The sequence below is a fragment of the Shewanella sp. 4t3-1-2LB genome, assembly GCF_017368415.1.
GTDB classification, from domain to species: Bacteria; Pseudomonadota; Gammaproteobacteria; order Enterobacterales; family Shewanellaceae; genus Shewanella; species Shewanella fodinae.
On sequence record NZ_JAFNJD010000028.1, the window covers coordinates 1 to 57,671 of the forward strand.

The 57,671-nt window shown below is 48.4% G+C and carries 55 protein-coding genes and 1 pseudogene (1 of these 56 running past the window's edge); 37 read left to right on the forward strand and 19 right to left on the reverse strand.

Annotated elements, in window-relative coordinates:
* The coding region (locus J3L11_RS11360; protein ID WP_207571056.1) for a hypothetical protein at positions 1-520 on the forward strand (520 nt) is incomplete at its 5' end.
* Here J3L11_RS11360 and J3L11_RS11365 read toward each other — a convergent pair.
* Positions 513-1,430, reverse strand: coding sequence for an IS5 family transposase (locus tag J3L11_RS11365; protein ID WP_189619047.1), 918 nt, complete (start codon positions 1,428-1,430; stop codon positions 513-515). The two genes, J3L11_RS11360 and J3L11_RS11365, sit on opposite strands and share 8 nt — an antisense overlap.
* A 364-nt stretch (positions 1,431-1,794) precedes the next feature.
* Positions 1,795-2,012 (reverse strand): annotated as a pseudogene (locus J3L11_RS11370) (IS256 family transposase); the annotation flags it as partial.
* Positions 2,013-2,326: 314 nt separating this feature from the next.
* Here J3L11_RS11370 and J3L11_RS11375 point away from each other — a divergent pair.
* Both J3L11_RS11375 and J3L11_RS11380 read left to right on the forward strand, forming a co-directional pair.
* Positions 2,327-3,529 (forward strand): RDD family protein, encoded by a 1,203-nt coding sequence (locus J3L11_RS11375; protein ID WP_347566509.1) that lies wholly within the window; start codon positions 2,327-2,329, stop codon positions 3,527-3,529.
* A 519-nt stretch (positions 3,530-4,048) separates the two neighbouring features.
* Positions 4,049-4,768, forward strand: coding sequence for a serine/threonine protein phosphatase (locus J3L11_RS11380; protein ID WP_133040443.1), 720 nt, complete (start codon positions 4,049-4,051; stop codon positions 4,766-4,768).
* Between the two features lie 242 nt (positions 4,769-5,010).
* Here J3L11_RS11380 and J3L11_RS11385 read toward each other — a convergent pair whose 3' ends face one another.
* From J3L11_RS11385 to J3L11_RS11405, 5 genes are all read right to left on the reverse strand, one after another.
* A complete protein-coding gene (locus tag J3L11_RS11385) occupies positions 5,011-5,907 on the reverse strand; it encodes an MBL fold metallo-hydrolase (protein ID WP_207571057.1) in 897 nt (298 codons plus the stop codon).
* Between the two features lie 103 nt (positions 5,908-6,010).
* A complete protein-coding gene (locus tag J3L11_RS11390; RefSeq protein WP_207571058.1) occupies positions 6,011-9,052 on the reverse strand; it encodes an efflux RND transporter permease subunit in 3,042 nt (1,013 codons plus the stop codon).
* Positions 9,049-12,312 carry an efflux RND transporter permease subunit gene (locus J3L11_RS11395; RefSeq protein ID WP_207571059.1) on the reverse strand — a complete coding sequence of 1,088 codons (3,264 nt, stop codon included), beginning with the start codon at positions 12,310-12,312 and terminating at the stop codon, positions 9,049-9,051. The genes J3L11_RS11390 and J3L11_RS11395 overlap by 4 nt, the downstream gene beginning before the upstream one ends.
* Before the next feature lie 18 nt (positions 12,313-12,330).
* Complete coding sequence (locus tag J3L11_RS11400; protein ID WP_189618799.1) at positions 12,331-13,392, reverse strand: efflux RND transporter periplasmic adaptor subunit; 1,062 nt, start codon at positions 13,390-13,392, stop codon at positions 12,331-12,333.
* A gap of 288 nt (positions 13,393-13,680) precedes the next feature.
* Positions 13,681-14,967, reverse strand: a complete 1,287-nt coding sequence (locus tag J3L11_RS11405) for a citrate synthase (RefSeq protein ID WP_133040438.1) — start codon at positions 14,965-14,967, stop codon at positions 13,681-13,683.
* Positions 14,968-15,375: 408 nt separating this feature from the next.
* Between J3L11_RS11405 and sdhC the strand changes: the two genes are divergently transcribed.
* From sdhC to sucD, 8 genes are all read left to right on the forward strand, one after another.
* Positions 15,376-15,771, forward strand: a complete 396-nt coding sequence (sdhC, locus tag J3L11_RS11410) for a succinate dehydrogenase cytochrome b556 subunit (protein WP_133040437.1) — start codon at positions 15,376-15,378, stop codon at positions 15,769-15,771.
* On the forward strand, positions 15,765-16,112 hold the full coding sequence (gene sdhD, locus J3L11_RS11415) for a succinate dehydrogenase, hydrophobic membrane anchor protein (RefSeq protein ID WP_133040436.1): 348 nt from the start codon (positions 15,765-15,767) through the stop codon (positions 16,110-16,112). Before sdhC ends, sdhD begins: the two co-directional genes overlap by 7 nt.
* Positions 16,113-17,882 (forward strand): succinate dehydrogenase flavoprotein subunit, encoded by a 1,770-nt coding sequence (gene sdhA / locus J3L11_RS11420; RefSeq protein ID WP_133040435.1) that lies wholly within the window; start codon positions 16,113-16,115, stop codon positions 17,880-17,882.
* A gap of 12 nt (positions 17,883-17,894) precedes the next feature.
* Positions 17,895-18,602, forward strand: coding sequence for a succinate dehydrogenase iron-sulfur subunit (locus J3L11_RS11425; protein WP_133040434.1), 708 nt, complete (start codon positions 17,895-17,897; stop codon positions 18,600-18,602).
* 189 nt (positions 18,603-18,791) lie between these two features.
* Entirely contained in the window at positions 18,792-21,614 is a 2,823-nt protein-coding gene (sucA, locus tag J3L11_RS11430; protein ID WP_207571060.1) for a 2-oxoglutarate dehydrogenase E1 component, read from the forward strand.
* A gap of 25 nt (positions 21,615-21,639) precedes the next feature.
* Complete coding sequence (gene odhB / locus J3L11_RS11435) at positions 21,640-22,851, forward strand: 2-oxoglutarate dehydrogenase complex dihydrolipoyllysine-residue succinyltransferase (protein WP_207571061.1); 1,212 nt, start codon at positions 21,640-21,642, stop codon at positions 22,849-22,851.
* A gap of 79 nt (positions 22,852-22,930) precedes the next feature.
* The gene (sucC, locus tag J3L11_RS11440; protein ID WP_133040431.1) at positions 22,931-24,097 is read left to right on the forward strand and encodes an ADP-forming succinate--CoA ligase subunit beta; all 1,167 of its coding nucleotides are present in this window, start codon (positions 22,931-22,933) and stop codon (positions 24,095-24,097) included.
* Entirely contained in the window at positions 24,097-24,969 is an 873-nt protein-coding gene (gene sucD, locus J3L11_RS11445; protein ID WP_133040430.1) for a succinate--CoA ligase subunit alpha, read from the forward strand. Before sucC ends, sucD begins: the two co-directional genes overlap by 1 nt.
* A 114-nt stretch (positions 24,970-25,083) precedes the next feature.
* On the opposite strand, the gene fur is transcribed toward sucD, so the two are convergent.
* Positions 25,084-25,518 carry a ferric iron uptake transcriptional regulator gene (gene fur / locus J3L11_RS11450; RefSeq protein ID WP_189618802.1) on the reverse strand — a complete coding sequence of 145 codons (435 nt, stop codon included), beginning with the start codon at positions 25,516-25,518 and terminating at the stop codon, positions 25,084-25,086.
* 247 nt (positions 25,519-25,765) lie between these two features.
* Here fur and cobB point away from each other — a divergent pair, with 247 nt between their 5' ends.
* Positions 25,766-26,485 carry a Sir2 family NAD+-dependent deacetylase gene (cobB, locus tag J3L11_RS11455; protein ID WP_133040640.1) on the forward strand — a complete coding sequence of 240 codons (720 nt, stop codon included), beginning with the start codon at positions 25,766-25,768 and terminating at the stop codon, positions 26,483-26,485.
* Positions 26,486-26,689: 204 nt separating this feature from the next.
* Here the strand turns inward: cobB and bioA are convergent, their stop codons facing one another.
* A complete protein-coding gene (bioA, locus tag J3L11_RS11460; protein WP_207571062.1) occupies positions 26,690-28,006 on the reverse strand; it encodes an adenosylmethionine--8-amino-7-oxononanoate transaminase in 1,317 nt (438 codons plus the stop codon).
* Between the two features lie 134 nt (positions 28,007-28,140).
* Here bioA and bioB point away from each other — a divergent pair, with 134 nt between their 5' ends.
* Genes bioB through bioD form a run of 4 tightly spaced genes read left to right on the forward strand, consistent with a single transcriptional unit; the run spans position 28,141 to position 31,785 of the window.
* Entirely contained in the window at positions 28,141-29,205 is a 1,065-nt protein-coding gene (gene bioB, locus J3L11_RS11465) for a biotin synthase BioB (protein ID WP_207571063.1), read from the forward strand.
* 3 nt (positions 29,206-29,208) lie between these two features.
* Positions 29,209-30,351, forward strand: a complete 1,143-nt coding sequence (locus J3L11_RS11470) for an 8-amino-7-oxononanoate synthase (RefSeq protein WP_207571064.1) — start codon at positions 29,209-29,211, stop codon at positions 30,349-30,351.
* Positions 30,341-31,069: a methyltransferase domain-containing protein gene (locus tag J3L11_RS11475; protein ID WP_207571065.1), complete on the forward strand. Its 729-nt coding sequence runs from the start codon at positions 30,341-30,343 to the stop codon at positions 31,067-31,069. Before J3L11_RS11470 ends, J3L11_RS11475 begins: the two co-directional genes overlap by 11 nt.
* Before the next feature lie 32 nt (positions 31,070-31,101).
* Complete coding sequence (gene bioD / locus J3L11_RS11480; protein ID WP_207571087.1) at positions 31,102-31,785, forward strand: dethiobiotin synthase; 684 nt, start codon at positions 31,102-31,104, stop codon at positions 31,783-31,785.
* A gap of 68 nt (positions 31,786-31,853) precedes the next feature.
* Here bioD and pepE read toward each other — a convergent pair whose 3' ends face one another.
* The gene (gene pepE / locus J3L11_RS11485) at positions 31,854-32,573 is read right to left on the reverse strand and encodes a dipeptidase PepE (protein ID WP_189618807.1); all 720 of its coding nucleotides are present in this window, start codon (positions 32,571-32,573) and stop codon (positions 31,854-31,856) included.
* A 279-nt stretch (positions 32,574-32,852) separates the two neighbouring features.
* Here pepE and htpX point away from each other — a divergent pair, with 279 nt between their 5' ends.
* The 11 genes from htpX (at position 32,853) to J3L11_RS11545 (ending at position 40,787) form a co-directional block, all read left to right on the forward strand.
* Positions 32,853-33,719: a protease HtpX gene (gene htpX / locus J3L11_RS11490; protein ID WP_133040646.1), complete on the forward strand. Its 867-nt coding sequence runs from the start codon at positions 32,853-32,855 to the stop codon at positions 33,717-33,719.
* Between the two features lie 316 nt (positions 33,720-34,035).
* Positions 34,036-34,392: a cytochrome c3 family protein gene (locus tag J3L11_RS11495; protein WP_133040647.1), complete on the forward strand. Its 357-nt coding sequence runs from the start codon at positions 34,036-34,038 to the stop codon at positions 34,390-34,392.
* Between the two features lie 475 nt (positions 34,393-34,867).
* Complete coding sequence (locus J3L11_RS11500) at positions 34,868-35,410, forward strand: flavin reductase family protein (RefSeq protein WP_207571066.1); 543 nt, start codon at positions 34,868-34,870, stop codon at positions 35,408-35,410.
* 374 nt (positions 35,411-35,784) lie between these two features.
* Positions 35,785-36,213, forward strand: a complete 429-nt coding sequence (locus J3L11_RS11505) for a MarR family transcriptional regulator (protein WP_207571067.1) — start codon at positions 35,785-35,787, stop codon at positions 36,211-36,213.
* A gap of 4 nt (positions 36,214-36,217) precedes the next feature.
* Positions 36,218-37,066, forward strand: a complete 849-nt coding sequence (locus J3L11_RS11510) for an alpha/beta hydrolase (protein WP_207571068.1) — start codon at positions 36,218-36,220, stop codon at positions 37,064-37,066.
* Between the two features lie 101 nt (positions 37,067-37,167).
* Positions 37,168-37,317: an SDR family oxidoreductase gene (locus J3L11_RS11515; protein ID WP_347566510.1), complete on the forward strand. Its 150-nt coding sequence runs from the start codon at positions 37,168-37,170 to the stop codon at positions 37,315-37,317.
* Between the two features lie 93 nt (positions 37,318-37,410).
* On the forward strand, positions 37,411-37,800 hold the full coding sequence (locus tag J3L11_RS11520; protein WP_207571070.1) for a VOC family protein: 390 nt from the start codon (positions 37,411-37,413) through the stop codon (positions 37,798-37,800).
* A gap of 294 nt (positions 37,801-38,094) precedes the next feature.
* Positions 38,095-38,646 (forward strand): class IV adenylate cyclase, encoded by a 552-nt coding sequence (locus J3L11_RS11525; protein WP_189618812.1) that lies wholly within the window; start codon positions 38,095-38,097, stop codon positions 38,644-38,646.
* A 131-nt stretch (positions 38,647-38,777) separates the two neighbouring features.
* Positions 38,778-39,551, forward strand: a complete 774-nt coding sequence (locus J3L11_RS11530; RefSeq protein ID WP_207571071.1) for a class I SAM-dependent methyltransferase — start codon at positions 38,778-38,780, stop codon at positions 39,549-39,551.
* A gap of 373 nt (positions 39,552-39,924) precedes the next feature.
* Positions 39,925-40,365 carry a hypothetical protein gene (locus tag J3L11_RS11535; protein ID WP_207571072.1) on the forward strand — a complete coding sequence of 147 codons (441 nt, stop codon included), beginning with the start codon at positions 39,925-39,927 and terminating at the stop codon, positions 40,363-40,365.
* 134 nt (positions 40,366-40,499) lie between these two features.
* Positions 40,500-40,787, forward strand: a complete 288-nt coding sequence (locus J3L11_RS11545) for a hypothetical protein (RefSeq protein WP_207571073.1) — start codon at positions 40,500-40,502, stop codon at positions 40,785-40,787.
* A 338-nt stretch (positions 40,788-41,125) separates the two neighbouring features.
* On the opposite strand, the gene J3L11_RS11550 is transcribed toward J3L11_RS11545, so the two are convergent.
* On the reverse strand, positions 41,126-42,247 hold the full coding sequence (locus J3L11_RS11550; protein WP_207571074.1) for an IS110 family transposase: 1,122 nt from the start codon (positions 42,245-42,247) through the stop codon (positions 41,126-41,128).
* A 131-nt stretch (positions 42,248-42,378) separates the two neighbouring features.
* Between J3L11_RS11550 and J3L11_RS11555 the strand changes: the two genes are divergently transcribed.
* Positions 42,379-42,990: a hypothetical protein gene (locus J3L11_RS11555; RefSeq protein ID WP_207571075.1), complete on the forward strand. Its 612-nt coding sequence runs from the start codon at positions 42,379-42,381 to the stop codon at positions 42,988-42,990.
* Between the two features lie 171 nt (positions 42,991-43,161).
* Here J3L11_RS11555 and J3L11_RS11560 read toward each other — a convergent pair whose 3' ends face one another.
* Both J3L11_RS11560 and J3L11_RS11565 read right to left on the reverse strand, forming a co-directional pair.
* The gene (locus tag J3L11_RS11560) at positions 43,162-43,905 is read right to left on the reverse strand and encodes a class I SAM-dependent methyltransferase (RefSeq protein WP_207571076.1); all 744 of its coding nucleotides are present in this window, start codon (positions 43,903-43,905) and stop codon (positions 43,162-43,164) included.
* A gap of 258 nt (positions 43,906-44,163) precedes the next feature.
* Entirely contained in the window at positions 44,164-45,921 is a 1,758-nt protein-coding gene (locus J3L11_RS11565) for a PDZ domain-containing protein (RefSeq protein WP_207571077.1), read from the reverse strand.
* A 270-nt stretch (positions 45,922-46,191) separates the two neighbouring features.
* On the opposite strand from J3L11_RS11565, the gene hinT reads away from it, so the two are divergent.
* The 4 genes from hinT to J3L11_RS11585 are packed head-to-tail and all read left to right on the forward strand — an operon-like array spanning position 46,192 to position 47,924.
* Positions 46,192-46,566 (forward strand): purine nucleoside phosphoramidase, encoded by a 375-nt coding sequence (gene hinT, locus J3L11_RS11570; protein ID WP_133037761.1) that lies wholly within the window; start codon positions 46,192-46,194, stop codon positions 46,564-46,566.
* Positions 46,563-47,060 carry a PaaI family thioesterase gene (locus J3L11_RS11575; protein WP_133037760.1) on the forward strand — a complete coding sequence of 166 codons (498 nt, stop codon included), beginning with the start codon at positions 46,563-46,565 and terminating at the stop codon, positions 47,058-47,060. Before hinT ends, J3L11_RS11575 begins: the two co-directional genes overlap by 4 nt.
* A 2-nt stretch (positions 47,061-47,062) precedes the next feature.
* Entirely contained in the window at positions 47,063-47,518 is a 456-nt protein-coding gene (locus J3L11_RS11580) for a PaaI family thioesterase (protein WP_189615960.1), read from the forward strand.
* 16 nt (positions 47,519-47,534) lie between these two features.
* Positions 47,535-47,924: a DUF1425 domain-containing protein gene (locus J3L11_RS11585; protein WP_207571078.1), complete on the forward strand. Its 390-nt coding sequence runs from the start codon at positions 47,535-47,537 to the stop codon at positions 47,922-47,924.
* Between the two features lie 71 nt (positions 47,925-47,995).
* Here J3L11_RS11585 and J3L11_RS11590 read toward each other — a convergent pair whose 3' ends face one another.
* Together J3L11_RS11590 and J3L11_RS11595 are read right to left on the reverse strand one after the other, a co-directional pair.
* On the reverse strand, positions 47,996-48,553 hold the full coding sequence (locus tag J3L11_RS11590) for a cysteine hydrolase family protein (RefSeq protein ID WP_189615956.1): 558 nt from the start codon (positions 48,551-48,553) through the stop codon (positions 47,996-47,998).
* A gap of 213 nt (positions 48,554-48,766) precedes the next feature.
* The gene (locus J3L11_RS11595) at positions 48,767-49,999 is read right to left on the reverse strand and encodes an MFS transporter (protein WP_207571079.1); all 1,233 of its coding nucleotides are present in this window, start codon (positions 49,997-49,999) and stop codon (positions 48,767-48,769) included.
* A gap of 137 nt (positions 50,000-50,136) precedes the next feature.
* Here J3L11_RS11595 and J3L11_RS11600 point away from each other — a divergent pair, with 137 nt between their 5' ends.
* Entirely contained in the window at positions 50,137-51,072 is a 936-nt protein-coding gene (locus J3L11_RS11600) for a LysR family transcriptional regulator (protein ID WP_207571080.1), read from the forward strand.
* A 20-nt stretch (positions 51,073-51,092) separates the two neighbouring features.
* Here J3L11_RS11600 and J3L11_RS11605 read toward each other — a convergent pair whose 3' ends face one another.
* Positions 51,093-51,380, reverse strand: coding sequence for a helix-hairpin-helix domain-containing protein (locus J3L11_RS11605; protein ID WP_189615953.1), 288 nt, complete (start codon positions 51,378-51,380; stop codon positions 51,093-51,095).
* A gap of 126 nt (positions 51,381-51,506) precedes the next feature.
* Positions 51,507-52,427, reverse strand: a complete 921-nt coding sequence (locus J3L11_RS11610) for a LysR family transcriptional regulator (RefSeq protein ID WP_189615951.1) — start codon at positions 52,425-52,427, stop codon at positions 51,507-51,509.
* 101 nt (positions 52,428-52,528) lie between these two features.
* Between J3L11_RS11610 and J3L11_RS11615 the strand changes: the two genes are divergently transcribed.
* Together J3L11_RS11615 and J3L11_RS11620 are read left to right on the forward strand one after the other, a co-directional pair.
* Positions 52,529-53,188, forward strand: coding sequence for a DsbA family protein (locus J3L11_RS11615; protein ID WP_207571081.1), 660 nt, complete (start codon positions 52,529-52,531; stop codon positions 53,186-53,188).
* A 27-nt stretch (positions 53,189-53,215) separates the two neighbouring features.
* Positions 53,216-54,082: a Vmh family MBL fold metallo-hydrolase gene (locus tag J3L11_RS11620; RefSeq protein ID WP_207571082.1), complete on the forward strand. Its 867-nt coding sequence runs from the start codon at positions 53,216-53,218 to the stop codon at positions 54,080-54,082.
* A gap of 109 nt (positions 54,083-54,191) precedes the next feature.
* Here J3L11_RS11620 and J3L11_RS11625 read toward each other — a convergent pair whose 3' ends face one another.
* Positions 54,192-55,460, reverse strand: coding sequence for an O-acetylhomoserine aminocarboxypropyltransferase/cysteine synthase (locus tag J3L11_RS11625; RefSeq protein ID WP_207571083.1), 1,269 nt, complete (start codon positions 55,458-55,460; stop codon positions 54,192-54,194).
* Between the two features lie 102 nt (positions 55,461-55,562).
* On the reverse strand, positions 55,563-56,345 hold the full coding sequence (locus J3L11_RS11630; RefSeq protein WP_207571084.1) for a helix-turn-helix transcriptional regulator: 783 nt from the start codon (positions 56,343-56,345) through the stop codon (positions 55,563-55,565).
* Between the two features lie 108 nt (positions 56,346-56,453).
* Here J3L11_RS11630 and J3L11_RS11635 point away from each other — a divergent pair, with 108 nt between their 5' ends.
* Positions 56,454-57,455 (forward strand): bile acid:sodium symporter family protein, encoded by a 1,002-nt coding sequence (locus tag J3L11_RS11635; protein ID WP_189615937.1) that lies wholly within the window; start codon positions 56,454-56,456, stop codon positions 57,453-57,455.
* Positions 57,456-57,586: 131 nt separating this feature from the next.
* Positions 57,587-57,671: the beginning of a glutathione transferase GstA gene (gene gstA, locus J3L11_RS11640; protein ID WP_207571085.1), read on the forward strand. The gene runs 515 nt beyond the window's last position; only the first 85 of its 600 coding nucleotides appear in the window; the start codon lies at positions 57,587-57,589; its stop codon lies beyond the right edge, outside the window.

Consider the following 57,671-nt stretch of genomic DNA (forward strand, 5'->3'; position numbering starts at 1 on the left):
AAATTATAGAGTAAGAAATTATCCTTTAACAAAAGATAGCAAATTGAACATAATTGGAATGAGTTATATTCGAAGTTATGATTCAGTTATTTTTCAAAAAAGAAATAATGACTTTGATGTATTGCCAATGATTAAAATGTCAGACATTATAGACTTTAAGTTAAATATAAATCTGGAGTCGATTTCACTTGCTGATAGTGTGATCTGTTTAGATTCAGGAGCAGTGTCGACATATGGCACATCTAAGTTATATGAAAAAATAAAGAATAGAATAAAAGGTATTAAACCAAGTTTCATCCATTATGATTTTTCATATGGCAGTAATAGTGCACCTGGCAAAGTATTACCAGAAGTTAAGTTTAGTTTTAAAGGTCATGATATCACAATGAATGACTTTCCAGTTTTGTTTTATAGTTCCTCATTAAATTCTTGTGATATTTCTCTTGGGCTTGACTTGGCCTTGTTGATCAAATCAATCGCAGATAAGCCAGTTCCCATCATGGTTCGTGGTGTTAATTGAGCCTCTGGCGAATGGGCATACCTAGTCCTATGACTTTGTTCATCACCTTCACGCCAGCCAATGCCTCGCCGACTTGTCCATTGTAGTCCCGTAGGCTTAGTTGCGGACTGATGAGTCGCTTGTAACGATACATGGCGGTTTCTGACAAAGAACGTTGATGATAGTCATTGTCTTTCTTCCATTCTTCGAGTGTATCGCTTTTCAACGCCTTAACTGCCTCATTCCTCGGATGACCAGTTTCCCAGTAACCCGCATTCTTCCTGGGCGGAATGGTCGGCTTGCTGTTTTTTCGTTTCAGCAGCTTATGGCAGTTCTTGGTATCATAAGCCCCATCGGCTGAGACTTGTTTTATTTTACGTCTCAGTGGGTTCAATAACGTGGGCAGAACCTCACTATCGGCCACGCTTTCAAGGCTCACTTCCGCTGCGATGACTTCATGCGTTGCGGCATCCACTGCTAAATGAAGCTTACGCCAAGTGCGGCGTTTTTCTTTACCGTGCTTACGAATTTTCCATTCACCTTCGCCGTAAACTTTCAGACCTGTGGCATCGATAACCAAGTGAGCGATCGCGCCGCGACTGGGGTTGTGGTAGCGAATGTCGACAGTCTTGGCTCTCTTGCTGATACAGCTATAACCTGGTGATTTCAAAGGCACGCTCATCAAGCCAAATACCGAATTGATGAAACCTTCCAGTGCTCGTAAGGGGAGATTGAATAGACCTTTAAGCATCAATGCGGTCTCAATTGCAGTGTCACTGTACTGAAATCCTCTGCCTCGGCCACCATGATGTTTGCTGCAACACCAGTGGTTCATAGCCTGCTCGTCTATCCAGAACGTCAGTGAGCCCCGCTTAGTCAAGGCTCTGTTATATTCCGGCCAATTGGTGATTTGGTGCTTGGATTTGCCCACTGCTATCCATTCCTGTCTGCTATTTACAGGATCTGATCGCATCAGAGGCAGAAGGTTCCACATTTAGGCAACAACGCCGCTTGACTTTCTAAACGGTTCGTTATCTGAATTAGATTTTAAAAAAATATGATTTACATTAACCTGAAATAACGATAATAAATATTCTTCAGCACAATAATATTATTTAGTGATTTTTGCAGTTAAAATTTACGATTAAATATTTCGTTTACAAAATAATATTGTGTCAGTGTAGCTAAGCCTTAATGTCAAATGCTTTGTTTCCCCTTGTAGCAGCAGTCCTTTCAAAATAGTCAACTAATGCTACTTCCAGCTCGAGGGTGTTCAATATTCTGTGTCAGCCTGATCACAGATCGATATGAGCGTCTAAGCGCGCCTCGAAGTGTATCGACAACTGTGACAGTGTCACCAACTTTGTAATGGGTGCGTCTAACGCTCAGATGCCCGCAAGATACCGGCATAAAGCAGCTTAAGCAAACTGTTTTCATTGGCAAATCCGCCCTTGGTTTTGGTCAGTTTACGGAACTGGCGATGCATAGCTTCTACAGAATTGGTGGTGTAGATGTTCTAACGGGCGTTGTTGATCAAATTAATCGCAGATAAGCCAGTTCCCATCATGGTTCGTGGTGTTAATTGAGCCTCTGGCGAATGGGCATACCTAGTCCCACACCAATCCCACTTAGGTGTTTACCTTTATTTCTCTATTGCTTAGTTGGTTTCTTCCATTTCCACCCTGTTCTGAGAACTTCCGCTCCTGCCTTTATAAATACACAAAATTCTTTTACAAAAATATTATTTATTGTTAACGACGCTGCAGTATGATTTTGCCTCATCATCGATTGACGATGTAACCCCTACGTATCATAAGGAATCTGTGCGTGGACACCCAGGATAAACACTATCAATCTGCACTTGCTGCATGGCGTGCAGGCAAAGAAACCCGCGCTATTGTGACGCCATTTGCTTTTAAGCTCGCACCTGAACTAATCGGCATGCCATTGGCTCGACCGTGGCGACGGGGCGTGGCCATATTACTGGATCTGATGCTGGTAGCCTTGTTAAGTAGCATCTCGAGTCTGTGGATTGCCTTGTTGGCGGCAATTGCGACATGGGTGTTGAGTAAGCGACATGAGCAAGTGGTGTCTGCCTGGGCGCGGCGTTGGTTGCGGATAGTGAGTACTTTGGTGATATTTGTGGTTGTGCTTGAATTTATCGGCCCCTATCTTGATGGCGGTGACGATGAACGTGGTGACTCAAATATCACCCTCAGTCAGTTGCAGCAAGTTTCCCACTCGGCCGCCATGGCTATCATCGCTGGTAAACTCGCTAACTGTCGTGATAACTCTTGTGTTGAAGAACTACTGCCGTCAATGAAAGAACAACTAGATGCCGTTTTTGCAGACAAGCCTGCAGAGCGGCGGGAGATGGTAGCATCGCTCTTTAATGACCTCACGTTTCTTGCGCCAGCGGACAAACAGCAATATGTCGAGCAACTGATGGCGGGGGTTAAGCTTGCGCCTGCCGATGCCCCAGCCACCACTGAAAAAACGCCCGATTCAGCCTCAGCGAATGTGCCAGAGTCCAATGCCAACAGTCCAATAATTACATTCTCTGGGGATACTGTTAAACCCGTTGCAGCGAAGGAAGATACGGAGTTGCCGGCCGAGAACCAAAAGGGTTCTGCCTCAGCGTCACACTCTCTTATCGATTGGGCTAAGGGTATTATTGCCGATCTGGGGCTAGGGTTGAGTTGGGGCGCGTTGTACTTCACTTTGTTTACTGCTTTGCTTCGAGGCCAAACACCCGCGAAAAAGCTGTTGGGGATCCGGGTAGTACGGCTTAGTGGTGAGCCGTTGACGCTGTGGGGTGCCTTTGGTCGCTACGGTGGTTATGGTGCTGGTATTGCTACGGGGTTGCTGGGTTTTTTGCAAATCTATTGGGACAGCAATCGTCAGTGTATCCAAGACAAAATTGGTGAAACTGTGGTGGTGATGAATGCGGAACTGACTCATCATGCCGTTGGTGCGGTGAACGAAAACGATGCCATACAGCAGCCAGCGGCGACGCACTCGCCAAGCTAGAGGCACAAACAGACTAGCGACAAAGTCCTAGACCTAAAGCTAGGACTTTGAGCAGATGGCGGCGTTGGTTTGTTTACTAACTCTTATGCTAAATCCCTGAGCACAATAGCCGTTAGCAAGGCTCAGGTTCTAAGCCTTGATGCCCAAACGCCGCTATTTTAAGTCGATGCTGCTGTTGTATTTATCTGTATCAAAATGGCACGGCTCCATGGCAAACATCATCTGCCAAGATAACGACTATCTGCAATTGTCCCGGTGTGATTATCCCGTTCTTGTATTTGGTGAGCGGCACTGGCTGTTAGAAAACATTGACACGGCATATTGGGGAAGAAGGCAAAGCACATTTTGCTATTGTTTCAGCTTAGTTATCTCTAATGTTAATAATGAACTGCAATACTGTTTCGAATTTGTATCATATTCTATTTATTAACAAAATCTCAGGATTATATCCTGGCATTTAATTGATTCGACCTTTTCCGAGAGAGATAATTAGCCCAGTTATCGGAATGGAGTCCTGTCATGGTTCAGAATTTCAATGACCGGGTGCAACAGGTGTTGCAGTCTCATCCCGGACAGCGGGTTTGCCGCTTTGACTATCAAGGGCAGTATTATTGGTTAAAGCAAGCAGAGGTGTTGCATGGCACCATGCGTATGCTAAAGCCCAATCCACAACTGGCGATTGAAAATGAAAAACAAACATTGCAGGCGTTGGAGCTAAAAGCTGCACCCGTACCGCGTGTTGTTAGCGAGGGGCCGGGCTATTTTGTGGTTGAAGATGCTGGAAGTACGCTTAAAGACTGGTTGAATACGCCAGGCGTAGATTGCGAAACCTTGCAACAGATCTTTGAAGACAGTGCTACCGCCTTGGCCCACTTGCACACTATGGGATTAGCCCATGGTCGGCCAGCGTTGCGAGATATTAGTTGGCAGCAAGGGCAGGTGACATTCATTGATTTTGAAGCGAACCAGCCCAAGAGGAGCATGCTGTTTCAGCATATTCGAGATCTGGTGGTATATATCCACAGTCTGTACCGCTATCTGGGGCCTTTGAATGAAAATATCGGTAGTATCATTGCCTGCTACCGCAACGCCGGTGGCGAACAGATCTGGCAGGAGACCAAGCGTTTCCTCGCCAGTTGGCAGTGGCTGTACTACCTGTTACGTCCGTTACGCGATCTTGGTGGCCGCGATGTAAGGCCAATTTACTGGTTATTATGGCATTTTCGTCACGCCTCATAATGGTTACTGCTAGATAAAAATGGCCGTGAAAACATGAACATTGCCCATTTTAGAGCGGCAGTTTTCGTCTGCTGTTCCCTTTAAAACATCTTGTTATTCGACCACTAAAAGCCAACTGAGTGTTGCTGGAAAAAACCTGCCGGTACGCACTGCTAACATTTATGGCGGTTTTGCCATAGGTACTGCGGTTTCTCGTCATTTTGCTGCAGGGCTCAACGAGAATATCACCGTTGTCTTGGCGTTTAATGGGCAGGGACTCCGTCATAGAGGGTACGGATCCAGCGTTCCTTCGGAATAAAACTCCAGCCCCAGTTCTGCCAGCGTTTCGGTAAAGGCGTCGCCAACATTTCAGCCAGTGTTTTATTGGCGGCTTTGCCGTCTTGCATCCAGTTGATACAGTCGTCCAGCATATGTTTAAAGCGCAACAGATCAGCGCGAGAGGCCAGTGTGCCATGACCCGGAATGATTTTGGTGTCGTCTACAGTCAGTTCCAGCATTTTGGCAACCGCGTCACGATAACCCAGCACTGAGCCACCATGTTCGAGATCAATAAACGGGAAGCGATCTTTAAAGAATAGATCGCCTGTATGTAGCACTTTGCCATCTTGCCAGAGGACGATAGCGTCTCCGTCGGTATGTGCCGGTCCCAGATGCAACAAGCGCATGTTCTGGCCGTTGAAATGAATGGCAAGCTCTTGATCAAAGGTCAATATCGGTAAGGCCTTTGCCGGAACTTGCTGTTCTACCAGCCGGGTTCGTACATTGGTTTGTGCAACGATAGCCGCACCATGTTCGGCAAAAAAAAGATTACCGCCAGTGTGATCAGCATGGAAATGGCTATTGATCACACAACTAGGTGCTCCTGCCCGTAGCGGCTGCAACGCCGCCATAATCTTGTCAGCCATCGGCGCGTATTGATCGTCAATCAACAGTATGCCATCTTGGCCAACACTCACGCCTATGTTGCCGCCAGCACCTTCAAGCATGTAGCGGCCAGGAGTCAATTCGATGACTTTGATGGCGGCGTTGGCAAATGCGTCTTTTGAGTCGGCAGCAAAGGCGGCGGGCATTAGGAGAAGTGTCGCTAAAAACACATAGCCTAGGAATTGCACTACGCTTGTGGGCTGTCTGGATGTCATGGCCTTTTCCTTAAGTTGCCATATTGATAAAGAATACAGTACTGTTATCTGTTGGAAACGCCAATAAAAAAGCTGCCTCAGCAGCTTTTTCACTGACATAAAATCAAGCCCAAGGTAACAGTCTTCGACTCAGTTGCAATGAGTGTCCAAAGTACATCGCACTTGCATAACGCATGCGGTAAAACGCTTGATAACACAGTGGCACCAAGTACAAGCTGGTCAGGGTGGAAAAACTGAGTCCACCGATAATGGCTATCGCCATTGGTGCATAGGCTGGACCACCGGCACCGATTTGTGTTTGACCTACCGCCAACGGCACCAGGCCAAGAATGGTGGTGCCAACGGTCATCAATACCGGCCGTAAACGGGTGATACACACATCAGATATCACTTGCGACAGTTGATCCAGCGCCGGGGTCATCTGATTGATTTGGTCAACTAACACGATGCCATTGTTAACGACAATCCCCATCAGCACTAAGATACCGATCATCGCCATGATAGACATCGGGGTATGGGTTAGCAGCAGTGCCCAGAAAACCCCGGTGATCGAGAACAAAATACTGGTGATGATGGCGCTGGGCAGCAATAGTGACTCAAATAGGGCGGCCATCACTATGTAGATCATCGCGACGGCTAACACCATATTTACTAGCATTACCGACTGTTCTTCATCCTGTTTTTCAAAGCCGCCGGTTAACGAAAAACGGTAACCATCAGGAAAATTCACATGTTGCATGACCAGTGCGATTTCTTTCTGTGCCTGCTCCATGCTGATGCCTTCGAGGTTTGCGCCTATCGACAGTGCTGTTTCACGGTTGTAGTGACGAATAACATCGAATCTCGGCACAATCTCGATAGCGGCAATACTACTGAGCGTGAACACTTTATCGCCTATTTTGGCAACTGGCAGTTGCTTCAGGGTTTCCAACGATTGCTGCCATTGCTTCTCATACAACAGCTCAATACGTAGCTCGCCACTGGGATCATGACGAAATGAGCGGAGTTGGCTGCCACGCAGGGCGGTGCCGATGGTGCTGGCAATATCGTTCAGCTTTAATCCGATACGTGCGGCTAATTCGCGGTCAATGTGGATCACCACCTCCTGCTGTGAGCCGTTTAGTTCAGAACGAACGTCTTGCAATCCTTTGATATGTGATAGCAAAGGAATCACCTGCTGGCTGAGACGGATAAGTTCGCTGGTAGAACGTCCCGTCAGTGTTACACGCACCCCAGAAGTATCGTCACCCCAGCCAAACTGCGGTTTAGCAAAGGCGTATTTGGGAAAACCCTCGCGGATCTGCTTTTTCAGCGCATTAATTTCTATGGGCAAATCAGGTTGCAACAAAATAACGGTACTGGCCTCATCGGTGGCATAGTAGCTATATACCGCATCAATATGAAACTTCTCTTTATTGGCATACAGATAATGTTCCATCTGATTAACCATCGCTTCGGTCACCTGCAGGCTGTGGCGACCTTCCACCTGATAGTTAATGTACATGCGTTCGGTACTGTCACTGTCTTCATTGTCTTTTTGCACTAGTTGCAGCGGTATAGCAGTGGACAGCAAAATCAGTACAGCTATCAAGGTAGAAGTTTTGGGATGTAACAATACCCAGTTAAGGCTGCGCTGATAATGCCGCTGCATTTTCGGAGGTGCAGCATCGACAATATCCTTTTTCAGCTTGATATGCGCCAGTAACAGCGGAATTAGCGTCTTGGCAACCAATAGCGAAGCGGCCAGTGAGATACAGATGGCTACCGCGACATGTTCCAGCATCACAGTAAGTTGGACTTTGACACCGAAGATATTAGGCAAAAACACAATGGCGGTGGTGAGCGTTCCCGCTAGTACGGCCAGCGACACTTTATCGACGCCAGCAATAATTCCCTGTATGCCACCATGGTGGTGCTGCTGTTCCTGCAGCACACTTTCAGAGACCACCACCGCGTTATCGATCAGCATACCGATGGCTAACAGTAGTCCCATCATCGACAACACGTTCAGGCTGTAGCCAAGGAAGTACATGCCCGCTAGCGTCATCCCGATAGAGATGGGGACGGACGACACAACAATAAGTGTCATCGGCAGGTTGCGCAAAAACAGATACAGCACCACAAATGACAGCAACGCACCGATTAATCCAGACATCAACAGTTCGTGCAGTGAGGATTCAACTTCTAATCCCTGATTATCCATAATGAACAGCTTGATGCCGCGGAATTGCTGATCCTGTTTAACCGCATCAATCACCTTGATGACTTTATTGGAGACATCCACCAGATTGGCACCGGACTCCTTAAAGATGTCCAGACCAACCGCGTATTTCTGATCCAGATGCCGGCCTTGGGTACGTTCTGGCAATGCGAAACGTATATCCGCTACATCTCCTAGATGCAGTCCTGGTGCAATGGTGAGCGCTGCAATTTCGTCGAGATTACGGAATTCTCCTTTGGGCGATACTTGGTACAGCACACCATTGTCGCGTAAGTGACCGCCACTGATAATGAAGTTTTCGCGGAGCAACTGTTTACGCAGTTGTGGCAGTTCAAGACCACTGGCGGCTAGTCGCCGTGCATCTATCCGCACTTCAATCTGTTTCTGCTCAACACCGTAGAGGGTGACTTTGGATACGCCGTCCACTCGTTCCAGCGGCCTACGTAACTGTTTATCCAATAGATCGAATGCAGCCGAAAGTTCACGGTCACTGGAGATGCGAACCGTCAGGACCGGCATATCGGCGGTAGAAAATTGCTGGATCAACACCCGCTCTACATCATCAGGTAGTAGATGTCGTACGGCGTCGATTTTCTCACGAGCTTCCAGACTACGGGTAGCAACGTTCTCGCCCCACTTCATTTTGATTTCGATCTCACTACCGTCCTGGCTGGATTTCGATTTCAGCTCATCAACGCCACCCATGGTGGCTAATGATTCTTCCAGCACGTTGGTGATATCGCGCTCAACTTCGGCCGGTGACGAACCTTTGTAGGGCACTTGTACATCAATTTCTGGAATATCAATACCGGGTAACATCTCCAAAGGGAGCAGGCGTGCGGCCGCCAAACCAAACAGCAGAATCGCTACAAAAAACATGCTGGTGGTGACCGGGCGCTTTAATGCCAATGCAGTCAGATTCATGCTTTTACTCCTGTGGCATTGTTAGCTGCAGCGGCGGTTATCTCATAAGTCTTACGGTCAAACAGCGCATACAGTACGGGGATTACCACTAATGTCAGTAGGGTCGAGAGGCTCAGACCAAAGATCACGGTAATAGCCATAGGCGCACGTACTTCAGCGCCATCGCCCAAGCCAATCGCCATCGGCAATAACCCGAGTGTGGTCGTCAGAGTCGTCATCAAAATTGGTCGTAATCGCGAGGCTGCGGCTTCGCGGATGGCGGCCAGTTTTTCAACCCCAGCCGCACGTTGTTGGTTGATGCGATCAACCAACACAATGGCGTTATTCACCACTATTCCCGCCAACATGATAAGACCGATAAATACGATCACCGACAGCTTGCTGCCGGTTAGCCACAGACCATAGATACTGCCACTGAGCGCCATTGGCACTGCCATCAGGATTAATAACGGATGCAGCAAAGACTCGAACTGGCTGGCCATAACGATATACACCAGAAATACCGCCAATAGCAGGGCGATTTTTAGTGAGGTGAAGGAATTCTCCATCTCTTCATTCTGGCCGCCAATACGGGTTTGCACTGAAGCTGACATCGGCACTTGTGCCAGCAACTGACGGGCGCTGGCGACCGCTTGATTCAGATCGCCATAAGCCAGATTGGCCGAGACAATCGCGACTCGTTGCTGACTGACTCGGTTTATAGCAGAGGGACCGAGCGCCAGTGTTACATCGGCGACGGCACTTAACGGTAACGGATGGGCGCTGTCAGGATTGATCAGCATGGCCCCGATATCACTTATTTGCCGCCGCTCATCTGCGGCACTGCGTACCAGAATATCAATTTTGCGCTCGCGCAGCGTGTATTTACTGGCGACTGTGCCCCCTACACGTTGAGCAATCCGTTCGGCAATGGTTGGTGCGTCCATCCCTAAAGCCGCGATGCGGGCATGGTCGAAGCGAATACTGATCTCCGGTTGCCCATCGCGCAGCGTGCTGTTGATGTCGGTAAAGCGCGGGTCTGTCTCCAAGGCTTTTACCAGCGCATCGGCACTCTGTTTCAGCGGGCCCAGCTCATAGCCACTGAGTTCAATTTCCAGTGGTGTCTTGAAGCTGAACAATTCTGGAAACTTAATATTGGCTTCCAACTCAGGAATAGTTCTAGCGCGAGCCCTGAGTTTGGCGGCCACTTCATTGAATGCGTGATGATCGGCCAGCACCACCTGTAGCCGCCCCCAGTTCTCACCGCCGCGGCTGGTGTCAGAGGTCATCAAGCCGCCGCTCCCCGCTTGGCTATAGGCATGTTTTACCGCTTTATCATCACTGATGACCGACGCCAGTTGCTGCAGCACTCTGTCGGTGTGACTGACATCTGTACCCGGCGGCAGCAAGATTTCCACGTAGAATTCGCCTTGGTTCATCGGCGGAATGAGTTGCATCCCCAGGCGGTTGACCAGTAACCCCGCTGATGCGGTAAACAGCAGCGCAATCGCTATCGTTAACGCTTTGTGTTGCAGTGCAAGCTCCAGCAGCGGTTGATAAACTTTCGTCAACAACTGATAACCGGCATTGAATAGCGCTGACAGCGGCCGCATCAATAAACCTGCTAACCAGCTGAACAGCCTTACCAGTAAGAGAATAATTGTCATCAGAGCGCGTGGTAGCCAATTCAGTAACAGGGTGAAGGGCAGCGCAAACATTGTGGCGCTGTAATGGCGGATTTTGCCCCAGCGAGTGGTTGGCAGCGGCTTGGAAGTGCGTTTTACCAAAGGTGGTAACGTTTTGAAGCCTTCTCTGGATGCCAGCATCGGAATTGAGGTGAGCGCAACCAGTAGCGAGGCTAACAGGGCAAAGGTGACGGTAAGTGCCTGATCTTTGAACAGAGCACCGGCGATACCATCGACAAAAATCAGTGGCACAAATACCGCCAGCGTTGTCAGCGTTGATGCGGTGATCGCGCCAGCAACTTCGCGGGTTCCGGTCACGGCGGCATCGAGCCGATTCATGCCTGTTGCTTTGCAGCGGTCAATGTTTTCCAGTACCACAATGGCGTTATCTACCAACAGCCCCACCGCCAGCGCTATGCCTCCCAGTGACATGATGTTCAAACTGAGCCCGGCAAAATACATCATGTTAAAGGTGGCGATCACTGAAAACGGAATGGAGATGGAGATGATCAGCGTTGGGATAATGTCGCGCAGGAACAGGTAGATCACCAGCATTGCTAATAGACTACCAATCAATGCGGATGAGGTGACTTCGCTGACCGCACTTTCGATGAACTCCGACTGGTCGTAAATCACTTCCGGTACCGGAGCGCCAGTTTTAGCCGCCTGAGCTTGCATTCGTTGCAGTTGCTGCCTTACTTTCTTGGCAACAGCAACCGTATTGGCATCGCCTTCTTTATAAAGTGCCAGTTCAATGGATTCTTTACCACCGATACGGGTGATGTCTGAACGTTCCTTAAAGCCGTCAGTTACCTGGGCAATATCTCCCAACCGCACTAAGGTTGTGCCATTTTTATAGACAATAATGTTGGCAAGTTCACTGAGGTTACGGAATTGGTTAACCGTTCTTACCAAGTACTCCTTGTCACCTTGAACCACTTTCCCGGCAGAAAGGTTGATATTTTCTTCGGCAATGCGCTGTTTGATAAGTTCGCTGCTTAGGTTTAACTGTGATAGCTTCTGTTGATTTAACAGGATATGGATTTCCTGTTCGAGGCCACCTGACAAGCGCACAGACGCGACACCTGGCAGGGTTTCCAATTCTCGCTTCAATTCCTCTTCCGCGTACGAGCGCAACCGTTTCAGCTCTGCTTCACTGCCGTCTTTGGCGGGTAATGCTAGCCGCATGATCGGATCGAGGTTTGGGTTAAAACGTAACAGTACCGGTTTGTCTACATCTAATGGCAGTTCGATGGTGTCCAGCTTCTCACGGACTTCTAGGCCCGCCAGATCCATATTGGTACCCCATTCAAACTCCAACGCGACATCTGACGTGCCGGAGCGCGATACAGAACTGATTTTGCGCAAACCTTTAACGATTCCAACAGCTTCCTCAATCGGTTTGCTCACCAGTTGTTCGACTTCTACTGGGGCCGCGCCATCGTACTGTGTGCGAATCGTCAGGGTCGGATAACTCAAGTCCGGTAACAGTTTCACCGCCAGCCGGGAGAATCCCACCATACCAAATAAGATAATAGCTAGCATAAACATCCAGACGGTGACTGGACGTTTCACCGAAGTGTCAATCATCGACATTGCAGTAGTCCTTTATAATTATTTGGCAGCGGTAAGACTTAATGGCGACAACACTTCAACCAGCGATTGGTCTTTCAGATTATGCTGTCCACGTACGACGACTTGTTCCCCGGGTTTAATACCACTGACGACTTCGACTTTATCATCCTGACGATAGCCCAGTTTGACTTCCCGGCGCAGTGCTTTGCCATCTTGGATAACGTAAAGTGCTTGTATATCATCCTGATTAATAACAGCATTGTATGGAACGATCGGTACGTCATTATGGGTGTCGTACTTCAGCTGTACTCGGGTGAACATGCCAGCTTTCATAAGATTTTGTTGATTCGGAACTGATAGTGTGACCTTGAAGGTACCACTGGTACTATCAATAACCGGGCTAATGCGTAATACCGTCGCGGCAATGTGGTCAGTTTTATTACTATAAACTTGGGCTTCTTGTCCCAGTCTCAGGCTGGCTAACTGTTGTTCTGGTAAGTGCATGATGCCATACAGCTCATCTTGCTGGACTATGTAAAATAGCTTGTCAAACTCTTTGGCCATATTGCCTTCTTTGACAAAACGGCTAGCAATCACCCCATCAATCGGAGATCGGATTTCGCTCTCTGTGACCTGTAATGCCGCTAGATCTCGCTGTGCGATAGCGGATTGCAGACTGTATTCCAGTTTGGAAACACTGTCGGCGCTGATAAACTCCGGGTTTTTCATTTTTTTGTAGCGTTCCAGCTCTTGTGACAGAATTTTTACTTCTGCTTCAGAGTGTGCCAGTTGATAGCGCTGTTGGCGGGCATCAATCCGCGCCAGCACTTGGCCTTTAGTGACGCGGTCACCTTCTTCTACATAGATATGCTCAATAACACCGGCAATTCGGGTGGCGACATTGGCTTCTTCCGGTGCTTCTAGGGTAGCGGTGGTACTGTAATAGGACGATACCTGACCTTCAGTCACGGTGGAAATTTCTACAGGAATGGCAAACTGCTCTTCTTTTTTGGCTTGTTGTTCTTCACCACAGCCGCTGAGCATTAACCCAGCAAGTGTGGCAGCTGCGATACTGTTAATAATGGTGGATGTTACTTTCATTTGAAGATCCTTATCATTCAGACTACAACCATTAAAGCAAAACTGATGCCATTAAATTTTTAATAATAAAAACATATAGTTAAATTTTTTAATGGTCATTTGTTGCGCAGTTAACCGAATGATGTAGCGAAAGTATTTATTAATTGGTGAATTTTGCTAAATCTGGTAACAACGGCGATAAGCGCAATGAGCAAGTGCAAACTTAGACGATGGATGCAGGGGATTAGGTTGGAAATGCACATAAAAAAGGCGCCTATCGGCGCCTTTGAAGGGATCAATCAGAACTTATCAGCGTTTTTCCAACGGGATAAAATCGCGGGAATCGTGACCAGTATATAGTTGGCGTGGACGGCTGATCTTGTGACCAGGCTGATCCAACATTTCTTTCCAGTGAGACACCCAGCCAACGGTGCGGGCAAGGGCAAAGATCACGGTAAACATACTGGTTGGAATACCAATAGCCTTCATGATGATACCAGAGTAGAAGTCGACATTCGGGTACAGCTTCTTGGAGATAAAGTATTCATCTTCAAGCGCAATACGTTCTAACTCCATTGCCACATCCAGCAGCGGATCATCAATTTTCAGTTCACTCAGCACTTCATGACAAGTTTCACGCATCACTTTAGCGCGAGGGTCAAAGTTCTTATACACACGATGACCAAAGCCCATCAGACGGAATGGATCATTCTTGTCTTTGGCTTTTTCGATAAACTCAGGAATACGGTCAACGGAGCCAATCTCTTCTAACATCTTCAAGCATGCTTCATTAGCACCGCCGTGAGCCGGACCCCACAAGGAAGCAATCCCCGCCGCAACACAAGCAAATGGATTGGCACCAGAGGAGCCAGCAAGACGCACGGTAGAAGTCGAGGCATTTTGCTCGTGGTCGGCATGCAGGATAAAGATACGGTCCATTGCTCGTTCAACGATGGGGTTCACTTGATACTCTTCACAGGGTACCCCAAACATCATTTGCAGGAAGTTTCCGGCATAGCTGAGATTGTTACGCGGATACTGGAACGGTTGACCAACGGAATATTTGTAACACATGGCCGCAATGGTGGGCATTTTGGAAACTAACCGATAAGCAGCAACTTCGCGGTGTCTCGCGTCGGTGACATCCAAAGAGTCCTGATAAAAAGAGGACAAGGCACCTGTTACCCCACATAACATGGCCATTGGGTGAGCGTCGCGACGGAATCCGCGGAAAAAGAACGCTAACTGTTCATGCACCATAGTGTGGTTGCGAACAGTTTTTGTGAATTCTTCATACTGAGTTTTGGACGGCAGTTCGCCGTACAGCAGCAGATAGCATAGATCCAGGTAACTGGATTCAACCGCTAACTGGTCAATTGGATAACCCCGGTGCAACAAAATGCCATTGTCACCATCTATGTAGGTAATCGCGGATTCACATGAGGCGGTGGCGAGAAATCCTGGGTCGAAAGTAAAGTAACCTTTGCTGCCCAGTTTACTGATATCGATCACATCGAAACCAGCTGTTCCCTGTTTTACTGGCAGTTCTATCGAGTCATTCCCTGGAAGTTCCAATTTGGCTATTAGTTCAGCCATACCCCAATCTCCTTAACTTCAATTATGTGAGTGCGGCGTATCAAACGGCCATTACTTTACAAGTAATCTAGATCACATTTCAATTTAAATAAGCGTTTAAATCCGTTAGACATTGGTATAGGTAAGACCAATTTCCCTGTTAACTCTACAGCTTACGGTAAAAACTGCCAAAAAAAATAAAATTTCCAGAATGTGATGTTTGTATTTGACTTTTACGACGAGTATACTTGCTGCGGTCCTTGGGGGCTATAAACAGGACATTTTTACCTCTCTTTGTATAATCCATAAATATGAATAGGGTCAATTAGTTACCTGTTTGTAATAAGCAGTCTATTTGTCAAAAATGAAATGTGACTTGTGTCACAAATCGATTTTCATCAAAATCGGTTCATATAACAAAAATGCTCAATGGAGCTGAGTGAGCAGAACGTGAAAAAGCAAAGACCTGTCCATCTTGATTTGCAGACCATTCGCTTCCCGGCGGCTGCAATCGCATCCATCCTCCACCGAATTACTGGTGTTATCATGTTGTTTGCTGTCGGTATCCTGTTGTGGTTGCTAAACGCCTCACTGCAGTCAGCCGAGAGCTTCAACCATTTACAATCGCTGCTGGATAGCTTTGTGATGAAGTTTATCCTCTGGGGCATCCTTACCGCGCTTGGTTATCATTTGTTAGGTGGTTTGCGCCATCTGGTGATGGATACTGGCCGTTGGGAAGAGTTAGCCTCTGGCAAAGCTTCTGCTAAAGCAGTATTTGTTCTTGCGATTGTCTTTTCAGTATTGGCGGGAGTATGGGTATGGTAACCAATGCCGCGAGTTTCGGACGCAGTGGTGTCCATGATTTCATTATGTTGCGCGCCAGCGCCGTAATACTGGCTTCTTATGCGGTATTTCTGGTGGTGTTTGCCGCTGTAAGTTCCCCCCTCACTTATGATGTATGGCATGGATTGTTTACTGCCTTGCCCATGAAAGTGTTTACGCTGCTGGCTTTGATTGCACTGCTGATCCACGCTTGGATTGGTGTCTGGCAGGTGCTCACTGACTATGTCAAGAATGTGTCACTGCGTGGCGTGTTGCAGTTTGTATTTGTGGTGACTGCCTTTGCTTACCTGGCAGCCGGCATACTGATTGTTTGGGGGGTATAAGTGGCTATTCCAGTTCGCGAATTCGATGCAGTAGTGATAGGTGCCGGTGGCGCTGGTATGCGTGCTGCACTACAGATTTCTAAAGAAGGCAAGAGCTGCGCGCTGTTGTCTAAAGTATTTCCGACTCGTTCTCATACCGTTTCCGCCCAAGGTGGGATAACGGTTGCGCTGGGTAATGCCCATGAGGATAACTGGCAATACCATATGTATGACACCGTGAAAGGTTCTGACTTTATCGGTGATCAGGATGCCATTGAATACATGTGCCAGACTGGCCCAGAAGCCATTATCGAGCTGGAGCATATGGGACTGCCGTTTTCCCGCTTTGATAATGGAAAAATTTATCAGCGTCCGTTCGGTGGTCAATCCCGTAATTTCGGCGGTGAACAGGCGGCTCGTACTGCGGCTGCCGCTGACCGTACCGGTCATGCATTGTTGCACTGCCTCTATCAACAGAACGTAAAGAATAAGACCCAGGTATTTTCCGAATGGTACGCCTTGGATTTAGTAAAGAATGAAGATGGTGTGATTGTCGGTTGTACCGCACTGGAAATCGAAACTGGCGACATCGTTTATTTCAAGGCTAAAGCAACGGTGTTGGCGACAGGTGGTGCTGGGCGTATTTTTGCGTCTACTACCAATGCGCATATCAATACTGGCGATGGTGTCGGCATGGCTTCCCGTGCTGGCGTGCAGTTGCAAGATATGGAAATGTGGCAGTTCCATCCCACAGGTATCGCCGGTGCTGGGGTGTTAGTAACTGAAGGCTGTCGTGGTGAAGGTGGTTATCTGTTAAATAAGGATGGCGAGCGTTTCATGGAACGTTATGCCCCTAACGCCAAAGACTTGGCTTCTCGCGATGTAGTTGCCCGTGCCATGATGACCGAAATCCGCGAAGGTCGCGGTTGCACTGATGGCGATATTGGTCCGCATCTTAAGCTGAAGCTGGATCACTTGGGTAAAGAAACGCTGGAAGCTCGTCTGCCCGGCGTTTGTGAATTGTCGCGTACCTTCGCCCATATCGATCCCGCTGATGGTCCAATCCCGGTTATCCCAACCTGCCACTATATGATGGGTGGTTTGCCGACTCGGGTAACGGGGCAGGTAATTCATCGTAATGCCGACGGTACTGAGCAGGATGTCAAAGGTCTTTTCGCAGTAGGTGAAATTGCTTGCGTATCGGTGCATGGTGCCAACCGCCTTGGTGGTAACTCGCTGTTAGATTTAGTGGTCTTTGGTCGTGCTGCGGGTCATCACCTTGGTGAAGTGCTGAAAGATGGTGAAACACCTAAAGCAGCAACAGAAGCTGAGATCGCCAAATCACTAGAACGTCTGAACCGTTGGGAAAGCAATAAAGACGGTGAAGACCCGTTCAAGATCCGTAAAGATCTACAGATGTGCATGCAGATGCATTTCTCGGTATTCCGTACCGGTGAGGCTATGGCCGAAGGTCTGGAAGAGCTACAGCAGATCCGTCAGCGTCTGGCCAATGCCAAACTTTCTGACAACTCTAAGGAATTCAATACCCAGCGTATTGAATGTCTGGAACTGGATAATCTTATGGCAACAGCGATTGCCTCTGCTTATGCGGCTAACTTCCGTACGGAAAGCCGTGGCGCCCATAGTCGCGAAGATTATCCTGAACGTGATGATGCCAACTGGCTATGTCACAGCTTGTTTGACCCGGTGAGCGAAACCATGGATCGTCGCCCAGTTAATATGGCACCTAAGTTCCGCGAAGCGTTTCCACCAAAGAAACGTACCTACTAAGGAGTTGTACAGATGAAATTGGATATTGCAGTTTATCGTTACAATCCTGATGTAGACACTAAACCCTACATGCAGGATTACAGTCTGGAGATTGCAGACGGTTCAGATTTGATGGTACTGGATGTGCTGTTAAAGCTGAAAGAACAGGATCCATCGCTGGCGTTTCGTCGTTCCTGTCGTGAAGGGGTATGTGGCTCCGATGGCATGAATATGAACGGCAAGAACGGCCTTGCTTGTATTACACACGTATCTTCCTTTAACGGTAAAAAGCTGGAAATCAGACCATTGCCTGGTATGCCGGTAGTACGTGACTTAGTCGTAGACCTGACTCAGTTCTACAAGCAGTATGAAAAAATTAAACCGTACCTGATTAATGATGGTAAACAGCCGGTTCGTGAGCATTTGCAGTCTCCTGAAGAGCGCGCACATTTGGATGGCCTGTACGAGTGTATTATGTGTGCTTGCTGTTCTACCGCTTGCCCATCCTTTTGGTGGAACCCCGATAAATTTGTCGGCCCCAGTGGTTTGCTGCATGCATATCGCTTCCTGATAGACAGCCGCGATACGGCCACAGAAGAACGTCTGGCGGATCTTGATGATGCCTACAGCGTATTCCGTTGTCATGGCATCATGAACTGTGTCGATGTCTGTCCGAAAGGGCTGAATCCGACTAAAGCTATCGGACATATCAAGTCGATGTTGTTGAATCGGGCGGTATAAATGCAAGAAGACGGCCAATCATCCATACTGGTATAGGCTCGTCTAGAGTCACTTCTTCGGCATGAAGAGGTGGCTCTATTTTGTATGTGAAGGACAATGACTTGCCGCGTAATACGGAGATTTCTCTGGCGGTCTTTATCTGATGAAACATCAGGCAATGAACGTATACCAAGATTGAAAGGAATAGAAATGCACCAAGGCATCATGAAAGCTTGGCTCGAGTCTTCCCACCTGAACGGGGCCAACTCGACCTATGTAGAAGAGATGTATGAAGCCTATCAAGAAGACCCAGAGTCAGTCTCCGAGGACTGGCGCGAAGTCTTTGATAACCTCCCTCCTGTCAATGGTGCGTCATCCGATGTACCGGAAGCAGCCCACTCCAAGATCCGTGACTATTTCCGAGCGCTGGCTATGGAAGGACACCGTAAAGGTGTAGGCCGAGTATCAGATCCTGAAGTAGATGCCAAACAGGTTAAGGTTCTGCAGCTCATTAACGCTTATCGGTTCCGCGGTCACCAAAATGCTAATCTGGATCCTTTGGGTCTTTGGAAACGCGACAAGGTGGCGGAATTAGATCCAGCATTCCATGGTCTGACCGCTGAAGATATGCAGCGTGAATTCAACACCGGTTCGTTTGATCACGGTGGTGAAACCATGAAGCTGGCCGACTTGTTGGCAGCTCTTAAGGCGACTTACTGTGGTTCTATCGGTGCTGAATACATGCACATCACCGATACCGAAGAGAAACGCTGGATCCAGCATCGCCTGGAACCTACTCTGGGTAAAGCCAGTTACGATCAGCAAGTCAAGCACCGTATTCTTGAGGGACTTAATGCCGCCGAAGGTATGGAAAAATATCTTGGGGCAAAATTCCCAGGCGCCAAGCGCTTCTCGTTAGAAGGCGGAGATACGCTGGTGCCTATGCTGCGTGAGATTATCTATCGCGCAGGGGATGCTGGTACTAAAGAGATTGTTATCGGTATGGCTCACCGTGGTCGTCTGAACGTGCTAGTGAATGTGCTGGGCAAACGGCCTGCTGAACTGTTTGATGAATTTGCGGGCAAGCACCATGACAGTCTTGGGTCCGGTGACGTGAAGTACCACCAAGGCTTCTCCTCAGATTTTGAAACTCCCGGTGGCAATGTACATCTGGCGCTGGCTTTCAACCCATCACATCTGGAAATTGTTAATCCAGTGGTGATGGGGTCAGTACGCGCTCGTCAAGATCGCCGTGGTTGTACCGATGGTTTGCAGGTCATGCCGATTACCATTCATGGTGATTCTGCCATTACTGGCCAAGGAATCGTGCAGGAAACCCTCAATATGTCCCAGACTCGGGCATATAGGGTCGGCGGTTCCATCCGCATCGTGGTTAATAACCAAGTGGGCTTTACCACCTCTAATCATCAGGATGTGCGCTCTACCGAATATTCTACTGACATCGCCAAGATGGTGCAGGCGCCGATTTTCCACGTCAATGCTGATGATCCAGAAGCGGTTGCCTTCATTGCGCAGTTGGCAGTCGATTTCCGTAATACCTTTAAACGTGACATTTTGGTTGACTTGGTATGTTACCGTCGTCATGGGCACAACGAGGCAGATGAACCGAGTGCCACCCAGCCATTGATGTACAGCAAGATCAAAAAACACCCGACAACGCGCAAGATCTATGCTGATCAACTGATCAGCCAACAGAGTATCTCTGCCGAAGAAGTGACCGCTATGGTGAATGGCTACCGTGATGCGTTGGATAAAGGTGACTGCGTGGTGAAAGAGTGGCGTCCGATGACGCTACACACCGTTGACTGGACGCCTTATCTGAATCACGAGTGGGATGAAGACTATGATGCGGCAGTGCCTTTAGCGCATCTTAAAGAGTTGGCGGCCAAGATCAGTTATGTCCCTGAAGGTTTTAAACTGCAGTCTCGGGTAGAAAAAATCTATACCGATCGTAAAACAATGGCTGAAGGCGAGAAGTTACTGGACTGGGGCGCTGCTGAAACCTTGGCATACGCAACGATTCTGGAGCTGCGTAAGCGGGTGCGCATCAGTGGTCAGGACTCTGGCCGAGGTACTTTCTTCCATCGCCATGCAGTTCTGCACAATCAGGATGACGGAACCACCTATTTGCCGCTGCGTAATGTGGCCGATAAACAAGGGCCGTTTGATATCAATGACTCTGTGTTATCTGAAGCCTCAGTACTGGCATTTGAGTATGGTTATGCCACAGCAGAGCCAGAAGGTTTAAGTATCTGGGAAGCGCAGTTTGGTGATTTTGCTAACTGTGCACAGGTTGTGATTGACCAGTTCCTGTCTTCTGGTGAACAAAAGTGGGGGCGTTTATGTGGCCTCACTATGTTGTTGCCACACGGCTACGAAGGGCAGGGCCCTGAACATTCCAGCGCCCGTCTGGAGCGCTTCTTGCAGCTTTGTGCTAACCACAATATGCAGGTCTGTGTGCCTTCTACCCCAGCGCAGGTTTACCACATGTTGCGACGTCAGGTTGTCAGACCTATGCGGCGGCCGCTAGTGGTGATGTCACCTAAGTCTCTGTTGCGTCATCCTTTGGCGGTTTCTTCTTTGGAAGAACTGGCAGAAGGAACGTTCCAGAATGTGATTGCTGAGATTGATAGTCTAGATCCCAAAAAGGTAAATCGTGTCGTGTTCTGTAGCGGTAAGGTTTATTACGAACTGCTGGAACGCCGCCGCAAAGAGAACATTGATAATATTGCCATCATTCGTATCGAACAGTTGTATCCGTTCCCGCACGAAGAACTGGCGAAAATACTGGCTGAATTCCAGCATGTGACAGATTTTGTTTGGTGTCAGGAAGAACCTCAGAACCAAGGCGCCTGGTATTGCAGCCAGCACCATTTCTGGGCGGCGATTCCTAAGGGCGCTCAGCTAAGTTACGCCGGCCGCGAGGCTTCTGCAGCACCGGCGTGTGGCTATCCTGAATTGCATACGCACCAGCAGGAATCTCTGATCATTAGCGCATTGAATCTGAAGTAATAAATTTTAAAAAGGAAAGCGTTCCATGAGTATCGAAATCAAGGTACCAGTTTTGCCAGAATCCGTAGCCGATGCGACTATTGCCACCTGGCATGTTAAGCCCGGTGAGGCGGTGACCCGTGATCAGAATCTGGTGGACATCGAAACCGATAAAGTCGTGTTAGAAGTGGTTGCACCGGAAGATGGTTCCATCAGTGAGTTCTTAGCACAAGAAGGGGATACCGTACTGGGCGAACAAGTTATCGCAACATTTGTCCCAGGCGCGGTCGTTGGCCAGGAAGTGACTAAAGAACAGGCTGAAGCCAGCGCACCTAAAGCTGAGGGCAGTGCGCCTAAAGCAGAAGCAACTGCCGAAGAAAGTAACGATGCCCTGAGTCCATCAGTACGTCGTCTGGTGGCTGAACATAACGTTGACCCGAGCAAAATCAAAGGCACTGGCGTAGGTGGCCGCATCACTAAAGAAGATGTGGAAGCCCATGTGAAATCTGCTAAAGCCGCTCCAGCTGCGACACCTGCACCGGTACAACTTGCTGGCGATCGCAGTGAAAAACGTGTGCCAATGACCCGTCTGCGTAAGACCATCGCGACCCGTCTGCTGGAAGCGAAAAACTCTACCGCAATGTTGACGACCTTTAATGAAGTCAACATGAAGCCGATTATGGATATCCGTAAGAAATACCAGGAAGTTTTTGAGAAAAAACACGGTATCCGCCTAGGCTTTATGTCTTTTTATATCAAAGCGGTAACTGAAGCGTTGAAACGCTATCCAGAAGTGAATGCTTCTATCGATGGTGATGAACTCGTATATCACAACTATTTCGATGTCAGCATCGCAGTATCTACTCCTCGTGGTCTGGTAACACCTGTGCTACGTGATACCGATACTATGACCTTGGCTGATATGGAAAAAGCTATCCGCGATCTGGCTATCAAAGGCCGTGATGGCAAATTGACCGTGGACGACATGATGGGCGGTAACTTCACTATCACCAATGGTGGTGTGTTCGGCTCCTTGATGTCTACGCCTATCCTGAACCTGCCACAGAGTGCAATTCTGGGTATGCACGCCATTAAAGATCGGCCAATGGCTGTCAATGGTCAGGTGGAAATCCTGCCCATGATGTACCTGGCTCTTTCCTATGACCACCGTATCATTGATGGTCGTGAGTCAGTAGGTTTCCTAGTAACTGTCAAAGACTTACTGGAAGACCCAACCCGTCTGCTGCTTGACCTGTAAAGGGACTACCGGCAGTGATCTCGTAGCTGGCCCGTCCGCGGGCCAGTTGGACTGAAACGTTGTAAACGGATAAATCATCATGAATTTGCATGAGTATCAGGCAAAAGCCTTATTTGCTGAATATGGTTTGCCAGTGTCAGAGGGGGTCGCTTGCGATTCACCTCAGGAAGCAGTGGAAGCTGCTGGACGCATTGGTGGCGATAAATGGGTCGTAAAATGTCAGGTGCATGCCGGTGGCCGTGGTAAGGCTGGTGGTGTAAAGGTTACCGGAGATAAAGAAGAGATCCGCGCCTTTGCTGAAAAATGGCTGGGCAAGAATCTGGTTACTTATCAAACCGATGAAAAGGGCCAACCAGTAGCCAAGATCCTGGTAGAAACTTGCACTGACATCGCGAATGAATTGTATCTAGGCGCTGTAGTTGACCGTGCTTCCCGTCGCGTAGTGTTTATGGCATCTACCGAAGGTGGTGTGGAAATTGAAAAAGTGGCGGAAGAAACGCCAGAACTGATCCACAAAGCCGTAATCGATCCGATTACTGGCCCACAGCCTTTCCAGGGCCGTGACTTGGCATTCAAACTGGGGTTGAATGCTAATCAGGTGAAACAGTTCACCAAGATCTTTATGGGTCTGGCGACCATGTTCCTGGATTACGATTTTGCGTTGCTGGAAATCAACCCACTGGTGATCACTACCGAAGGCAACCTGCATTGCTTGGACGGTAAGATTGGTGTTGATAGCAATGCATTGTTCCGCCAGCCAAAAATCAAAGACATGCATGACCCATCACAGGATGATCCACGTGAAGCCCATGCCGCAAAATTTGAACTGAACTATGTTGCTCTCGACGGTAACGTTGGCTGCATGGTGAATGGGGCTGGTTTAGCAATGGGTACCATGGATATCGTTAACCTGCATGGTGGTAAGCCCGCTAACTTCCTCGACGTAGGTGGTGGTGCAACCAAAGAACGTGTATCTGAAGCGTTTAAGATCATTCTGTCAGACAGCAATGTGAAAGCGGTATTGGTTAACATCTTCGGTGGTATCGTGCGTTGTGACATGATTGCAGAAGGTATCATCGGCGCAGTAAAAGACGTCGGTGTTAACGTACCCGTTGTGGTGCGCCTGGAAGGTACCAATGCGGAATTGGGTGCCAAGGTGCTCGCTGAATCCGGTCTGGACATTATTGCTGCTAAGAGTCTGACCGACGCTGCTCAGCAAGTCGTTAAAGCTGTGGAGGGCAAATAATGTCAGTTTTAGTCAATAAAGATACCAAAGTGATCTGTCAGGGTTTCACTGGTGGTCAAGGCACTTTTCACTCTGAACAGGCATTGGCCTATGGTACACAGCTTGTTGGCGGTGTGTCTCCAGGTAAAGGTGGTACTACTCATCTAGGTCTGCCAGTATTTAATACTGTTAAAGATGCTGTGGCTGCGACAGGCGCTACTGCCACTGTAATTTATGTGCCAGCACCTTTCTGTAAAGATGCCATTCTTGAAGCTATCGACAGCGGCATTCAGCTGATTGTTTGTATTACCGAAGGTATTCCAACATTGGATATGCTGCAGGTAAAAGTGAAGCTGGAACAGACTGGTGTACGCATGATCGGCCCTAACTGCCCAGGGGTTATCACTCCCGGTGAATGTAAAATCGGTATCATGCCTGGTCATATCCATAAGCCAGGTAAAGTTGGCATCGTATCGCGTTCTGGCACCTTGACTTATGAAGCAGTTAAACAGACCACCGATGAAGGTTTCGGTCAGTCTACCTGCGTCGGTATTGGTGGTGACCCAATTCCGGGTACCAACTTCATCGATGTGCTGGAAATGTTCCAGAACGATCCACAGACTGAAGCCATTGTCATGATCGGTGAAATCGGCGGTACCGCCGAAGAAGAAGCCGCGGCTTACATTAAGGCTAATGTGACTAAGCCGGTTGTGTCATACATTGCCGGGGTGACTGCGCCTGCGGGTAAACGTATGGGCCATGCCGGTGCCATTATCGCTGGTGGTAAAGGTACTGCTGCGGATAAATTTGCGGCGTTGGAAGCTGCGGGTGTCACTACCGTGCGTTCACTGGCGGATATCGGCAAAGCGCTGCGTGAAAAGACTGGTTGGTAATCGCCGATCGGGGATGAAAAAGGCGCTTATTAGCGCCTTTTTTCGTGGATGTGATTCGAAGGCACAAAAAAGCCGACAATTTGTCGGCTTTTAAGGCAGAGATTCACGCGTAGATTACTCTTCGTCCCCGTGATCACATTTGCCATCAAGACTGGTACCGTAAAGGTATAAACTATGGTTGGTCAGTTTGATATTGTGTTTGCTGGCAATCTCTCTCTGACGTCGCTCAATCACGTCATCGGTAAATTCCATCACTTTGCCGCAAGTTAGGCACACCAGATGATCGTGGTGTTCTTGAGTCGATAGCTCAAATACTGCCTTACCGCTTTCGAAGTGATGACGCGTCACAATGCCCGCATCGTCAAACTGGTTCAGTACCCGATAGACCGTGGCTAAACCAATCTCTTCGCCCATATCCAGCAGCTTCTTATACAGATCCTCAGCACTGATGTGCTGGTTTTCTGGTCCCTGCATCAGTTCCAGGATTTTTACCCGCGGCAGGGTGACTTTCAATCCAGCTTTTTTTAGTGCTTGATTTCCATCTGTCATGGTTTATCTCTTCTTACGGAACCCTGGATAGACCAGTCGGTTCGGAATTGGATATTGGGTTTCATTATATGGGTGTTATTCAAAAACTTAAACCTTTGTTGGTGTTTTTGCCAGCATCTGTTACCCATTTAACTATCCTTGTAGTAAAAATGGTTCATAACAGTATTTTTGGTGTGGTTATACCAAGGCACAATTGTCCCACCAACGGGCAGCAGGCAAGATGAAACAAAAACAACAGGGGTAGTGGATGTACCATCATATTGTTGTACTGACAGGTGCTGGCATTTCAGCCGAGTCTGGGCTGAAAACCTTCCGGGATCAGGACGGTTTATGGGAAGAACATCGGATTGAGGATGTGGCAACGCCTGAGGGCTATCAGCGAGATCCGCACTTGGTGGAACAGTTTTATAACCACCGATGGCAGCAGTTGCAGGATGCAGCGGTACAACCTAATGCTGCCCATGTGGCATTAGCGCGATTGGAACAAGAGTTCTCCGGTGAATTATTCTTGGTAACCCAAAATGTTGATAATCTGCATGAACGCGCCGGAAGTCGCCGTATGTTGCATATGCACGGAGAACTGGGCAAAGGGCGATGTCCCCGGTCGGGGCAGATTTTTACGTTGCATGAACCTTTTGGTCAGGAAAATTGCTGCACTTGCTGCATTCCCGCACAGCGCTTGCGTCCTCATATTGTGTGGTTTGGCGAAATTCCCATAGGTATGGACCGTATCCACGATGAATTGGAACGTTGTGATTTATTTATTGCCATCGGTACGTCTGGTACTGTCTATCCCGCAGCCGGTTTTGTCGATATTGCCAGTCATCACGGAGCTCTAACTGTCGAAGTGAATATTGCAGAAAAGGATCCGCATAGTTTATTTCATTTACATTATCAGGGCATGGCAAGTGAAACCGTGCCTCAGCTCGTTGACAAAATTTTAAAGGGGCGTCTCTTTAGTCAATGAAGGTTATTTCATTGTCTGGGCAGAAATTATTTTCCACCTCTTATTTTCGGTCCTAAACCACTCACTTCCAGCACTTAGGGCATTGTTGATCCAGTCATTGCGCCAAACTATAGGGTGGCTGCGCCTTTCAATACGTAGGTGATTGGAATTACAGTCCCTTGTACCCAATTAATTTTTTGCGGTTTGAGCTATCAGGCCGCTTTTTCAACCGTGACTTGTTGGAGTGCTAGACATGGCCATTTTGGGCAGCAGTGCAGCAACTTCCAGCATGGCGTGGGTGAGTTTGCTCAACTCCGCCGCTGTAATGATGTAGGGTGGCATAATGTAGATAAAGCGGCTGAAAGGGCGCACCCAAACGCCGCGTTTGACAAACTCATTTTGCAATACGCTTGTGTTCACCGCGTTGTGTAACTCCAATACCCCCACGGCTCCTAGCACTCTTACCTCTTTAACGGCGGACAACTGTGCCGCATTTGCCAGTTCATGCTTCAGTTGCTGTTCGATAGCGCTGACCTGCAGCCGCCACTCATTGTTTGCAATTAGCGCTAAACTGGCGCTTGCCGCACTACACGCCAAAGGATTTGCCATAAATGTCGGCCCATGCATGAAGGCACCTGCTGGCGAATCACTAATGCCCGCAGCGACTTCATCGCTGCATATGGTGGCTGCCAGGCTAATGTAACCACCTGTGAGCGCTTTACCCACACACATAATGTCAGGATTGATCCCAGCATGATCACAGGCAAATAGGGCTCCTGTGCGACCAAAGCCAGTCGCTATCTCATCGGCAATCAATAACACCTGGTATCGGTCACAGAGTTCCCGCGCAGCTTTAAGATACCCGGCACTATAAAACCACATGGCACCAGCGCCCTGCATTATTGGTTCTAGGATAAGTGCTGCAATATGGTGATGATGCTGTTCCAGCAACTGTTGCAAGCCATCAATATCAGCGGCTGATACGGGGTCACCAAAACGGCTCATCGGGGCTGGGGCAAAAAGCTGCGGCGTGACGTTATCACCAAACATGGTGTGCATGCCTTCGTCTGGATCGCACACACTCATCGCCGCAAATGTATCACCGTGATAGCCGTGGCGGATTGTGAGTATTTTCTGTTTTTGCGGAGCCTTGCGGCCTTGCCAGTATTGCAGCGCCATTTTCAGCGCAACTTCCACAGCGATTGAGCCCGAATCTGCCAGAAAGACCTTGGTCAGCGAGGGCGGCAATAAAGTCAACAGTTGTCGCCCCAGCTCTATCGCGGCTTCATGGGTGATACCGCCGAACATCACATGAGTTAACTGTTGCAATTGCTGCTGCATGGCATTCACGATAGCCGGGTGTTGATAGCCATGGATGCAGGCCCACCAAGAACTGGTGCCATCAATCAGCGTCTGACCATTATCTCGGGTGAGGGTGGCGCCGCTGGCTGAGGTTATCCCAAATACCGATGCGGGATGACGCATGGAACTGTAAGGATGCCACAGGTGTTGCCGATCAAAAGGATAATCAATTTTGTTCATAAAATAATCATTTGTAAACTTGCAATATATATCTATGTTGACTGATGCCGATGCAAGGGTATGCTAGCCAAATCAAAAAACGCCTTCAAGTCGTTTTATTTGAAGCTCGGAAGTATTCAACAGGAACCGTGTTAATGTCGCAGCAGCAATTACGCCATGACTGGCAGCGTGAAGAGATAGAGGCGCTATTTGCCTTGCCAATGAATGATCTACTGTTTAAGGCTCACACGTTACATCGGCAACATTTTAATCCGAATGAGATCCAAGTGAGTCGTTTGTTGTCGATCAAAACGGGGGCTTGCCCAGAAGATTGTAAATACTGTCCGCAGAGTGCCCGCTATGATACCGGGCTTGAGCAGGAACGGTTGCTGGAATTGGAAAAAGTGCTGACCGAGGCGCGTAGCGCCAAAGCCGCCGGTGCCACGCGTTTCTGCATGGGGGCCGCATGGCGTAACCCCAAACAGCGTGATATGCCTTATCTGACAAAAATAGTTAAAGAAGTCAAAGCATTGGGATTAGAAACCTGTATGACGTTGGGCATGCTCAACCCACAACAGGCGCGAGAGTTAGCTGACGCCGGGCTAGATTATTACAACCACAATCTCGATACCTCCCCGGAGTTTTACGGCGACATTATCACTACACGTACCTATCAGGATCGACTGGATACCTTGGCACATGTACGCGCTGCCGGGATGAAGGTTTGCTCCGGCGGTATCGTCGGCATGGGGGAGACTGTGACTGACCGTGCGGGGTTGTTACAGCAGTTGGCGAATATGCCCAAACATCCAGATTCGGTACCCATTAATATGCTGGTAAAAGTGGCTGGGACGCCGTTGGCACAGCAGCAAGATCTTGATCCGTTGGAATTTGTCAGAACCATTGCCGTTGCAAGGATCATCATGCCGTTATCACGGGTTAGGCTCTCTGCTGGCCGTGAAAAAATGACCGATGAACTGCAAGCCATGTGCTTCTTTGCCGGAGCAAACTCAATTTTTTATGGTTGTAAGTTACTGACTACGACTAATCCCGAGGAAAACGACGACATGGCTTTGTTCCGCCGTCTTGGGGTAAATCCTGAGCAAGGGCAGGTGGCATTACTGGAAGATGAGGGCGTTGAGATCACTTCTGCTGTCAAACATGCACAGGCAGTGGCAGACAAAGCAAACGCCCGCTTCTACGATGCAGGAGCCTTGTAACCCTTGGCAAATGCAGGCGAATTATTACAACGTATTGCGTCCCAGCGGCAACAATTGCAGGCGCGAGGGTTATGGCGGCAGCGGCAATTGACAGAGCCCGTGCCGGGTTGTTCCCGTCTGGTGCAACGTAATGGTCAGCAGCTTATTGATTTTGCGGGAAATGACTATCTTGGACTGGCAAGGCATCCGCAAGTCATCGCGGCACAGCAACGGGCATTGCAACACTATGGCTGTGGTAGTACCGCGTCACCGTTGGTCAGTGGTTACAGTGATGCCCATGCCCAGTTGGAACAGCAGCTTTGCGCGCTATCGGGGCATAAAGCAGCCTTATTGTTGCCAAGTGGTTATGCAGGCAACAGTGCGTTACTAAAAACCCTGTTTAGCGCCAGCGATACCGTTATTGCAGACAAACTGATCCATGCCTCAATGATTGATGCGCTGAGGGATCGTCAGGTAACCCTGAAACGCTTTGCCCACAACGATCTGTCACGGGCGGAACTGTTGCTCGCTAACGCACCGGGGAGTGCCTTAGTCACTGAATCGGTTTTCAGTATGGATGGTGATAGCGCACCGCTGGTTGAGTTAGCCGCATTGTGCCAACGGTTTGATAGTCCGTTAATCGTCGATGACGCGCACGGTTTTTTATTGAGCGATTCGCTGGCGGTAACACCTTTTGCTCGGATCGTCACTTTTGGCAAGGCCTTAGGCGGCCAAGGTGCGGCAATTCTTGGCTCACGGCAACTGATTGATTATCTGGTGGCTTCTGCGCGCGAATATATCTATTCCACTGCATTAGCCCCAGCCGCTTGCGCGGGTGTCAGTCAGGCATTGCAACTGGCAGCTAGCGGACAGTTGCAGCAGCAGTTGGCGAATAACATTCATTATTTTCGTCAGGAATGTGAAGTGCTAGGGGTTACATTGATGCCGTCACATAGCGCAATTCAACCTTTAATACTGGGCGATAGCAACCGCGTGCTACAGGTGGCCACCAATTTAGCGCAACGAGGATTTCTGGTAGGAGCCATCCGGCCACCTACCGTGCCACAGGGTCAAGGGCGGCTACGGCTGACGCTTAGCGCTGTTCACCAGCCGCATCAGCTAGCGACACTGGCAATGGCGTTGGCGGAATGTTGTCATGGCGCCTGAATTAGACCAGATTGCGGAGCGATTTTCTCGGGCTGCCACCTGCTACCAGCAACACAACACAGTGCAGCGGTGCAGTGCCAGTCTGCTGTTACAGGGATTTACGCTTCGGGGCGGTGATTGGTTGGATCTGGGATGTGGGCCGGGAACATCTTTTACTGACGTTCACCCCCAGACGGTGACGGCAGTGGATATTGCCCCGGCGATGTTGCAACAACTGCGTGGTCAATTTCCAAATTATCAGCCAATTTGTGCTGATGCGCATAAATTACCGTTTAAAAACAAAAAGTTTGATGCGATATACTCAAATTTGGCCCTACAATGGTGTGCGGACTTGGGGGCTGTGGTAAACGAAATTAAGCGCGTCTCCCGGCCTGGTGCTGAGATCCGTCTGGCAATGGTGGCTGACAGTCTGCCGCAACTGCAACAGTTGGGATTATCCAGCCGATGTTTTGCCAGTTGTGCACATATCCGGCAACAGTTTGCTCGTGTTTCCTGGCAGTATCTGCACATAGAGCAACAGACGCTTCGCAGTTACTTTAGCGATTTACGCTCGCTGTTGTATTCATTGAAAGGTGTCGGGGCTTCGATGGCTGCTAGTCACGCCGGACTGCGGGGACAAGGCTACTGGCAATTATTGCAGCAACATGCGGAATCGTTGCGAACCCAAGCCGGTTTACCGTTGGATTACAAGATAGTGCTGATCACTGCTCGCAGCTGAATCTGGGCAGTTTTTTCAGGAAGAGAGTCATGATTTTCTTTGTCACAGGTACAGACACTGACAGTGGTAAAACTCAGGTGGCGGCAGCATTGCTATACAAAGCAAGAACCCGCTACGGTCTGAAAACCGTCGGCGTAAAACCCATTGCTTCTGGCTGTAAAAGAACTGCATACGGGCTGCGTAATGCCGATGCGCTGATGCTGATGGAGCAATCCAGCCTCAAGCTGGATTATGAAAAAGTAAATCCTTTTGCCTTTGAACCGGCGATTGCTCCTCATGTGGCAGCTACCGATGCTGGGATTGAGTTAAGTCCAGAGGGCGTGTTAGCGAGGCTGGATTTGACGCAATACTCCATGGCAGATTTTTGTCTGGTTGAAGGGGCTGGAGGTTGGCGTCTGCCATTGGGCAATAATCGGTATTTATCTGAAACCGTGGTAGCACTGGCAATGCCAGTCATTATTGTGGTGGGGATGAAGCTCGGTTGTCTGAATCATGCGGTCATGACCGAAGAGCTTATCTATGCAGACGGCTTACCGGTTGCCGGTTGGGTGGCTAACCGTGCGCAGCCCGATATGGCACGTTTTGAAGAAAATCTGGCGAGTCTGAAACAGATGATGCAGTCGCCATTTCTGGGCACCATCCCCTATATCCCTGGGGCCGATGTTGCTGAAATGGCAGAGCATCTCGATTTAGCGCCGCTGCTGCAATCACCTTAACGCTTAATTTACTTGTGCATATTGCCAGCCAAAGTTGCTGCCAACATCGACTGGCAACTCACTGTTAACTATGAGATTCGCTGCAGCAAGTGGGACAAATCACTGCCTATGGGCACCGGAATTTCCTGCTCTACGCCACTGAACAGATAAGCTTCCTTGTCGCCAAGTAGCGCCAGTTTGTCCGCTTCAAGCCGCAGCGCAGTACCTTCTTGGATCCCCAGCACTGGCGTGAGTGGATCGACACAAGTGAATTCCAAGATACGCTGTGCCCGTGACTCGCCGTTATGGCCGGGGATTGTCAGGTTGCTGTAATGCGGATTGATTTGAAACGGTACTAATCCCAATGCAGTAAACGAGGGCGGTTCAATAATTGGCATATCATTGGTGGTGCGAATACTCTGTCCGGCGATATTCGACCCTGCACTCCAGCCAATGTATGGCTTGCCTGCTGCCGTTTGTTCGCGGATAAGATGAAGTAAATCATAGCGATATAACTCATGCAGCAGATGGAAGGTATTGCCGCCTCCCACCAGAATGCCATCAGCATCACGAATGGCTTGTTTAGGATCGCCATGTTGGTGAATTGAAGCGATATCCAGCTTGAGCGGTGCTAACCCGTTCACGACGGCTTCCAGATAAGTATCATAGGTCATACTGACGGCGGCATAGGGAATAAAAATCCATTTCCGTGCGGCAGTGGTAAGTGGCTCGATAAACGGAAGTGCATGTGCCAAATAGGGCGTATTGCCTGCGCGGGAACTGCTTAATAGTAAAGCATTAACGGCCATGTGATTGTCCTGACTGGATAATTGGTCTGTCCATAGTAACAAAAAGCTTCGTCGGGCAACAATGGCACCAATGTCATCACTTCAGTACCCCCTCATATTCTATTAAGTTTGTTTTAATCGGTGCTTTCTAGACTGCAGCCATTCTGCCGCGATGCTGGACGAACATTGATAAAAGTAAACGTAAATTAATCTGCGTGTCTCTTGAAAAGTGTTTATGTGGACATATTATGTCTATATCGAATGATTATGAAGTAGCGGATGTCATGCACAGGAGCTGATATGAAGCGTGTAATTCTGTTGATAGCAACGAACCTGGCCATTCTTGCAGTGGCTTCCATCGTGATGTCTTTGTTGGGTGTTAACAGCCGTTCAATGGAAGGGTTGTTAGTATTCGCAGCAATTTTTGGTTTTGGTGGCGCCTTTATCAGTTTGGCGATTTCCAAATGGGTGGCAAAGCGTTCCATGGGCTGTGAGGTGATCACTAACCCCAGAGACAATACCGAACGCTGGTTGCTCGAAACCGTTGCTAGGCAGGCACAACAACTAGGGCTGAAGATGCCAGAAGTGGCGATCTATCAATCGCCAGAGATGAATGCCTTTGCCACCGGTCCAAGTAAAGACAACTCGTTAGTCGCCGTAAGCACCGGGTTGCTGTACGGTATGAATGCCGATGAAGTGGAAGCGGTTCTTGGCCATGAAATGAACCATGTTGCCAACGGCGATATGGTGACCCTGACATTAATTCAGGGGGTGGTGAATACCTTCGTTATCTTTGCGGCGCGAGTGGTAGCTGGCATTGTCAGCAACGTGGTTGCCAATAATGACGAAGAAGGTGAAGGGCTTGGTGCCTTTGCTTATATGGGTGTGGTGTTCGTGATGGAAATGCTGTTCGGGATCTTAGCGTCCTTGATTGTGGCGTATTTCTCACGGGTACGTGAATTCCGTGCCGATGCTGGTTCTGCCAAATTAGTGGGTAGTGGCAAAATGATTGCTGCGTTGCAGCGTCTCAGTCAAGGGCCGGCAGTGGGCGATATGCCTGCCACTATGTCTGCCTTCGGTATCAACGGTAAACGTTCTATGGCAGAGCTGTTTATGAGCCATCCACCGTTAGAAAAACGCATTGAGGCATTGCGTAAAATCGCGTAATTGCCCTGTTTACGGTAAAATGGAGGTGTTTTTCAGCCTCCATCTTACCAATTTACATCGTTCTGGTTTAATGTATTAGTAACTGTTTTATCAAGTAAAAATTTTGTAAAAGTCCATTTCAGTTCGCAGTTAACTTGATTTAGCGCACATTTTGTTTATTCCGATATTGTTAAAGTACCCCAGACTTAAATTTAGTTTGCTTAGTACCTAAAGCTTGGCTAAGTTAATTTGAAGTCGTGCTATTTACTGGCGGCTGGATGGGGGTCAACCCTGACATAAGAATTCCCAGTAGCTGTCAAAACCGGAGGATATAATTGTGAGCAATAAACTGTTAAGTGCATTGTTTGGTGCGGGTCTGGCTGCTCTGGCGATGTCATCTGCTTCTTTCGCGGCAGATCAGAAAATTTCTGATTTCCACGTAGATATGGGTGGTGGTTGCGAAACTTGTCACAAAGATGGTTCACCATCTGCTGACGGTGAGTATGAGTTCAAGCAGTGCCAGAGCTGCCACGGCGGTCTGGCTGATATGGACGCAGTTCATAAGCCACACGATGGCAAACTGAAGTGTGCCGACTGCCACGCAGTGCATGATATGAACGTGGGTCAGCACCCAACTTGTGACAGCTGTCACGATGACGGTCGCACTCCAGAAAAAATCCTGGGTAAAAAATAAGTAATATTGATTACTTTCTCAGGCAAAAATGCCGGCGTTATGCCGGCATTTTTTATGTTTTAGCTCTTCTTATCAATATCAATAATTCAGTCTTATAGTCACTGTGACGGGGGAAAATAGTTTTACAGTGACTGTTTGAGATGTCCGCACAAGCTGCCGCCTTATGATTGGAGTTCCATGCACCACGCCGCTGCATGCGATTCATGTTTTTATCAAAGGTAATCCTTATCTCACAAATTTAACGTCAGCGCGCATTAGGATAAATTAGTCACTTTTCAACATCGGCTTCCCCAAAATGCTTGGTGATGTGGCGAATCCACTTATTGTTTATCAAGTTAAAGTGGTGGTTGTGTTGGCTAGGTCGATGTTTGCACCGACCTTAAGTGCAGCAGCGATGCGGGTGCATTAACTGTTAGTACCTTATGGTTGGCAAACTCAGTTTGAGCGTTAGACAAGCAAGAACAAGGAGGAGTACATGCGTCAGTTACCACTGAGTCAGGCGTTTACGCTGATAGAACCCGGGCCCGTTGTACTCGTTACAACTCACGGTGCACAGCAAGACAACATCATGACGATCTCTTGGACTATGGTGCTGGATTTTACACCGGTATTGGCGATCACCACTGGAGAGTGGAATTACTCGTTCGCAGCACTGCGGGACAACAAAGCCTGCGTTATTGCTATTCCCACAGTTGATATGCTCGACAAAGTGGTGGGTATTGGGATGTGCTCTGGTACAGACACCGACAAATTCGTCAAATTCAACCTCACAGCTGTTCCTGGGCGAATGGTCAACGCGCCTTTGATTAAGGAATGCCTCGCGAATATCGAGTGCAACGTTGTCGATATTGTTAAAGCACATAATATTGTGGTGCTTGAAGCGGTTGCCGCATACATAGAGCCTGCCCATAAAGAAAAACGTATGATTCACGCTGTGGGTGATGGGACATTCATTGTCGATGGCGCACGGATAGACCGGCGGAAAATGATGGCCGCCAAAATCCCATTCGGGGTCTAGCGCTGATAGATTGGCCCTTAAGTGACTAGGCGCCAAATCAAGTTGGCCTGTGTTCACCGTGTCGTTTAGGGAAATCGCTCCTTCAAATATCAAAATCTACGGGGCAGAAAGCCTAAATTCGGTATAGGACATGATGAGTGTTCAACGCTAGCCCCCATCTCTAGTAAACCGCTTTTTTGTTATCTTCTCGGCAACGCCAAGAGTGCCAATATGTTGTTTGTTATTGCGATCAAAAGGCATTTGGGCGCTAATCAGTGGCGGTCATCGGTGAATGGCATTCTTATCCAATCCAGTTACAAAATTTGATGAATACTTGATCTCGCAAATATCTCGATATATATTTGCGCAATCAAACATTGTGCAAGGATATTTTTATGCCAAAAAACGTAGAAGCTGGATTAGTCATAAGTCTTATCAGTCTGCAAAGCACCATCCAGAAGCGAGTCGGTCGCGCACTTTCAGTCCATGGTATTGGTGTCAGTGAATACCTCGTGCTTAATCAACTATATATGGCACCAACGCAGACAATACGGCGTAGCGATCTTGCCGAGCTGGTCGGCTTGACTCCGTCGGGTATCACGCGCCTGATCAATCCTATGGAAAAAATAGGTCTGGTCAAAAAGGAAGAAAACCTCCGCGATGCCAGAGTCAGTCTAGTGACACTCTCGGCTGCTGGAAAACAAGTGTATGAAGATGCTCAGGTTTCATTCGCGCAGGCTTCAGTTTCGTTATTTGAATCATTGGGTGTTGAGCAGTTAGAGACATTTACTGAGTTGTTGAAAACTGTCTCTAGGGGATTTTAAGAACATGCTTAAGCAAGACGTTAGGCAAGCCCTGATCGACATTATGGGCATTCCAATTATTCAAACAAGGACAATGGCAGGTGCTGTCAATACGGCCTATTTATCGGCCGGAGCTGGTTCTTCAGTTATCTGTTTACACGGCGGTGGGGCTGGTGCGGTTACTTGGTATCCTGTCATTGGCCCTCTGGCACAACATTTTCGTGTTATCGCGCCGGATATTGTGGGTTATGGCGAATCAGATAAGCCTGATGCTAGCTATGATAAAGCCTACTTCGCTAGCTGGCTAAAGCAGTTTTTAGATGCAATTGGTGTCGTTAAGACACATATTATCGGGCTATCTCAAGGTGGGGCTATTGCGCTGCAATTTACCCTCGACTATCCAGAAATGGTAGACAAACTTGTCCTCGTTAATTCCGGTGGTCTGGGGGCAAAACCTCCCTTTATGTCTATTGCTGGCATGGCGTGGCTGAACACCTTTCCATCGTCTTTCGCGAATCGTTTTTATTCTCGCTATATCCTGTTTAAGCCTGCAAATCGCGACCCTAATCATGGACGTTATTCCATCGAGGTGCTGAAGAGTCACGGGGGAAAGAAGGCTTTTTTACAAGGTCGGGGGGCTGCAGTGTCGGCCTTTTCGGAAGAGGCGCTATGCAGCATAAAAAACCAGACACTTGTGCTTTGGGGCGAAAATGATCGGCTATTCCCAATTGAAGTTGCTGCCAAGGCTGTCGCAGTAATGCCGGCTGCTAAACTGCTGAGAATTAAAGATGCCGGGCATTTATCTATGATGGATCAACCTGCAGTTTTTAATCGAGCTGTTTTAAACTTTTTGCAGGGTAAAATGGAGCATTGATTAAAATTTTTTAAATTTAATCAATACCTTGATAAAAGCGTCTTTATCCGTAACTGTCGTCAATATATCCTCAAGATTAGGGAGCATCGGTATCCTCTGAGATTCCTCTCGGCACCATGGGTGAGCCAATAGACGTTGCCTATGCAGCGTTATATCTGGCATCTGACGAATCAAAATACGTCACGGGTATTGAAATCAATATCGATGATGAAATACTGGCGGGTAGCGCACCACCAAGTAATGATGCTTAAAAAGCAAATCTGACCTGCGCACTTTTAACAGACGTAGCAGACTGAGCCGCTTATTGGCGCGTTAGCAGCAACCAAAATTGACAGGAGGTCTCGATGATTGATCATGTGTCTATCCCCGTTAGGGATTTGGAATTATCTTCTACATTCTATGAATCGGTTTTGGCGAAAATAGGATACTCAAAGCTTGTAGTAAAAGATGGGACTGTGGGATTTGGCAAAAAGTATGCAGACTTTTGGCTAAATCATCGCCTCAATCTTTCGTCATACAGCATAAGTGATGGGTTCCATGTGTGTCTGCGAGCATTATCAATTCAGCAAGTTGAGGATTTTTTCAATACGGCTGTTGCTTTGGGCGCCAAGTCAGATGGCGCACCTGGATATAGGGCGGAATATAGCAATAGTTATTTTGCTGCATTTGTTATCGATCCCGATGGTAACAAAATTGAGATTGTCACATTCGTAGATAAGCAGGGCGGCAGCTAACATAGTGCTTCCTGTGTGTCTGTCTTGTTACAAGGGACTGGATAGTTGTTCCTAATTGCGCTTCACCCGAGGAATAGTGGCTATTCCGATAAGTCGACCCTCCACGTCAGGGATGACGCGAAGGAACCCCATGGATGGGGTTATGCGTGTCGATGTTGGGAATGGCCTGTATGATCTGGTATTAAGCACACTTGGTTAGCGTTATGCGGGGATCCCTTAGTGTTGGGCATGGCGCATCCGTTTAAATGGTGGCCCAACAATCATTAGCATTTTCTTTTTTTGTCAAAGTAACTTATGAACACTCATCATTTTCAAGGTAAATACGAGGTCGAACTGAAGTATCGGCTTAACTCAAAAGCAGAATTTATCAAAGTATTAAATTCCATCCCTCATGAAACCATGCTGGAAGATAACGTCGAATGTGACCGCTACTTCGACTCTGCGGACAATGCGTTACAGTCGCAGCATAAAAGCCTGTGTATTCGCACTATGGAGCCTTCAGGTATCAAGTTGTGGATAGTCAAAGGGCCTGAGCCTGACCGATGTGAAGCCACCAACATCAGCGATGCTTCAAAGGCCTGTAGCATGCTGGAAACCATGGGATATAACGTGGTGCTCAATGCTCAGAAAACCCGAAGCATCTTCTTTGTTGGGCCATTTCATATTACGGTAGATTCTTTGGAGGGGCTCGGTGATTTTGCCGAGTTTGCCATTATGACTGACGACGAATCTATGCTAGCAACGTACAAAGTTGAATTAGAAGCGTTGGCTAGCAAGTTTGGGCTAACTCCCCTGGCGTTGGAGACAAAATCCTACCGACAAATGTTGCTGCAAAAAGGGGCATAGCAATCAACTCAAATCGGCAAAACACCCATGATTTTGGGGGCCTTTGGGGGAGGGACGGTTTTGTGCGATTGCGTGAGCGGTTTTGTCTTCGGTTGAGGCCTTAGACAACAAAATTAAGCATTGGACGTAAAATGGATTATTTGAGTATAAATAAAGAAGCGTGGGATAAAAGAACTAAAATACACGTTAAATCAGAATTTTATGATGTGGCATCCTTTAAAAAAGGTAAATGTTCGTTGAACCCCATCGAACTGAAACAAGTGGGTGATGTACGGGGAAAATCGTTACTACATCTGCAATGTCACTTTGGTCAAGATACCTTGTCTTGGGCGCGTTTGGGGGCAGAAGTGACAGGTGTCGATTTGTCTGCAGATGCAATCGCGCAAGCGAATTTGTTAAAGCAGTCGTTGGGCTTAACTGCCGAATTTATAGAAAGCGATGTTGTTCAGTTTGGCCGTGAAAATAAGCGACAATTTGATATCGTATTTACGTCATACGGTGTTTTGTGCTGGTTATCCAATTTGGTGGATTGGGCACAAACAATCGCCAATTCTTTGAAATCTGGTGGGGAGTTTCATTTAGTTGAGTTCCATCCCGTTTACGAGTTGCTCTCTGGCTACTCCTATTTCCCTAGTAATGAGCCTGATATTGAAAATGAGGGCACTTATACAGAAAACTGCGATGGTACTGAGTCAACAGTGGTGACTTGGTCACATTCAGTGAGTGAGGTCATCAGCGCCTTAATCAGCGTGGGATTAACCGTGGAGTCTTTCTGCGAGTATCCTTATAGCCCTTATAAGTGTTTTGATGGGTTGGAATTAGTACCGGATTTGGGCTACCAACTGCTGCACAAGGGGCAGCAGGTTCCACTGTTATATTCAGTTAAAGCGCGAAAAAGTGTTTAATAAAGTGATGCCCCATTGTGATTTAGCATGTGATTCTAGGCTAAACCTGACATACAAATATTGACCAAATTTTAGTAATACTACAAAGTTACTGCGTAACCAGTTGATTAGCGCTGATTAAGCATGTTGCTTGTCAGTTTAGTCGCGCAGGAAGCATTAGCGTTGCAGATGATACGAGCTTGCACGCAGCCTCCGCCAGCCAGCTTCAAGTGAGGAACAAACATTCTCATGTTGGAAGAGTTCAGATATAAGGAAGTCAAATAGCTCATCATGCGCACCTCCTACGTAATCTGTGGCTCACAAAACAAGCCAAGGCAACGGACACGGAAAACCGCGCCGTTGCGTTATGCTCGTTATGAGATAGAGGGAAAATATGGAATATGAGATTACTCCGATAATATCTGCATCAATTGCGCTATTTGGTGTTTTTGCTGGTAGCTGCGCTTCGTATTTTGCCAGCGCATCCATCAAGAAAAAGGAAATGGTTCATCAATTGTCGTCGGAGTTCGCAAGAGAAAGGCGGCAGTTGTATTCACAGTTTTTGTCAGAGTCAAATTCTGCTGCTTTACAAGCCCTAACTGATAAGTCAGATGCTAACGTTAGGCTACAAAAAGTTGCAGGCTTACTGTCGCAAGTTCAATTGGTATCTAGTGACGTTGTATACAAGAAAGCAGTTGATATGTTTGAAATCTTAATAAACATGTATTCATTAGAGTTAGCTAAAGATACAGGCAAGGTATATGCAGACTTTCGAGAGTTGTTTGTTATAGCGGCTCGTGCAGAACTTGGGCTGCGCTCACAACAAACTGTTTAAGAGGGATTTGCAACGCTTGGCATTTTCACTATGTGTTGGTTTTAGTGTTTAAGGTGGTTTGCGGGAGCTTCGGTATTGCGTTGCTCACACCTTAATAGGGCGTTATGCTGCAATAAAAATTATGGAGTTAATCGATGAATGGAACGATCAATTTAAAATCAGGCTTTATGTATAACGTCGTAGTGTCAAATATAAAAATGGCAAATAATATTCCTATGAGCGGCACCCTTAAATTAAGTGATGATGCCTTATCACAGTTTTCAAAAGATGCTTCAGAGTTTGGTAGCTGGAAAAGTGCGATGAAATTAAAGCTTACTTTGAACGTTAATGGCTCTTACCATGAATTAGAAATCCTGCTAAATGATCTACCCATTGATTCAGCAGTAAGCTTTAAAACAGTATCAGTGGAAAGTGAATCATAACAAGCGCCTTAAAAATGGACGTGGAATGGCCCGTATTTCATTGACACCCTGATGTCTAGTGAAGTAGTGGCGATTCAGTCAATAGGTACATAGCTTTCTTGTCCAGAAGCCTTGTCTGGCCAGAAAGAACCTGAATGAGTGATCTTTGGCAAATCAGTTTCGGCGGTTGACCTTGCTGATATTCGCGGGTTTGGTTATCCGCATGACTTGTTTACGCCGTTGGAGCCTTGCCTCTGTCTAGGGACGCGAGTTGATATCGCTTAACGCCGTCGAGGGTTGCTCACACCGCTGCCGCCAATCGCTCTCATTCAGGTTGCAACTTTTGCCTGCTTTACCACTTAGCCCACTGAGTGACTCTCCGGGTTAAATCGCTGCCCGACATCCCAGATAAATCCCAGTAATTCACGGGCAACCGCCGTTACCACCTTGCTGTGCTCTTTGCCTCTGGCTTTCATGCGGCGGAACTTGTTGCACAGTCGAAGCTGAGCTTCCCAAGAGCGCTGCAACAGCTTAGGCGAGTGTTCTTGCTGCCTAATTTGTAGCTCACGAGAGACCTTGGGAGGAAATCGATAAGACCACGCGGCTTCTATTAAAATTCGCCTCGCATGGGTATTACCACACTTGGTGATTGACCCTTGTTGTTGGCGTTGGCCACTGGAGTGCTCCGAAGGGGTCAGACCCACAAAATTCATTAATGAGCGAGGGCTGGCAAAGCGCTGCAGATCGCCAAGTTCGGCCACCAAAGACACTGCACTGATAAACCGAATACCACGGAACACAGTAAGAAACTGGACCAATGGAAACCAGCGCCACTGTTGCACTACGACTTCTAACTCACGTTCGGTGTGCTGGAGTTGTTGGTAGCGCGTCTCAACGATACTTCGGTAATGCTGGAATGTGATGTTTTGTGCAGGCTCGTAAAATCGCAGATCGGCTAAGTGGCGTTTATGGGCATCACTCCAATTATCCCGCCCGGAATAAGAGAGGCCGTTACGCAATAAAAAGGACTTCAGTCGCTGCCGAGCCTGACGTAAATCCACCATGCAATCTTCTCGACATCGAATAAGGTTTCGAATAGCCTCATCAGGAGCATCGGGAATGTGGATCGATTGAATTAAATCGGCCTTCGCCAAGCGCGCCAACGTCATGGCATCACGCCTATCGGTTTTGACTTTATCGCCAGGAGCTTTGGGGATGAGGGATGGCGCAACCACCCAACATTCAATGCCCTTGTGTTTTAACAATCGGTAGAGCCAATAGCCGCAGGGGCCTGCTTCATAAACTACACATAAGTGACTGGCTTTATTTGCAAACTTCTTGATAATGTTGAGAGCAGAACGACTGTTGGTGGGGATAGTGCCATAAAAAGAGACGGCACTATCCTCGGTAGAAACAAACGCAACATCTGTGGTTTCTTTGTGCACATCCATGCCGATGAAAATCGTGCTAGGTTTAGACATGTCGATCTCCTGTTTCTGTTAACGATTAATGCTCATTAACAGTGTGGCTCTGGTTCGACTAACCCACGACAACGCAGGAGGTCGACACCTCGGTCAGGGAATCATGATGTCTATGTATCTAAGGGTAAATCATGGGTGGTATTAGCTTTAGCAAGATATTAGAGAACAGCCACAGAAGAATAAATGATGAAGCTATTGTGGAGTTTAGGAAACTTGTAGATAAGTCGATTTGTAACTGGGAAGGCAAAATTGATCATGAGTGGGATAATTTATCTCCCGACCAATTTGAAGATCCTAGAGATATGGAGGATTATAGGGGAGTTCTTGATGATCAATATTATCTAGTCAATCAGGTTAAAACTCTTTCTTATGAATTATCTATAACAGCTCTTTTTAAGCTTGTTGAAATTCACACAAAACGAGTTGTTAAATGGCACATGCCTTCTATTGATTCCTCCAAACTCTTTAATTTTAATTCCTTAGAAAAAGCATTACCTTTCGACTTGAAGTTAGTTAAAAACTTTCAAGCTTTCGATGAGTTACTTGAATTGAATAACGCTATTAAGCATGTTGGCAAGGTATCTGAAAAACTTGCTTCAAAACATTCAAGTAAAGGCTGGGTAAAAAAAGAAAACTTCACTGGTTTAGATAAAGCATTTGATCGTTTATCTCCACTAATCTCTGAGTACATGGATGATTTGGCTGCTAAAATATACGCTAACTCTGAGCGCGACGATACATAACAAAGCAACCAAGTGCGGACCCAAAAAGCTTGGCTTAGTTCGTACCTCACTAATTATAGCCAAGCTTTTTCAGCCGTTTATTGCGGCGTTAACCCATAAAAATTTTAATCCAAAACTGACGAGTTAGAGCAAAGTGTCTATCACGTTTCTGTCCAATAACGTGCGTCGACGTTAGATCTTCACGCACGCTACAATGGCATTGCCGGATTGTTGATCCCACGGCATGATTTTGTTGTAGTCATGTTCAAACATATGTACTTCAAAGTAAGGCTGTAGCAGTGCGATTAAGTCGGCAAAGCAGAACGCCACCATGGGATGTTCGTCATGCCATATCTGGGTTTCGCTGGCGTTAGATTTCTCAATGCTGAGTTTGAGTGACTGCATGTCGCCAGCGCCGCTATAAAACCAACTGGAGCGGAAAGAGAATAAATCGTCTGCGTGTTTGGTGCTGTGTTTAACAAATAACGCATTGTTTATTTTGTCTTTTGCGACCACATTGAAGCAGAAAATGCCACCGGGGTTTAATGCTTGGTGAACGTGGCTGATACATTGCTGCAGCTTATCGAGGCCGCCGTTGTAGTGGATGGAATAGAGAAAGCAAGTAATCAAATCCAGCGGTTTAGCTACTGCAAAACTGCTCATATCCTGCCGGGTAAACTCTGCCTCTGGGCAACGCTCTGCCGCAATATCAAGCATTGGCTGGTTAATATCCAGTCCACAACTTTGAAAGCCATAATCGATAAAATGGCGTACGTGCGGGCCGGTACCGCAGGCTAAATCGAGATGGGTATTACCGCCGTTGCCAAAAATTTGGTGGAGCCTGCGGATGCAATGACTTTGGGCTTGATAGTCGATATCGACACACATTAAATCGTAGTAGCCGGAAAGATCGTTATAGAGTGCATTGGCAGACATATTGGCCTAGGTATTTCAGCGGAAATTTTTTGGGGTGGCGCATAGTAAAGCAATCTGCGCGTTTTGCGAAGCAGATATGCAGAACTCACGGTTTAGTTCGCCGAATCGGTGCTATGGCTGGCATAAGATGCCAGCGACGATGTTATTGTCTTGCGCGTGCCAAGTAATGAATGATGCCTGGCATGCTGAAAGCAAAAGAGTGGCTGGCACCACTCTTTTTCGGCACATAAGTGTTAGGCAAATCAGCGCATTAACCGACTAGTCCAACCAAGCTTTGGCCTGCACATCATCTTTTAAGATAAGTGACACCGTATCTTTGGCGGCGGCTTCAATAGGTAATTCTCCTGTCATCAGCACATCATCGCGGAACCAATGCAGGGTGATGGATGTTCCGGGCTGATAGCGTTGCAATGCTTGCTCAAATTGCGCGCTGACTTGCAGTCCATCAGCCGCAATCAATAGGTCTTTAGCACTGAGGCCAGCTTTATGAGCGGCGGAGCCGTTGCTGATACTGGTCAGGCGGATCCCAATGCTTTCCGCCTTATATTTAGCGCCAAAACCGACGGTGAGTCCGTCGATGTTGCCACCACCTTGATCGCTATTACCACTGCTGGTACGCAGTTTCAGTTCAACGCCAAATTGCGCGAGCAGCGAGGCCAGTGGTAAATCTTCTGTTTGGTGGAGCCAAGCAAATTCTGCAGTAGCATCACGGCCCAACAACTCGCTGTAAAGTTGCTGGTGGCTGTCATCAGCGGTGCCAAGGGCTTTTTGACCAAAACGTTGCCACAGGAGGCGCATCAGGTCATCCAACGATTTTTTGCCATGAGTTTCTAATCTCAGGGTTAAATCGAGGAATAAGGCAAATAACGCGCCTTTGGTGTAGTAGCTAACAATCGCATTGCCCGCATTTTCATCCTGTTTGTAGAACTTAGTCCAAGCATTAAAACTGGAATCACTCAGGCTCTGTAGTAAGCGGCCACTACCGCGATAAACGCGGGTAAAGGTCTGGCTGAGTAGTTCCAAGTAGCCTTGTTTGTCAATGCAGCCACTGCGGTAGGTCATCAAGTCATCGTAATAAGAGGTGATGCCTTCATAAGCCCATAACTGGCGGGTGTAACTTTCAGCTTGTAACTGATACGGCATAAAAGCCGCAGGTTTAATGCGTTTGACGTTCCAACTATGGAAATACTCATGGCTACAGAGCGTCAGATAGTTGCGATAGTCCTTATCCACTGGCGCATCCACTGATTGTGGCAGTTCATGGCGGGAGCAATGCAGGGCCGTGGAGGCTCGATGTTCCAAGCCTCCAAAGCCGTCTTTTAGCACTTGGGTCATAAACAGGTAACGGTCAAACGGCGCTGGCGTACCAAACAGTTGGATCTGGCTTTCACAGATGGTGGTTAAATCGGCCAGCAAACGCGGCATACAGCAGTAATGACGCCCGGTGAGAATAACATCATGACGTACGCCGCAGGCATTAAAAGTACCTATAGTAAAGGTGCCCATCTCTACCGGATGATCGATAAGTTCATCGTAATCCGCTGCACGAAAACGGCCAAACTGCCAGTCGTCGCCACTAACACGAGGTAACATGGTGGCTAGTTGCCAGTCTACTATTCCTTTGGGTGGCAGAATTTCAACTTCATGTGTTTGTTGCTCGCGACCAGCCACCGCCAGAAAGACGCTACTGCCGTTAAAGAAACCGTGAGTCTGATCCAGGTGGGCGGTGCGTACCGATAAATCCCAGGCATAAACCCGGTAACGCAGGTGCAGCACCTCGGCGCTGGAACTCACTTGCCAGCGTTGCTTGTCCAGTTGTTGTAGCGGCAATGGCCGATTGATTTCATCAAATGCACGGATATCGATAAGATTTTTGGCAAAGTCACGCACCATATAACTGCCGGGCAACCAAGCGGGCAGCCACAGCTGTTGCACCGAGGCGGGTTTATCAATACGTAACGCGACTTCAAACAGATGGGCCACCGGATCGATGGCGGTAATCTGATAACGGATCATGGGACGAGAATGTATGTGGGCTTAAGATGATGCCATGCTGCCAAAAATGCCCGCCGCCAGCAATCATCATTGCAGATTTTCAAAGTCTTATACTGTCCCGCTATGCTGCCAGTGTCGATGCTGTTGCTGCTGGTTTACAGCGTTTATGCGGCAATTAGCAACTGTGAGTCGGGTTTGGTCGCTCCATCTGTGATTGCTTCGGTTATAATGGCTAAACAGTGAAAAACTGTGATATTAAGGCTTTGAAAACAACACACCGGAGAGTGGACTATGGCCGAAGAAACCCTATTCAGTAAAATTGTACGGCGTGAAATTCCCGCCGATATCGTGTATCAGGATCATCTGGTCACTGCCTTCAGAGACATAGCGCCTAAGGCCCCAGTGCATCTGCTGATTGTTCCTAATCATGTGATCCCCACCATTAATGATGTGAAGGCATCCGACGAACAGGCGCTGGGACGGATGTTTACCGTGGCCGCCAAATTGGCTGAAGAAGCCGGCATTGCTGAAGATGGTTACCGTCTGATTGTTAACTGTAATGAGTATGGTGGTCAGGAAGTATTCCATGTGCATATGCATCTGCTGGGCGGTGAGCCGTTAGGGCCGATGCTCAGTTGCAAAAGCACCGACAAGAGCGATAAATGAAGACCAATCCAGAATTTTTTCCAATGACCGGCTTGGCGACCCGGTTTGTTAATCAGTTAGCCCAGTGTCGCCGCCTGGGGTTGCAGGTACATGAGGCCAGCGAACATCATGTGCTATTGGAGTTACCCTATAACGAGGCGTTGATTGGCTATCCCGACACCGGCGTGTTACATGGCGGTGTGATCACCACCTTGATGGATACCGCCAGTGGTTGCGCGGTCGTGTGTGCAATCAAGCAAAAATTTGCTTCATTAGAGATCTCCCCCACGCTGGATCTGCGGGTGGACTATATGAAGCCTGCGCAACCTCATAAACCCATATTCGGGTTTGCTGAATGCTACCGTTTATCCTCAAGTGTCGCTTTTACCCGCGGTTTCGCCTACCAGGACAGCATCGATGATCCAATTGCGCACGCCGTGGGCAGTTTTATGCGGATTAGCCCTGAAATGATAGGTGACGCGTTCCGACAAGCATTAATGGGGGATGAGCAGTAGCCATGAGCGAGAACAAACCTCAGATAAGCGATGTCAAAAGTCTGGTAGCCAAAGTCGCTGAAACCAACGATTTTAACTATCTGCTGGAACATGTGCCCTATGCCCGATTTATTGGCATGGAGGTCAATCGTTTTGGCGACGAACTGGTGTTTCGGCTGCCAGCAAAAGATGACAACATCGGTAATCCAGTACTGCCCGCATTGCATGGCGGGGTGATTGCTGGCTTTATGGAAATGTCAGCCATCATCCAGTTGATGGTGTTTATGCAGACCAGTAAAGTGCCTAAAGTAGTCGATTTTTCTATCGATTATTTACGTGCGGGGTATCATAAAGACTCTTTTGCTGAGTGCTATATCACTCGCCAAGGAAGACGTGTGGCTAACGTGCATATCAACTGCTGGCAGACTAATCGCAAACAGCTGATTGCCACTGCGAGGGCGCATTTTTTGATCGATTGATGAAGGAGTATCTAGAATGAAAACAGCTGTGCTGATGACAGTGGCGTTGCTGACACTTGGTGCCTGTGTAACCAATACTGCCGGGATTTATGCAAATTCACAGGGCGTTAACCGGGTTGATAATGTCAGCATTGGTCGCAAGGTGAGCCTAGAATCGATAAAAGCCTATCCAGATGGTGGTCAGTTGAGTGGCTATGCTACCTTACGCAGTCATACATCTTATAACCTGAATCTACAATATCGTGTGACTTGGTACGATGCCAATAACAACAGCATAGATGCTGAGAATATGAGTTGGGTACCCGTGACATTACATGGATTTCAGCAGGTACAAGTCAAGTCTACCGCGCCTAACGGGCGTGCCAGCTGGTTTGATATTCAGATCAGAGAGATTATTCCTAACTGATATTAACGCCTAACCCAAAAAACGTGGCCATTGAGCCACGTTTTTTATGCGGTTACTGCGTCCAATAGGCGTTATAACACTAATGTTGCCGGGTGTTGTTCTGTCAACACTAATTGAGCCGTTGGCACGGCGCGGATGGTAACGCCAAAGCTGGTAATCGCCGGTAGCGTGCAGTTGTGATGATGGCGGATACAGGCGGCATCAGCATGGGCTTTATCCAGTGTGGTATGGGCATCGGCTACCAAGTCTACTGAATATCCCAGAGCCGCTGCACGGCGTACCGTGGTGTCTACGCAAAACTCTGTGGCAAAACCACAAATGACCAAGTGGTCAATGCCGTGTTGATCCAGCAGCGGTTTTAAAATGGTGTTCTGGAACGAATCCGGTGTGCTTTTCTGAACAAATTGATCACCATGACGCACCAATAAATCCAGTTGCAACTGCCAGCCATCGCCGCCAGGCTCCAGCCCCGCACGCTGATGTTGAATAAACACCACCGGGTAACGTTGCGCGCGCGCCCATTCGGTGACTGCATTGATGTTGTTAATGGTTGCCTTAGCGCGATAGGGCAGTGGTTCTTGCTCGAAAAAAGCGCGCTGTACATCTATAACCAATACCGCTGTTTTCATCTGATGATTTCCTTTCGGTCAGCCACAATGACTTGCCATTGATGGCCAACCTGCTTTGCTGGGGAGATTGTCGGTGCGCTGAGTCGCACACGGTTGTCCAAATTACCCGTATGACCACAGAAAATTTGCGCTACTGGTCAAAAAAACAACTTGGTGGCCGCAGTATTTTGCGCGGCGTGAACTGCAGCCGGATTACTGTAAGTAAAATGTTACCTAAATCACAGTGTCACTTATCATAGTGCGCCGTTCTGGCAGCAACCGCAGTAGCAGCGCTAGTGCGGATACCAACGTGGCAAAGGCTATCACGGCCTGCCAACCCCAGTGGCTAAATAGCTGGCTGGCAACCAGACTGCCGCTGGTCATGCCGATAAATACTCCGGCTAGCAGAATGGCATTGGCTCGACTCATCGCATGGGGGGCGGTGTTGTAGATGATGGTCTGATGGGAGATCAGACACATTTGCACCCCCATATCAAAACTCACCGTTAGCACTGCCAATATTGGCAAATACCATGTGGTGTTAATCGCACTTCCCGCAAACAGCATCAGTAAAAATGATACGCCGGTCAGCAGTGCCCCAATCCGTGTCATGCGCTGTGGTCCAAAACGGTCGGCCGCTTTACCAAAAAAAGGTGCGGTTAATGCGCCAACTGCACCGGCAAGACCAAATAGGCCAGCGGCACTACTGCCTAGATGAAAATTCTGATAGAGCATTAATGCCAATGTGGTCCAGAAGGCACTGAAGGCGGCGTTTAGCAGTCCTTGTGCTACGGCGGCTTTCTGCAATTTGGCATGAGTCGCCAGTAAACTAAACATAGAGCGGTATAACTCACCAACACTCAGCGTACTGGCGGGGGTAAACCGCGGCAAGGCGCGCCATAGTAAAATCGTCACCAGTAACATGGCTGCAGCCGCGGCGAGATAAACACTGCGCCAGCCGAACCATTCACCGATAAAACCACTGATCACCCGTGACAGGAGTATCCCCGTCAATAATCCGGTCATCACTTGTCCTACAACTCGACCACGCTGACTACTGTCCGTCATGGCCGCCGCCGCGGGGATTACATCCTGCGCCATGGTGGCGGTGATCCCTACGATAAAGCTGGCCACTAGCACTAGTGCCAAACCTGGGCTAACTGCGGTAAAGGCCAATGCTGTGGCTAACGCTAGACCTTTAACAAGTATCACGTGGCGCCTGTCAAATTTGTCTCCGAGCGGGATCAACAACATTAGCCCAAGTGCATAACCTGCCTGTGTCAGTGTTGGTAATGTGCCAACCGTAGCGCTGTTCAGGTGAAAATCGTTGCCGAGCAATGCCAGTAATGGTTGACAATAATACAGTGAAGCAACGGCCATCCCTGCGGTCAAAGCCAACATGAAGATCAAATAACCGGGAATAGCCGGTTGTTGGGTGTTATGTGTATCGTGCATGGATTTCATCATGGTATACCTATTGATTTCGATGGATGTGATGATAATCCGCTGATATTTGCTGTGTAGATGGCTGACTGGTAATCTTGATATACGTAATGTGTATAAAACTGCTGGCGTGTTGTCTGACAACAAAAGGAAGTGCAATCATGGTCATTGCTAACGTACCCGACCGCATCGAGCTGATGAAAACCTTTATCCGGATTGTAGAGGCGGGTTCAATGTCTGCTGCCGCCAAACAGATGGCAACCACTCAGCCAACTATCAGTCGCCGTCTCCAAACTTTGGAACAACAGTTAGGCCTGAAACTGCTGCACCGCTCCACTCATCAGTTCCGTTTGACGGAAGTGGGGGAGCGTTATTATGCGGGTGCCAAAGAATTGGTGGAACGGTGGGACAGTTTTGACAGCGAGTTGACTGGGGCCATTAAGGCACCAGAAGGCATGTTGCGAGTAATTGCGCCGCATGCTTTTGGACAGGATGCACTGGTGGCACCCCTAGCAGATTTTATGCGGCAGTATCCTGATGTCTCGGTACAATGGCTGCTGCATGATGACCGTGCCATCAAGGATTTTATCGCTTCGGATATTGATTGTGCCATTCAGGTGGGGGAAGTGAGCGATGCGAATATGGTGGCGATTAAACTGGCCGAAGTTCCGCGCATCCTAGTGGCGTCATCAACGCTAGTGGCAACCTGGGGCGCACTGACGCATCCGCGACAATTGCAGCAGAAACCCTGGTTGTCGCTGCAAACTTTTTACCGTAATGAGCTGATACTCAGTCACCAAAGTGGCGAACAGTACACCTTGAAACTCACGCCCAGATTCTACACCGACAGCCTTTATGCCTTGTGCAGCGCGGCCGTCAACGGGTTGGGTATCGGTGTGGGCTCAGAATGGCTAGTTGCAAAAGATGTGCGTGCGGGACGGTTGCAACAGCTATTGCCCGGCTGGCAGGCACCGCCATTACCGGTTTATATCATCTATCCTTACGCGCGTTTTTATCCGGCGAAGCTTCGGTTGTTTGTGGAGGAGATGAAACGGCGGATGCCGCATATCATCACCGCCCTGACTGCCAGTGAATAAACGGCAAACGGTGTTCATCACTAGCGTTGATAGCGGGCTTTTCGCTCGGCCGTATAGTGCCACCAAGGGGCGGCATCCTCACCATCCACAAAGCGGGTAATGGCAATAAATACGTCAAGCACACAAGGATCTTGACGTTCCCCGGTCAACTCACATAACGCCAGATATAACGCGTAGGGATCGCGTCCATGCAGTTGTTGCGGCGTGCTAATGCCCAATCGTTGCAGATCGCCCGCCATGGCTTTGCCAATATTGGGCAAGTCGGTCAACTGTTTTACCTGTTCACGCACCACTTTTGTTGGATTCATGTTTCATCTTCACCGTGAGCGGATGACCGCGGTGGTTAGCTTTCTCGGCGTTGCGGCCACTTGAAAATAGCGCCCGCGCTGAGTGCTTATTGCCGCGTCAGCGTATCACATGGAAAAACACTGGCGCTATGGTGAGTTAATGGTCATTTGGGTTAACGCCTGCTGATCTGCTTGCCGCAGATAGTCCTGCAAGGCCGTCAGCAACAATTTCAAGGCTAATGGCTGATGCAAGCGACTGCGATAAATACCATAGATCCCCAGTAATTGTGGCGGGTAGTCGCCAAGCAGCGGAATTAGCTGACCACTTTGGATATAAGGCGCGGCATCTAACGTTGGCAACATCGCAATACCTGCATCATTGAGGATGGCATCCAGTAAAATGGAAGACTCATTGACGCACAAATTCCCTCGAATTGCCGCATCAATGGGCTCGCCATTTGGTGCTGTAAACGACCAGTAACCATCAGAAAAGTTACTATAGTGCAAACAGTTATGGTTGATTAACTGTGCGGGTGTTTGCGGCGAGCCATACTCGGCAAGATAGTTGGCACTGGCACATAGCACCGAACGGCAGTCACCCAATTTTCTGGCAATAATATTGGGATCTAGCTCGTTAGTGATGCGTAGCGCCAAATCGATTCGTTCCGCTACCAAGTTAACGTTTTGATTACTGATCTGTATTTCCACTTTCAGGGCGGGATGTTGCTTGAGAAACTGCTGCAACAGCGGATTCAAAATCCGCTGCGCGGTGAAATGGGCGCAGGAAATACGCAAGGTTCCCGCCACCGTTTGTTGCCGTTCCACTTGACTGATCCCTTCGGCGACTTGCAGCAGCGCTTGGGTTTGTAATAGCAGTTGCTCGCCTGCAGGCGTTAAGCTTAATTTGCGCGAGGAGCGATGCAACAAGCGCGTTCCGGCCCAGTCTTCCATTTCTGCTAAATAGCGACTGATCATCGGTCGCGACATCCCCATCGCCCGTGATGCGGCACTTAAACTACCCAATTCACAAATACGATTAAATACCTGCGCAGCGGTGATCCTGTCCATTCATCTGCTCGATTTAAGAAACAAACTATGTCTTATTATGGGGATTTTGTTGCTGAAAATGAAACTTAAAATAGCAGCATTGATTGAACGCAGGAGATTTCATGATGACTACAGCAACACAATTCACTTTGCACTGGATAATTGACCCGCTCTGTGGCTGGAGTTATGGCGCTTTACCGCTGCTACAAGCCACAGCCGCTGCATGGCCGAGCCACAATGTTTTGCACTCAGGCGGCTTGTTTATCGGCTATAGCCGCCGTCGAATCAATGCCGACTGGCATCAGCATGTCAGTGAACACGATGCCCGCATTGCGGAACTGACCGGGGCCGTTTTTGGTGATAATTATCGTGAGCACTTGTGCCGTGATCAGTCGGTGGTATTGGATTCACTGCCCGCCAGTGCGGCGATGCTAACACTGCAACAGCAAGATGATGGCGATGCGTTAGCGTTTCTGGCGGCAGCGCAGCACGCTTGGTATGTGGAAGGCAAAGATATCACTCAGCCTGCGGTATTGAGCGCCTTGGCTGCAGATTTGGCGATAGACACTGGACGGTGGCAACAAGCCAGCAGTGATGCGGCTAAAAAACAGGCCACGCAAGCAATTGAGCAAACGCGGCAACTGATGGTACAGCACGGTGCACAAGGGTTTCCCAGTCTATTGCTGCAACGCGGTGAACAATTTATCAATGTGCCGGTTAGCCGTTTTTATGGTGAGCCAGCAGCCTTAGTTAAGCAACTGCGCCAATGGTTATCGGCGTGAGCACAGCACCATCGAAAGGAGTAGCAAATGAAACATTTAGTTAAACTGTGGTGTGTCGCCGTTGTCGGATTACTGGCGAGTGTTGCCAGCGCCAATGGCGCGACATTGCAATTACAAACGTACAACCCCCAGCAGAATGGGATATTCCCCATCAGCTCGACTTTGATTAGTGGACCGCATGAAGCCATGCTGGTGGACGCGCAGTTCAGCACCCAAGATGGCGCTGCACTGGTAAAGCTCATTAAAGCAAGTGGCAAGCATTTGACCACCATTTTGATCACTTGTGGCGATCCTGATTTCTATTTTGGTTTGCAGCCGATAGTGGCGGCGTTCCCAGAGGCCAAGGTGGTTGCTACTCAAAAAGTCGTCGAGCATATCAATGCCACGAAAGCCGCCAAAATTGCGTATTGGGGGCCGCTGTTAAAAGCCGGGGCTCCAAGCGAAATCATCGTGCCGCAGGTGACTGATAAAAAGCAGTTTACGGTTGACGGCGTAACGGTAGAGCTGCACAAAGCCAATGATTATGGTGCATTTTTGTGGATACCGCAGAACCGTACAATTTTAGGTGGCGTTGGGGTGGTGTCTGGTCAACATGTGTGGACCGCAGATACCCAGAGTGTGGCTGCAAGACAAAGCTGGCGTGATGATCTTGATGCCATGTTAGCGCTTAACCCCGTAAAGGTGATCCCTGGACATTATATTCACACTATGCCAGCGGGGGTGAAGGCGCTGGAATTTACTAAACAGTACCTGCAAGATTTTGATGCCGCACTAAAAAGTGAACATGGTTCGGCGGCAGTAGTGGCGATGATGAAAGCCAAATATCCCACTTTGGCTGGTGAGCAATCGCTGGAACTTAGTGCCAAAGTCAACACTGGCGAAATGCAGTGGTAGTTCAGTGTGGTTGACGGTTGAGACCATTGCTGAGTATATAAGCAGAAAGCGCACTTAAAGTGCGCTTTCTGCTTGATAACCTATCTTAGGACAAGACAACCACTAGTGCTTAGGTGTTCAGCGCTTGATCCAGATCGGCGATGATGTCATCGATATGTTCAATACCAATGGACAGGCGGATCATCTCTGGTTTAACGCCAGCCTGTAATTGCTCATTTGGTGCCATCTGGCGATGAGTGGTTGACGCCGGGTGACAGGCCAACGTCTTGGCATCACCAATGTTCACCAAACGTTTAATCATCTTTAACGCATCATAGAATCGTACCCCGGCCTCGTAGCCATCTTTTAACCCAAACGACAAAATGGCGGACGGGGTGCCGTGCATATATTTTTGCGCCAGCGGATAGTAAGGCGACTCTTGCAGACCGGCGTAGCTTACCCAACTGACTTTAGTGTGAGCTTTAAGAAACTGTGCAACTTTGGCGGCGTTGTAGCAATGGCGCTCCATCCGCAGTGGCAGGGTTTCCAATCCTTGCAACAGTAAAAAGGCATTCATGGGCGATAGCGTTGAGCCAGTGTTGCGCAAAGGTACGGTACGGGCGCGGCCAATAAAGGCGGCGGCACCGAACGCTTCAGTATAAATCACTCCGTGGTAAGACGGCTCTGGTTGATTGAACACTGGGAAGCGGGCTTTGTGTTCCGCCCACGGGAATTTGCCTGAATCGACAATCACGCCACCCAAGGAGGTGCCATGGCCGCCAACGTATTTGGTGATGGAATGCACAACGATATCGGCGCCAAATTGGATGGGTTTGCACAGTACCGGGCTGGCAACCGTGTTATCGACTATCACAGGAACGCCTTGTGCGTGCGCCAGTTTGGCAATGTTTTCCAGATCGGCAATATTACCAGCAGGATTACCGATAGATTCACAGTAAACCGCTTTAGTCTGGTCATCGATAAGCGCCGCGAGGCTCTCAGGCTTATCGTCTTTGGCAAATTTTACCTTAATACCAAGGCTGGGCAGCATATGGGCAAACAGGGTGTAGGTGCCACCGTATAACTGTGGTGTGGAGACAATGTTATCGCCGGCCTGAGCCAAGGTCAGAATGGCATAGTTGATTGCCGCCGCGCCAGCACTAACCACCAGTGCGCCGATACCGCCCTCTAGCGCTGCCAGGCGTTGCTCTAGCACATCATTGGTTGGGTTCATCAAGCGCGTGTAAATATTGCCAGGAACCGCCAGATTGAACAGATCGGCACCGTGTTGGGCATTATCAAATTCGTAAGCGACGGTTTGGAAAATCGGCACCGCCACCGATTTGGTGGTGGGGTCAGTGTGATAGCCATAATGGATGGCAATGGTTTCATCTTTCATGAGGCAATTCCGTTAGCTATGAAGCCGCTATAAAAGCACATTAGCTGTATGCCGGAAAGAGGCCCATGTGCAAAAATCAGCAGGTTATCCTGAGAGGAAAGATCAAGGCTTAAAATATTGTCCCGGCGTTTTGCCAAACTGCTCGCGAAAAGCTGATACGAAGGCTGATACTGAGTCATAGCCACAATCGAGCGCGACGGTGGTGACTGCTTTGCCTTCCCGCAGCGCTTCTAGTGCTTTAAATAGCCGTAATGCTCGACGCCACTGCCGGAAGGTCATGCCGGTTTCTGCTTTGAACAAGCGACTGACGCTGCGGTCGCTCAGTCCTAGTTGCGATGCCAGTTGCGCCAGAGGAATTTGTTCATCTGCCGTTTGCAATTGCTGACACAGTGCCTGTAAACGGCGATCTTCCGGCATCGGCAGTTGCAATGGCGCTGATGGCAGTTGCGCCAATTGATCCAATAGCACTTGTGCTAAGCGGGCCGCCGGGGTGTCTGGCGCATATTCGGCGGGACTGGCGCTGAATTGAATTATCAGTTCACGCACCAACGGGGTAATTTCACATACCAGCGGTTGCTGCCAGCGCGGTTGTGCCAGTTGGCCGCTGTCAACATAGAGACTGCGCATCACCGCCGCGCCACCTGAGACCACTTCGTGCTGTTCCTGCGCGGGTAACCAAATCGCGTATTGTGGCGGTGCTACATAACGGCCGCGACGGGTATTGACCACTAAAATGCCGGACAAAGCATAAGACAGTTGCCCCCAGGGATGACTGTGCCATTCTGTCTGACTGCCGTTGTCGCTCCAAGATTCGGCTCGTGCATAAATGGGACGCGGCAACTCAGATAAAGTCGGGATCAAACGTTTTTGTCTTATTTTCGACATTCTATTGGTTTTTACCGTTAGCCGGAAAATAACAGCAGTTTACCCTATGGCGAGTGATTGTGCCTCACCCGTGGCATATGCGTTAGACGTTCTGTTTGGACAAGGATTATGAAACAGCTTGATGCGTTGTTGAAAACACTAAAGAAAGAATGGTTCCTGTTAGGAATGGTGGTGGCGATTGCCATAGCCGCCATGTTACCTGTGCCTGGTCACTCCGGTGGGGTGTTGCATCTGGAAAAGGTGACGGCTGTGGGCATTGGTATTATCTTTTTCCTGCACGGCATTGGTCTGTCGCCAGCGGCTATTCGCGCCGGGCTTAGTAACTGGCGTCTGCATCTTTTGACTCAAAGCACCACTTTTATCCTGTATCCGGTGCTATGGCTGTGCTTCGCTTGGTTGTTTAACCTGTTGTTACCTGCGGCCTTGGCGTTGGGATTCTGTTATCTGCTGGTGCTGCCGAGCACTATTTCTTCATCCGTTGCCATGACTAGCGTGGCTCACGGCAATGTGCCAGGAGCGATTTTTAATGCCTCGCTGTCAAATGTTATCGGCATTTTCATTACGCCATTGTTGGTTAGCTGGTTTATGGATGTTGCGGGTGGTTCATTGGATCTGACCCACACCATTATCAGCATCGCCGAAATGCTGCTATTGCCGATGTTGGCTGGGCAACTGTTGCGGCCCAAACTGCTGGGCTGGGTCCAACAACATAAATCCTTTACCGGTAAAGTTGACAAGCTAGTGATCCTGCTGATTATCTACAACGCGTTTTGTGATTCGGTGATGCAAGGCATTTGGCATGATTTCTCCGTGCCGATGCTTGCCACCACTATAGTTTTGTGTGTGCTGATCCTGCTGCTGGTGGTATTTCTGTTACAGCGGCTGACTAAAGGTCTGGGGTTCCCGGTGGAAGATGAAATCGCTGCGCTATTTTGCGGTACTAAGAAGACCTTGGCGGCTGGCGTGCCGATGGCTAAAGTGATTTTTGGTGCCGATCCACGGTTGGGAATGCTGCTATTGCCAATTATGTTGTATCACCCGCTGCAGATTTTTTACTGTGCGATTTTGGCCAACCGTTATGCCAAGCGACCACAATTGGCAGTCGCATAAAATTGTTGGATATCAGTAGCAATATAGTTGAATAACACTAACTTTGAGGTAAGTATTGGTGCGCTATGCGCCAGTCGCTAGACTGCTCCCGCTTCTTTTAAGAAGGTAATCAACAAAGGATTATTGTATTCATGAAACTTTACTTCGCTCCAGGTGCTTGTTCTCTGGTACCGCATATTCTGCTGGAAGAACTGAATCTAACTCACGAGTTGGAAC

Bases quoted from the DNA above. Each gene is read 5' to 3' on its own strand.
- J3L11_RS11380 (WP_133040443.1), top strand. From the start codon at position 4,049: ATGGTTCAGAATTTCAATGACCGGGTGCAACAGGTGTTGCAGTCTCAT.
- J3L11_RS11385 (WP_207571057.1), bottom strand. From the start codon at position 5,907: ATGACATCCAGACAGCCCACAAGCGTAGTGCAATTCCTAGGCTATGTG.
- J3L11_RS11390 (WP_207571058.1), bottom strand. From the start codon at position 9,052: ATGAATCTGACTGCATTGGCATTAAAGCGCCCGGTCACCACCAGCATG.
- J3L11_RS11395 (WP_207571059.1), bottom strand. From the start codon at position 12,312: ATGTCGATGATTGACACTTCGGTGAAACGTCCAGTCACCGTCTGGATG.
- J3L11_RS11400 (WP_189618799.1), bottom strand. From the start codon at position 13,392: ATGAAAGTAACATCCACCATTATTAACAGTATCGCAGCTGCCACACTT.
- J3L11_RS11405 (WP_133040438.1), bottom strand. From the start codon at position 14,967: ATGGCTGAACTAATAGCCAAATTGGAACTTCCAGGGAATGACTCGATA.
- sdhC (WP_133040437.1), top strand. From the start codon at position 15,376: ATGGAGCTGAGTGAGCAGAACGTGAAAAAGCAAAGACCTGTCCATCTT.
- sdhD (WP_133040436.1), top strand. From the start codon at position 15,765: ATGGTAACCAATGCCGCGAGTTTCGGACGCAGTGGTGTCCATGATTTC.
- J3L11_RS11425 (WP_133040434.1), top strand. From the start codon at position 17,895: ATGAAATTGGATATTGCAGTTTATCGTTACAATCCTGATGTAGACACT.
- sucA (WP_207571060.1), top strand. From the start codon at position 18,792: ATGCACCAAGGCATCATGAAAGCTTGGCTCGAGTCTTCCCACCTGAAC.
- odhB (WP_207571061.1), top strand. From the start codon at position 21,640: ATGAGTATCGAAATCAAGGTACCAGTTTTGCCAGAATCCGTAGCCGAT.
- sucC (WP_133040431.1), top strand. From the start codon at position 22,931: ATGAATTTGCATGAGTATCAGGCAAAAGCCTTATTTGCTGAATATGGT.
- sucD (WP_133040430.1), top strand. From the start codon at position 24,097: ATGTCAGTTTTAGTCAATAAAGATACCAAAGTGATCTGTCAGGGTTTC.
- fur (WP_189618802.1), bottom strand. From the start codon at position 25,518: ATGACAGATGGAAATCAAGCACTAAAAAAAGCTGGATTGAAAGTCACC.
- cobB (WP_133040640.1), top strand. From the start codon at position 25,766: ATGTACCATCATATTGTTGTACTGACAGGTGCTGGCATTTCAGCCGAG.
- bioA (WP_207571062.1), bottom strand. From the start codon at position 28,006: ATGAACAAAATTGATTATCCTTTTGATCGGCAACACCTGTGGCATCCT.
- bioB (WP_207571063.1), top strand. From the start codon at position 28,141: ATGTCGCAGCAGCAATTACGCCATGACTGGCAGCGTGAAGAGATAGAG.
- J3L11_RS11475 (WP_207571065.1), top strand. From the start codon at position 30,341: ATGGCGCCTGAATTAGACCAGATTGCGGAGCGATTTTCTCGGGCTGCC.
- pepE (WP_189618807.1), bottom strand. From the start codon at position 32,573: ATGGCCGTTAATGCTTTACTATTAAGCAGTTCCCGCGCAGGCAATACG.
- htpX (WP_133040646.1), top strand. From the start codon at position 32,853: ATGAAGCGTGTAATTCTGTTGATAGCAACGAACCTGGCCATTCTTGCA.
- J3L11_RS11500 (WP_207571066.1), top strand. From the start codon at position 34,868: ATGCGTCAGTTACCACTGAGTCAGGCGTTTACGCTGATAGAACCCGGG.
- J3L11_RS11505 (WP_207571067.1), top strand. From the start codon at position 35,785: ATGCCAAAAAACGTAGAAGCTGGATTAGTCATAAGTCTTATCAGTCTG.
- J3L11_RS11510 (WP_207571068.1), top strand. From the start codon at position 36,218: ATGCTTAAGCAAGACGTTAGGCAAGCCCTGATCGACATTATGGGCATT.
- J3L11_RS11520 (WP_207571070.1), top strand. From the start codon at position 37,411: ATGATTGATCATGTGTCTATCCCCGTTAGGGATTTGGAATTATCTTCT.
- J3L11_RS11525 (WP_189618812.1), top strand. From the start codon at position 38,095: ATGAACACTCATCATTTTCAAGGTAAATACGAGGTCGAACTGAAGTAT.
- J3L11_RS11530 (WP_207571071.1), top strand. From the start codon at position 38,778: ATGGATTATTTGAGTATAAATAAAGAAGCGTGGGATAAAAGAACTAAA.
- J3L11_RS11535 (WP_207571072.1), top strand. From the start codon at position 39,925: ATGGAATATGAGATTACTCCGATAATATCTGCATCAATTGCGCTATTT.
- J3L11_RS11545 (WP_207571073.1), top strand. From the start codon at position 40,500: ATGAATGGAACGATCAATTTAAAATCAGGCTTTATGTATAACGTCGTA.
- J3L11_RS11550 (WP_207571074.1), bottom strand. From the start codon at position 42,247: ATGTCTAAACCTAGCACGATTTTCATCGGCATGGATGTGCACAAAGAA.
- J3L11_RS11555 (WP_207571075.1), top strand. From the start codon at position 42,379: ATGGGTGGTATTAGCTTTAGCAAGATATTAGAGAACAGCCACAGAAGA.
- J3L11_RS11560 (WP_207571076.1), bottom strand. From the start codon at position 43,905: ATGTCTGCCAATGCACTCTATAACGATCTTTCCGGCTACTACGATTTA.
- J3L11_RS11565 (WP_207571077.1), bottom strand. From the start codon at position 45,921: ATGATCCGTTATCAGATTACCGCCATCGATCCGGTGGCCCATCTGTTT.
- hinT (WP_133037761.1), top strand. From the start codon at position 46,192: ATGGCCGAAGAAACCCTATTCAGTAAAATTGTACGGCGTGAAATTCCC.
- J3L11_RS11575 (WP_133037760.1), top strand. From the start codon at position 46,563: ATGAAGACCAATCCAGAATTTTTTCCAATGACCGGCTTGGCGACCCGG.
- J3L11_RS11580 (WP_189615960.1), top strand. From the start codon at position 47,063: ATGAGCGAGAACAAACCTCAGATAAGCGATGTCAAAAGTCTGGTAGCC.
- J3L11_RS11585 (WP_207571078.1), top strand. From the start codon at position 47,535: ATGAAAACAGCTGTGCTGATGACAGTGGCGTTGCTGACACTTGGTGCC.
- J3L11_RS11590 (WP_189615956.1), bottom strand. From the start codon at position 48,553: ATGAAAACAGCGGTATTGGTTATAGATGTACAGCGCGCTTTTTTCGAG.
- J3L11_RS11595 (WP_207571079.1), bottom strand. From the start codon at position 49,999: ATGATGAAATCCATGCACGATACACATAACACCCAACAACCGGCTATT.
- J3L11_RS11600 (WP_207571080.1), top strand. From the start codon at position 50,137: ATGGTCATTGCTAACGTACCCGACCGCATCGAGCTGATGAAAACCTTT.
- J3L11_RS11605 (WP_189615953.1), bottom strand. From the start codon at position 51,380: ATGAATCCAACAAAAGTGGTGCGTGAACAGGTAAAACAGTTGACCGAC.
- J3L11_RS11610 (WP_189615951.1), bottom strand. From the start codon at position 52,427: ATGGACAGGATCACCGCTGCGCAGGTATTTAATCGTATTTGTGAATTG.
- J3L11_RS11615 (WP_207571081.1), top strand. From the start codon at position 52,529: ATGATGACTACAGCAACACAATTCACTTTGCACTGGATAATTGACCCG.
- J3L11_RS11620 (WP_207571082.1), top strand. From the start codon at position 53,216: ATGAAACATTTAGTTAAACTGTGGTGTGTCGCCGTTGTCGGATTACTG.
- J3L11_RS11625 (WP_207571083.1), bottom strand. From the start codon at position 55,460: ATGAAAGATGAAACCATTGCCATCCATTATGGCTATCACACTGACCCC.
- J3L11_RS11630 (WP_207571084.1), bottom strand. From the start codon at position 56,345: ATGTCGAAAATAAGACAAAAACGTTTGATCCCGACTTTATCTGAGTTG.
- J3L11_RS11635 (WP_189615937.1), top strand. From the start codon at position 56,454: ATGAAACAGCTTGATGCGTTGTTGAAAACACTAAAGAAAGAATGGTTC.